The sequence below is a fragment of the Caulobacter sp. AVps18 genome, assembly GCF_058681425.1.
In genome coordinates, this window is sequence record NZ_CM178737.1 from 2,782,721 (window position 1) to 2,836,769 (window position 54,049).

The following is a 54,049-nucleotide window of genomic DNA, read 5'->3' on the forward strand; positions in this document are numbered from 1 at the left end:
GGGCGGCCGCGGGGCGTGAGTTTGCGAGCTTGGTTTGCTGCGGTCATCTTCGGTGATATGTAGAATGAAACTATAAAGTTTCAAACAATGAAGCGGGGGAGGAATCGGTGTCAGGATTCAAGCTTAACCAGCAAGCGGCGCTGGTCGTGTCAGCTTTTGCCATCCTTGGCGCGCCCCTGTTGGCGCATGCCGGCGAGCCCGCGTCGGCCAGCACCGTCGAGCGCCAGAAGGCCACGGCCCAGTCGCTGCCGTTCTCCGACCGACAGGACTTCGAATTCGCTGACCGGGGCTTTCTGGGCACGCGCACGGATCCGCTGATCAAGCGCGCCGACGGCGCTGTGGCCTGGAACCTCGCGGCCTATGACTTCCTGAAGGGCGAGCCGCCGGCCACCGTGAACCCCAGCCTCTGGCGTCAGGCGCAACTGCTGGCGCGTCACGGTCTTTTCCAGGTTTCCGATCGCGTCTGGCAGGTGAGGGGCTTTGACGTCTCCAACATCACCTTCATCAAGGGCGACACGGGCTGGGTTGTTGTCGATCCGCTGACTACGGCCGAAACCGCCCGGGCGGCCTATGATCTTGTCAGCGAGAAGCTGGGCGTTCTGCCCATCAAGGCGGTTATTTACACTCACAGCCACAGCGACCACTTCGGCGGCGTGCGCGGCATTGTCGAGCAGAAGGACGTCGAGGCCGGCAAGGTGGCGATCATTGCGCCAGAGGGCTTCATGAAGGAGGTGGTCAGCGAGAACGTGCTGGCCGGCAACGCCATGAGCCGCAGGGCCCAGTACCAGTTTGGACTGATGCTGCCGCCGGGGGTCGAGGGACAGATCAGTTCGGGCATTGGTCAGGGCATCGCCAAGGGGACGATCACCCTGATCCCGCCCACCCAGATCATCGATCACACCGGCCAGGAACTGGTTCTGGATGGCGTGAAGGTCAGGTTCCAGTACACGCCGAACACCGAAGCTCCGGCCGAGATGAACTTCTATCTGCCTGACCTGCGCATTCTCGACATGGCCGAGAACGTCAATCCGTCGATGCACAATGTGCTGACCCCGCGCGGGGCGCTGGTGCGCGACAGCAAGGCCTGGGCCGACTATCTGACCGAGTCGATCCGGCTGTTCGCCGACGGCTCTGACGTGATGATCACCAGCCATGGTTGGCCGCGCTTTGGCCAAGAGACGGTCAAGACCGTGCTGGCCGGCCACCGGGATACCTACAAATACCTGCACGACCAGTCGGTCCGCCGGCTCAACCACGGCCTGACCGGCGACGAGATCGCTGCGCAGATCCAGCTGCCGCCGAGCCTGGCCAAGGACTGGTACAATCGTGGCTACTACGGGAGCATGAGCTTCAACAGCCGGGCGGTCTATCAGCGCTATATGGGCTGGTATGACGCCAATCCGGCCCATCTGGCCCCGGCGCCGCCGGCGGAAACCGGCAAGCGCTATGTCGCGGCGATGGGCGGCGCTGACCGGGTCAGGACGATGGCCGCCGAGGCCGCCAGGACCGGCGACTATGCCTGGGCCGCCAGCCTGCTCAATCACGTCGTCATGGCCGACGACGGCGACAAGGCCGCCAAGGCGCAACTGGCGAGCGTCTACGAGCAACTGGGCTACCAGACCGAAAACGCCATCTGGCGAAACATGTATCTGACGGCGACCGATGAACTGCGCGGAGGGGTACGCAAGGTCCCGGCGTCGATGGCACCACTGGATATGCTGCAAGGCTTGCCCAGCCAGATGATCTTCGATGTGCTGGCCATCCGCCTGGACGCCGAGAAGGTCGGTGATGCGCGTCTCAAGCTGGCCTTCGTCTTCCCGGAACGCAAAGAGCGGTTCCTGGTCGAGGTCCGAAATCGCGTGCTCGTGGCCCAGCCGCTGGTCGATGGCGAAACGGTCGACGCCACCCTGACCGTAGCCCGGCCGGTGTTCCTGGACTCGCTGTTCCGGGGAACACCGCTGCTGCCCAAGATCCTGTCCGGCGAGGTCAAGCTTGAGGGCGATCGGACCGCCATGGGGCGACTGTCAGGGTGGTTTGACACCTTCCCGACCGACTTTCCAATCGTGACGCGGCCCAACTAGCTTGATGTAGGGGCAGAAGTTGCGTCACGTGCGGCCAATTGCACGCCTTGAGCAAAAAGCTTGCTGGGATTGGGGCGCGTGTGTAGAAAGTACGCATGAACGTCGCGTGCACTCTGCTTCTGCTTCGGCTTACCAGCCCCTGGGCGCTCTAGGGTCACGCTTTGCCGTGGCCGGGCGCGCAGGGGATGATTTACCCAAAGCCGCCCCGACCGCAGACACCTTCCGACGAGTATTCAAATGAACTCCGTATCGCCTGCAGCCTCATCTTCTGGGGCTTTTGAGAAGCGCGACAACGTCGTGATCTTCGACACCACCATGCGTGACGGCGAGCAGTCGCCCGGCGCCTCGATGTCGCACGACGAGAAGCTGGAACTGGCCAAGATCCTCGAGGAGATGGGGGTCGATGTCATCGAGGCCGGCTTCCCGATCGCCTCAAACGGCGATTTCGAGGCGGTCCGCGAGATCTCCAAGATCGTCAAGAACAGCACCATCGCCGGCCTGTGCCGTGCGCACCAGGTGGATATTGATCGCTGCGCCGAAGCGCTGAAGCCCGCCGCCCGTGGCCGGATCCACGTGGTCATCGCCACCAGCGACCTGCACATGAAGCACAAGCTGCAGATGGAACCGGACGCCGTCATCGACGTGATCGCCCGCTCGGTGACCCACGCCCGCAACCTGCGTGACGACGTCGAGTGGTCGGCCGAGGACGCGACCCGCAGCGACCGTCAGTTCCTGCGCCGCGCCATCGAGACCGCCATCAAGGCCGGCGCTACGACGATCAACCTGCCCGACACCGTCGGCTACACCTATCCGTCGGAATATGCCGACCTGTTCAGCTGGATGACGCAGAACGTCGAGGGCGCCGACAAGGTGATCTTCTCGACCCACTGCCACAACGACCTGGGCCTGGCCGTGGCCAACAGCCTGGCCGGCGTGCAGGGCGGGGCGCGCCAGATCGAGTGCGCGATCAACGGCCTGGGCGAGCGGGCCGGCAATGCGGCGCTGGAAGAGGTCGTCATGGCTCTGAAGGTGCGCGGCGACAAGCTGCCCTACGAGACCAGGATCGACACCACCCATATCACCCGCGCCAGCCGTTACGTCTCGGCCATCACCGGTTTCCCGGTGCAGTACAACAAGGCCATCGTCGGCAAGAACGCCTTCGCGCATGAAAGCGGCATCCACCAGGACGGGATGCTGAAGAACCGCGAGACCTACGAGATCATGACCCCGGAATCGGTCGGCCAGGCGCCGTCCAGCCTGGTCATGGGCAAGCACTCGGGCAGCCACGCCTTCCGCGCCAAGCTGAAGGACCTGGGCTACGAGCTGGGCCAGAACGCCCTGAAGGAGGCCTTCGGCCGCTTCAAGGACCTGGCCGACCGCAAGAAGCACGTTTACGACGACGACATCATTGCCCTGGTCGACGACGCCCTGGCGCGTGGGTCGGAGAAGATCCGCGTCTCGCACCTGCGTGTGGTGGCGGGCACCGATGGCCAGTCGGCTGAGCTGACGCTGGATGTCGACGGCCAGTCGCGCACCGCCGAGGCCACGGGCGATGGTCCCGTCGACGCGGTGTTCAACGCGATCCACAAGATCGTGCCGCACAGCGCCGCCCTGCGCCTGTTCCAGGTTCATGCCGTCACCGAAGGTACGGACGCCCAGGCCCAGGTCTCGGTGCGCCTCGAAGAGGACGGCCGTATCGCCACCGGCCAGGCTGCCGACACCGACACCCTGACCGCTTCGGCCAAGGCCTATGTGAACGCGCTGAACAACCTCTTCGCCCGCAAGGAAAAGAGCCGTCCCGAGGCGGCGATCGCCAGCGGCTTCTAGGATCCTAGGCGCTCGCGCGCCTCGACTCCTTTCCCACATCACACGGGTGATCCCGTTGCGGTTGCGCGACGGGCCGCGTTTGCCTGCGCGATCACATGAAAGAGCGTCAGATGACCTCGACCCCTGTCTCGACGAACCCCGGGTTCGCCGACAATGCCGCCGCCTTGCCGGTGTCCTGGCAGCTAATTGGCTCCCGCACGGCCGCACTGGGCTTTGCAATGCCGTCCGAGCCAGACACCGGCGCCATGCTTAAGCTGTTGGCCGCCTCCAAGGCAGGCGGGCGGCTTCTGGAATTGGGTACTGGAACGGGGCTAGCCACAGTCTGCCTGGCGGCTGGGATGGACGCCGACACCACTCTGGTCAGCATCGACACCGACGGGCGTCTCCAAGCCGTGGCGCGCGAGGCCCTAGCCCATGATCCGCGTATTCAGTTCGTGATCGCTGACGGTCTCGAGTTCGTGCGCGATCAGCCGGTAGGAAGTTTCGACCTGATCTTCGCGGACGCCTGGCCGGGCAAGTACGACGGGCTGGACGAAACCCTGGCGCTGCTGCGGCCAGGCGGTCTCTATGTGGTCGATGACATGCTACCGCAGCCCAACTGGCCGGACAACCATCAGGACCGGGTTGACGACCTGACCGCGCGCCTGAAAAGCCATCCCGATCTGGCGACCGCGAGCCTGTCCTGGGCTTCGGGCCTGATCATTTCGGCGCGGCGGTCATGATCTGGATCCCCATTACCATCGCCGCGGCTGCCCTGCAGGTGGCCCGCAACGCCGCCCAGCGCTCGATCATGGGCGGGGCGGGGCCATGGGGTGCCACCCTGGTGCGGTTCCTGTTTGGGCTGCCGTTCGCCACGGCTTTCGCTGTGATCGCCTGGCTCGTGACGCCCGGAGCGTCAGCCCATCCCGTGCCCTGGTTCTGGCTGTGCTGCGCAGCCGGAGCCGCCGCCCAGGTCAGCGCCACGGCAGCGCAATTGGTGGCGATGCACCGCTCGACCTTCGCCCTGGGCACAGCCATGCAGCAGAGTGGCCTGCCGTTCGCGCTGGTCTGGGGCGCGCTGCTGTTTGGCGATCACATCGGCCCCATGGCCTGGGCCGGTGGCCTGGTGGCCAGCGCGGGTCTGGCGATCCTGACCTGGCCCAGGGGCGAGGTGGTCATGCGCCGCTTCGCGGTGCTGGCGGGCCTGGGCTCCGGCGCGCTGTTCGCCCTCAGCGCCAACTGTTTTCGCCAGGCCAGCCTGACCTTCGATCCGGCCCATCCTGTGGCCTCGGCCTTTGTCACGGTGATGGTGGTGCAGGTCATCCAGACCCTGGCCCTGACCAGCTTTCTGGCCCTGCGAAACCGCCCCGCGCTGGTTGCCGTGATGAAGGCCTGGCGCCAGTCGCTGGGCGCGGGATTCTGCGGCGCGGCCGCCTCGGGCCTGTGGTTCACCGCCATGACGCTCAGCCCTGTCGGGCAGGTCCGCGCGGTCGGGGTGATCGAAATGCCCATCGCCGCACTGGCCGGAAACCGCCTGTTCGCCGAGCGCCTGACCCTGCTCCAGATCGTCGCGGGACTGATCACAGCGGTCGGCGTGGTGATGGCCGCCCTGGGCTAGATTTCGCCATGATCGGGTGCTGGGCGCCCGCCGTTGCAAAAGCCTTTGGCTGCTCCGCGAATAGACCTTGAAATCAACGCTTTCGCAGGGCAAACGGGCGACGTCGACGCGCCTTGGGGCTGTCTGACGACGGCGCGGCCAAGGGGCGGCGCTCCCGTCGTGTTCCAGGGCGGGAAGACCCGGGCGAGACAGCGATTCCGGGGAATCATGCTGTCCTGTTTCGGCGGTGGTCCGGAAGACTTTCACGCCTATGGGGCGTGATCTGAATTTTGAACTGCTTTCGTGTTGAAATTCAACCTCTTGCCCCTCTATCCCTCAGTCAGGGCTTTCAATGTTTTCTTCCCTTTTCGGCGTGATCTCCAACGACATCGCCATCGATCTCGGCACCGCCAACACCCTGATCTACATGAAGGGCAAAGGCATCGTGCTGAACGAGCCGTCGGTCGTGGCGTTGCGCAATGTCGGCGGTCGCAAGATCGTCCACGCCGTGGGAATCGAGGCCAAGCAGATGCTGGGCCGCACGCCGGGTCACATGGAAGCCATTCGTCCGATGCGGGACGGGGTCATCGCTGACTTCGAAGTCGCTGAGGAGATGATCAAGTACTTCATCCGCAAGGTTCATAACCGCAAGGGTTTCGTGAACCCCAAGGTCATCGTCTGCGTGCCGTCAGGCGCGACCGCCGTGGAACGCCGCGCCATCAATGACAGCTGCCTGAACGCCTCGGCCCGCCGCGTGGGTCTGATCGACGAGCCGATGGCCGCCGCGATCGGCGCCGGCCTGCCGATCCACGAGCCGACCGGCTCGATGGTGGTCGACATCGGCGGCGGCACCACCGAGGTGGCCGTGCTGTCGCTTTCGGGCATCGTCTATTCGCGCTCGGTCCGCGTGGGCGGCGACAAGATGGACGAAGCGATCATCAGCTACATGCGTCGCCACCATAACCTGCTGATCGGCGAAACGACCGCCGAGCGCATCAAGAAGGAAATCGGCACCGCCCGCGCGCCGGCCGACGGCGAAGGCCTGTCGATCGACGTCAAGGGTCGCGACCTGATGCAGGGCGTGCCGCGCGAAGTCCGCATCAGCGAAAAGCAGGCCGCCGACGCCCTGGCCGAACCGGTCGGGCAGATCGTTGAAGCCGTGAAGGTGGCGCTGGAAGCCACGCCGCCGGAACTGGCTTCGGACATCGCCGACAAGGGCATCATGCTGACCGGCGGCGGCGCTTTGCTGCGCGGCCTGGACGCCGAGATCCGCGACCACACCGGCCTGCCGGTGACGGTGGCTGATGACCCCCTGTCGTGCGTGGCCCTGGGCTGCGGCAAGGTGCTCGAACATCCCAAGTGGATGAAGGGCGTCCTCGAATCCACCCTGGCCTAGACATCCCATCCTGACCGGCGCCCGGACGGCGCCAGGAGAACTTGTTCGTGGTCTTTCGCGAAGGTCCCCTCGGCGACCTGAAAGTGCCGCTCACCTGGACCGCGGCCGTGGCGTTGATCGTCGCGGCCGTGATCGCGGTGGCGTTCCTGCTGGCGGATCGCCGCGAGACGCTGCAGGACCATGCCTATGGTGTGACGCGCCAGACGGTCGATACGGTGTCCAAGCCCGTCAGCGGCGTGATCGCCGCCCCGGGGCGCTGGACGGGCCTGGGTCTGGACTTCGTTCGCAGCTACTTCTTCACCGCCTCTGAAAACCGCCGGCTCAAGGCCGAACTGTCAGACATGCGCCAGTGGCGCGACCGGGCCCTGGCGCTGCAAGACACCAATGATCGCTACAGGTCGCTGCTGGGCCTGCGCACGGATCCGCCGATCCCGATGGCCTCGGCCCGGGTGGTCAGCGACAGCCGTGGACCGTTCGCCAATACCCGCCTGGCCGACGCCGGCTCTGAAAAGGGTGTTGTGGTCGGCAATCCCGTTCTGAACGAGCGGGGCCTGGTTGGCCGTGTGGTTGGGGTTTCGAACGGCGTCAGCCGCGTGCTGCTGCTGACCGACATCGCCTCGCGCACGCCGGTGATGATCGACCGCACCAATGCTCGCGCCATCCTGACGGGTGATGGCGGTCCCAATCCCAAGCTCGACTATCTGCGCGGCGCTGAGCCGATCCAGCAGGGCGACCGGGTGGTGACGTCGGGCGACGGCGGCGTGGTGCCGCGCGGCCTGCCTGTGGGCGCAGCGGTCAAGGGACTGGACGGCCGCTGGCGCGTGGTTCTGTTCGCTGACGATGCCGCCATCGATTTCGTGCGCATCCTGCTTTTCAGGGACTTCGCCCAGTTGGCCGATGAGAAGCAACTGCTGGCCCGCAGCCTGCCTCCGGTGACGACCGAGGATCCGCAGACCTCTATCCTGAGCACGCCGCCGACGGCCAGGCCAGAGGCACCCCGAGCGGCGCCGACCAGCCCTGCAACGAGGCCGCCCGCCGCCCCACGTCCGGGGCCGCCGGCGACCGCGACGCCGACAGCGGCCCCAGCCGGAACACCGCAATGAGCCTTGGCGGCGCCAGGCCCCTGCACCCGGCGCGCTGGCTGGCCGCGCCCCTGCTGATGTGCGTCGTCGCGACCTATGTGTTTGCGGCCCCGATCCGTATCTGGGGACTGCAACTGCCCGAGCCGCTGTTTGCGATGGTTCCGGCCTTCGCCTGGGCCCTGATCCGGCCTTCGATCCTGGCGCCGTTCGCGATCCTGCTGCTTGGCCTGTTTCTTGACCTGTTCTGGGGTGGTCCCCTGGGGCTGTGGGGCCTGTCTTTGCTGACGGCCTATGCCACTGTGCTGGCTGCGCGCAACATGATGACCGGACAAAGCCGCCCGATCATGTGGGCCTGGTTCGCGGGCGTGACGGCTGTGGCCATGACCGCCAGCTTCCTGTTCTCCACGCTCGACAGCCTGGCCACGCCCAGCCTCCTGGCGGTGTTCTGGCAGTTCCTGGCCACGGTGCTGCTTTTCCCGTTCGCCCACCGTCTGGTCGATCGTTTCGACGACGCCGACGTGCGGTTCCGGTAGGGCCATGAGCGAACCGTCGATCTTTTTCTTCGAAGTCAATGAGCGCCAGGGGGTGTTTCACCGCCGGGCGTTTCTGATGGGCGGCCTGGCAGGCGCGGGTCTTCTGGCCCTGGGCGGTCGCCTCGCGCAGCTTCAGCTGGTCGAGGCCCAGCGCTACCAGAAGCTTTCAGCCGGCAACCAGTTCAACTATCGCCTGATGCCGCCACCGCGGGGCCTGATCCTGGACCGCAACGGCGTTGCCCTGGCTTCCAACCGGCCCAACTTCCGTCTGCTGGTCACCAAGGACAAGGGGCTGGACGCCGAGGCTGTGCTGGACGACCTGTCCAAGCTGGTGCCCATCGACGGATCGCGGCGGGCGAGGATCCTGCGCGAACTGGACCGCGCGCCGCGCAAGGCAACGGTGGCGGTGATGGAGGACATGAGCTGGGAGGAGTTCTCCCGTGTCAATATCCGCGCGCCAGAGCTGCCGGCCGTAACCGCCGACATGGGCGAGGTGAGGGTCTATCCGTTCGGCGGCGCATTCGCCCACGTGATCGGCTATGTGGCCAAGGTATCGGACCGCGACCTTGACGCCGCCAAGGACGATCCCACCCAGGACCAGGACCTGCTGCACCATCCGGGTTTCCGGATCGGCAAGCAGGGCGTCGAGAAGGCTTTCGATCAGGACCTGCGCGGGCGCGCCGGGGCCACCAAGGCCGAGGTCGACTCCCTTGGACGCGTGGTGCGTCTGGACCCGGAAGGCGATATCCGGCCCACGCCAGGCAAGGAGATCCGCCTCACCCTCGACGCCGACATCCAGAACCGCGCGCTTGAGGTCATGGGCGAAGAGAGCGGGGCCATTGTGATGATGGACTGCCGCACCGGTGACCTGCTGTGCATGACTTCGGCGCCCAGCTTTGACGCCAACCGCTTCGTGCGCGGCCTCAGCGGTCCGGAATACAAGGCGCTGGCCGAGTATGAGCGCAAGCCGCTGCTGGACAAGGCCATGACCGGCACCTTTCCGCCGGGCTCGACCTTCAAGCCGACCGTTGCCTTGGCGGCCCTGCGGGCGGGCATTGATCCCGAGATCAGGATCGGGTGCTCTGGCAGCTGGTACTACGGGGGGCGGACCTGGCGGTGCCACAAGAAGGACGGCCACGGTCCCCAGAACATGCACGATGCCATCAAGAACTCGTGCGACATCTATTTCTATCAAACGGCGCTGAAGATCGGCCCGGATGTGATCGCTGAAGCCGCTCGCGCCATGGGGTTCGGGCAGACCTTCGACATCGGCATTCCGGGGCAGAAAAAGGGCTTGGTGCCTGACCGGGCCTGGAAGAAGCGGGCGTTCAAGAAAAATCCGGCCAACCAGATCTGGTTTCCGGGCGAAACGCCCAGCTACGGGATCGGGCAGGGGGCCCTGACCGTCAATGCCCTCCAACTGGCCGTCATGACCGCGCGGATGGCCAATGCCCGCAAGGCCCTGCTGCCCCGTCTGATCAAGACACTCGGCGGCGTCGAGCAGCCCAGCGGCGCGGCGGTTCCTGACCTGCCGTTCTCGCCCGAGCACCTGGCCTATGTGCGCGAAGGCATGGCGGCCGTGTCGGCGGCCGGCGGCACCGCCTACACCAACAGCCAACTGGGGCTGGGCGACATCCAGATGGCCGGCAAGACCGGCACGGCGCAGGTGCGCAGCTTCGACAAGGGCGTCTCGCGCGACAGCAAGGACGTGCGCTGGCGGCTCAAGGACCACAACCTGTTCGTGGCCTTCGCGCCCTATGATGATCCGCGCTATGCCGTCTCGGTGATCATCGAGCATGGCGGTCTGGGCGGCGGCACGGCCGGCGCGCCGCGGGCCCGCGAAGTGATGCGCGTGGCCCTTCTGAAGGATCCGGAAATCCGGGCCCGCATCGAAAAGCCCATGCCCCTGCCTGAGGCGCCGGTCGAGGAACTGATGGAGGGGGCCGCTCCTGAAGATCCTGTCGTGAGTGCGCCACCGACCACGCCGCAGGAGCCGCGCCCATGACCCTCAGTGGCGGACTCAGCCGGCCCGGCGAGCGCGACCGGCCGATCATCAAGTTCATGGAGATCGACTGGACCTTCTGCCTGGTCCTGTGCCTGATCGCCGGGACGGGCGCCCTGATGATGTTCTCCATCGCCGGCTCCTCCTGGGAGCCTTGGGCAGCCAAACACCTTATCCGGTTTGGCCTCTACTTTGTGATGATGGTCATGCTGGCCATGGTGGACCTGCGCATCTGGTTCATGATCGCCTACCCCCTCTACTTTGTGGGCCTTGGGCTGCTGGTCGCCGTCGAGGTGGTGGGGGATATCTCGCTGGGCGCCCAGCGCTGGCTGTCGATCGGCGGCTTTCGCTTTCAGCCTTCCGAGATCATGAAGATCGGGCTCGTTCTGGCGCTGGCGCGCTACTATCACGGCCTCTCGGCTGACAGCGCCAGACTGTCCTGGCGGCTGGTGGCACCGGTGCTGATGATCGCGGCCCCGGTTCTGCTGGTCGCTCACCAGCCCGATCTCGGCACAGCCCTGCTGATCGCCTCCACGGGCCTGGCCATCGTGGTGCTGGCGGGACTGTCGTGGCGGGTGATCCTCGGAGGGATTGTGGGGCTGCTGGTGGCGATCCCGCCGTTCGTGATGTTCGTTCTGCACGACTACCAGCGAAACCGGGTGTTCACCTTCCTCTATCCTGAGAAAGACCCCTCGGGCGACGGCTACCAGATCCTGCAGTCCAAGATCGCCCTGGGCTCGGGCGGTCTTCTGGGCAAGGGCTTTGGCCTGGGCTCGCAGAGCCAGCTGAACTTCCTGCCCGAGAAGCAGACCGACTTCATCTTCGCCACCCTGGCAGAAGAGTTCGGCTTCCTGGGCTGTTTCGGGGTGCTGTTCCTGTATGGCGCGGTGATCTTCATGGCCTTGCGGATCGCCTCGATCAGCCACAGCCATTTCGGCCGCCTGGCCGCCGCCGGCACCATCGCCACCTTCGCGCTCTATGTGCTGATCAACGGGGCCATGGTCATGGGCCTGGCGCCGGTCGTGGGTGTGCCGATGCCGATGCTGTCGTACGGCGGCACCGTGATGCTGACGGTGATGATCGGCTTTGGCCTGATCCAGGCCGTGCGGGTTCACCGCTATACCGAAGTGACCAGCGGCAAAGGCTCGCTGATGTAGTGCCTGAGGGCTCTACGACACCAAAGCCGCGTCGGTAGCCCGCACCAGCCCGTCGATCACGCCCGGCTCGGTCGAGGCGTGGCCGGCGTCCCAGATAATGTCGAAGCGCGCCTCGGGCCAGGCCTTGTGCAGCGACCAGGCGCTGTCCAGCGGTGTGACCACGTCGAACCGGCCCTGCACGATCCAGCCGGGGATGTGCCTGATCGTGTCGATGTTCTTCAGGATCCACCCGTCGTGCTCGAAGAAGCCCCGGTTGGTGAAGAAGTGGCACTCGATGCGGGCGAAGGCGACGGCGAAGTCTTCTTCGTTGAACTTGGGAGGCCGGGCCTCAGGTCCGCGAAGAGAAATGGTGTCTCCCTCCCACTGGCTCCAGGCGGCGGCGGCTTCCAGCTGAACGCGGCGGTCGGGGGCCACCAGGCGACGGTGATAGGCGGCCATCAGGTCGCCGCGCTCTTCTTCCGGGATCGGGGCCAGGAAGCGCTCCCAGGCGTCGGGGAACAGCATTGAGGCACCGTCCTGATAGAACCAGCGCAGTTCCTTTTCCGTCAGCAGGAAGATGCCGCGCAGCACCAGGCCCTCGACCCGGTCGGGATGCTTGATGGCGTAGGCCAGGGCCAGGGTTGATCCCCAGGAGCCGCCGAATACGGTCCACTTCTCGACGCCAAGATGCTCTCGCAGCCGCTCGATGTCCTCGATCAGGCTCCAGGTGGTGTTGTCGTCGAGGCTGGCATTGGGCCGCGAGCGGCCGCAACCGCGCTGGTCGAACAGGGCCATCCGCCACTTGGCCGGATCGAAGAAGCGCCGCATGGTCGGATTGACCGCCCCGCCCGGGCCGCCGTGCAGGATCACGCAGGGCTTGCCGCGCGGATTGCCGCATTCCTCATAATAGATCTCGTGCGGACCGCCGGTGGGCATCCAGCCGAATGAATAGGGCTCGACCTCCCGGAAAAGGCTACGTCGGCCAGCCGACGACATGACGATGGAAGAGGCGTTGCGGTCCATGGGCAATCCTACCGCGCTTCACCGCCGGCTGTGAACGGAAGATCGCAGGAAAGCTCAGGGGGATGCGTCTGGCTGCCGACTTGCTATGTTTGGCAAATGGACTCGCCTGAAGATCTCACCGACGAAGAACTGCTGGCCATGCTGACGCCGCGCCAGCTGGCCCAGCTGGACCTGACCATCGGCGAAACCTTCGCCGACGGCGGCGTGGATCGCGCCGAGGCGCTGTTCGCCCTGGCCCAGGTTTACACAATGCGCGCCGCCGAGCGCGATGAGGTCTCGGCCCTGGCCCTGCTGCAACTGGCGGCGGCCATGCGCCGCCGGGCCGATCAGATGGGCCGTAGCGGCCGCTGACGGTTCAAGTCGGGAAGCGCCGGTTCATCCAGTCAATCAGCAGGGCGTTCACCTCGGCGGGCTTTTCCTGCTGGGTCCAGTGGCCGCTGCCCTTGATCAGTACCTTCTCCAGGTCGGCGATCTGTTCGTGCATGCGGTCACATAGCGAGGGCGGCAGGACGACGTCATGCTCGGCCATCACCATCAGGCATGGGATGTGGTCAATGGTGCGCGGCAGGTCGGCCGAGCGCTGCCAGTTACGCGTGAAGTTGCGATACCAGTTGATGCCGCCCGTAAAGCCTGTGCGCGAAAAGGTCTCGGCGAAGACCGCCAGTTCCTCTGGGCGCAGGAACTGCAGGGGATCGGTGGCGGGATCGTAGCGGGCCAGACCCTCCTGCAGCGCCAGGCTCTTGCGTTCGGCCGGGCGCGCTTCGAAGGCTTCGACGCTGTCGCCCGGGGCGCGCATGAAGAAGCGGATGGTCTTTTCGGCGTCGGCACCCAACTGGGCGTCGGCCAGGCCAGGCGTCTGGAAATGGACGATATACATCTGGTCGCCATACGCCCGGCGATACATCGCGATGGGATCCAGGGGCAGGCGAGGGGTGAAGGGCGTGTTCAGACCGATCACGCCGGCGACCCGGCTCGGGTGCATCAGCGGCATGGCCCAGACGATGATGCCGCCCCAGTCATGGCCGCAGAACACTGCCTTTTCGACGCCCAGATGGTCCAGCAGGCCCACAAGGTCGCCGGTCAGGTGCTCCATGTCGTAGGCCTCGATCGTCTCGGGGCGCTCGGTCAGGCCATAGCCCCGCTGGTCGGGGGCGATCACCCAGCGTCCCGCAGCCGCCAGGGCCGCTACTTGATGTCGCCAGGAGTAGGAAAATTCGGGAAAGCCGTGGCAGAGCACGATCGGAACGCCCGTTCTGGGGCCGGCTTCGTAATAGGCCATGCGAATGCCATTGACCGTGGCGAACGACGGCTGCGGCATCGGGGGGGCAAGGGGGTGCTGGTCCTGGCGGCTCATGGTGTCTCCTGCTCGTTTTCCAGCCCTGTATGATTGCCGATCACCGTGACGTCGGGATCGGGTCGCCGCAAGCCGGATAAAAGGGCGTCCCGCGTCACCGCCATGTCACGGGTCATTGCCGCCCATTGAGGCGCGGCAGTGCGGCCTCAGGCCTTAACGGCCGGCGCGGGACGAAGCGAAAAGGCTCTCCACGCCATGATCGCCCAGCCCAGCAGGAAGGCCACGCCGCCCACCGGGGTGACGGCGCCCAGAATGCGCGGTGCGCCAAAGGCCATCGCGTAGAGCGATCCCGAGAACAGCCCCGTGCCCAGCAGGAACAGCGCCGCGACAGCGCCCATGCTGCGCACCCCGGCCCGCCGCAGGCCCAGCGCCGCCAGAACCGCCAGGGCGTGGTACATCTGGTAGCTCGAGCCCGTACGCAGCCAATCGGCGGCCTTTGGCGAATCGATGCCGTGGGCAGCGAAGGCCCCCACGGCCACGGCGCACAGGCCACTCATCGCCGCCAGGCCGGTCCAGGTTCGGGGAGTCCAAAAGGCCATTAGCTTGACGTTCCGTCACGGTTGCATTCGGTCGCCGCGACCTTAACGTTGTTCATCTGTCCGTAAAGCCACCCCGTCAGAGGGCCTCGGCGCGGAGAGGCGGGAGGACGGCATGGCGCTCACCTGGGGCGACGACTACCCAATCCACCAGACGCCGGAGCCGGTGGCCTATGCCGGTACGGATCGCAATTTCTACGACCGCTATTTCTTCAATGGCTATGCGCCGGATGGTGATGGAAGCGATCTCTTCTTCGCCGCCGCGTTTGGTGTCTATCCGCATCTGAACATCGCCGACGCTGCCTTTTGCGTGATGAAGGATGGCAAACAGGTCAATCTGCACGCCAGCCGCTGGCTGAAGATGGAGCGGATGGATTTGACCGTCGGGCCCATCGGTATCGCGGTCGTCGAACCCTTGCGCCGGCTGACCCTGACCGTGAACGCACCGGAACACGGCATTCATGCCCAGATCGCTTTTGAGGGCCGTGCTTTCCCGGTGGAGGAGCCGCGCTTCATCCGTCGCAACGGCCCGCGCACCTTCATGGACTATACCCGCCTGACCCAAAACGGTCGCTATAGCGGCTGGATCGAGGTGGACGGTGTGCGTTCCGACCTCGAGGGCTTTGTGGGCACGCGTGACCGGTCCTGGGGCGTGCGTCCGGTCGGTGCCCGCGATTCGCAGGACTTGGCCCCGCCGATGGCGCCGCAGTTCTTCTGGCTCTGGTCACCGTGCAATTTCGACGATGGCGGCCTCTTCTTTCACAGCAATGACGACGAACTGGGACGCCCGTGGAACCGTCGTGCGCTGTGGCTGGCCGATGGCCAGCGCGAGGACGGGGAAGGGGAGTTTCATCCCGTGACCTGCGAGGTCGCCTGGCGTTCGGGGACGCGCAATGCGACCGCCGCCACACTCGATCTGGGGGGCGGCGCTTCGGCACGCATCGAACCGCAGAGCGAGTTCTTCATGCTGGGGCTGGGCTATGGCCATCCCAAATGGGGGCATGGGCTCAATCACGGCGAGCTGGCGGTTGAACGCGAGGACTTTGTGACGGCCGACCTTGATCGTCGCCTGCCGTACCACCTGCATGTCCAGGCGCTGAGCCGTGTGACCTATGTTGATGCCTCGGGACGCACCCGGGTGGGGCGAGGGGTGTTCGAGCAGCTGGCCCTGGGGCCGCACGCTCCGTCGGGCTTTGCGTCGCTGCTGGATGTCGCACCATGACCCTGTCCGAGCGTCTTGAACTCTATCTCACCCGTCATTGGGGCGCGCCGACCCAGGTCGCGGGCCTCTCGCGGATTCCCGGTGGGGCCAGTCGCGAGACCTATCGCTTCGATGCGACGGTGGGCGGCACCCTGCGGCCGCTGATCCTGCGCCGCGATCCGCCGGGCAGCCTGATCGACACCGACCGCAGTCTGGAATATCTCGCCTTCCAGTCCTTCCACGGCCGCGCACCGGTGCCCGAACCGATCGTGCTGGAGGCCCAGGGCGCGGAGTTGGAGCGGCCCTTCTTCATCATGGAGCGGGTCGACGGCGGTGCGGCGGCCTCGCCCTTCACCGTCCAGCCCTATGGACCCCACGCCCAGGCGATAGGAGAGTCCTTCTTTACAGCGCTGGGCGCCATCGCGGCGGCCGATCCGTCGCAACTGCCGTTGGGCGCGACCGCGCCATTGCCGGCGCCGGAGGATTGCTGGCGCGTGGCGCTAGACCATTGGTCCAACGTCATCGAGACCGACGAGCAGCATCCCCAGCCCATTGTGCGGGCGGCGATCCGCCGTCTGCGACGCGCGCCGCCGCCGCCTGCGGTGGCCGTGCGCGTGGTGCACGGCGACTACCGCACCGGCAATTTCCTGCACGATGGCCAGGGCGTCATCCTGGCGATCCTCGACTGGGAGATGGCCCATCTGGGGGATCCGCTGGAGGACCTGGCCTGGGCCATCGATCCGCTGTGGGGGCACTATGACGAGGACCGGGTGGCAGGGATGATCCCGCGCTCTGACGCCCTGCGCCTCTGGTCAGAGGCCAGTGGCTTGCAGATCAATCCTGAGGCCCTGGCCTGGTGGGAACTGTTTTCGGCGGTCAAGGGCCAGGCGATCTGGACCTCGGCGGCGCGTGAATACCGAAATGGCGGCTTCAAGGATCCCGTTCTGGCGATTTCGGGCTGGTACACGGCCCGCCGTCACGACCAGATCCTGGCTGACCGACTGATGCGCCTGGAGGGCCTGTCATGACCCCGAGCTTGCCTGATATCCTGGTTGGCAACTTTCTCTGCATGGCCGATGCGCCGCCGCCCGAATCCGCCGGCGAGTTCATGGCCGGTAAGGTCGGGGTGGTGGCCCTGCTATCGCTGCTGGCGGCGCAGGAGGCCGAGCGCGGCGTAGCCGCCCGGGTCTGGGAGAATGCCGCCATCCGCGCGATCCTGGCGCAGGCCGCGCCCGCCTATGGTGAGCCTTTGGTCGCGGCTCCGGCCGAGGACAGGGAGCTGACCCTGGCGGCTCTGGATGCCTCAAACGCCGTTCTGCGTCGGTCGCTGATTGCTCTGCACGAGGCGGTCGAGATCGCCGGCGACAGGCCGCTCGATCATGCGATCCTTCGGCTTTATGGCCAGATGGCGCACGCCCGGCGGCTGGACATGCCGCCTCTGCCGGGGCGTTGAGCCGCTATTTTCGGTGTTTCTCGTGGTCGGCCAGTTCTTCAGAGCCGATATCGAGGAAGGCCGGTGCGGAGGCGTTGTAGGCGTCGGTCTTGTCCAGATCCATGACCACGCTGCGGTGGCCTTCCCAGATCATGTGTGTGGCGACATACAGCACGATGGCCAGGCCGACGAAGCCGATCCAGCGGTGCTTGTGCAGCAGGTTGGCGATGGCCGATGCGGCCAGGCCCATCAGCGCGATCGACAGCAGCAGGCCAAACACCATGATGCCGGGGTGCTCGCGCGCTGCGCCGGCCACGGCCAGCACATTGTCCAGCGACATCGAGACGTCGGCGATCAGAACCTGGATGAAGGCCTGCTTGAAGCTCTTGACCGGCCGTGCGCGGGGCTCGGTCGAAGGATCCCCGTCGATCGAGGCCATGGCGTCGGCCTCATCGTGGGTGACCTGCTCGCGCATCTCGCGCCACATCTTCCAGCAGACCCAAAGCAGCAGAACGCCGCCGGCGAGAAGCAGACCGATCACGCCCAGAAGCCAGGTGGTGATCAGCGCAAAGCCGATCCGCAGCACGACCGCCGCGCCCAGACCGTAGAGGATCACCTTGCGGCGTTCCTTGACCGGCAGGCCGCCGGCCGCCAGGCCCACGGCCACGGCGTTGTCGCCGGCCAGCACCAGATCGATCATCAGGACTTGCAGAAAGGCCATGACCGGGCCGTCGAGCCCGCCCGCCTGGGCAATCAATGTATCAAACATGGCGTCTCAATGCGGCAGCGCGGGCAACGTTGCAAGCCGTGACCTTAGAGCGTGACGGCTGAAGATTTGAGAGCATTCGGCGACCATCACGCTCCAAACGTCTGATTCAGAGCCTCTTTGGCTGCTCCGAAGGGTCCTATGCGAGGCCTGATGGCTTTAGTGGGCGGGCTCCAGCGTGCGCTCCGCTGCGGGTTCGGGCTCGGCGCTCTCGACGTGGACGGCCTCGGTAACCTCGGCCACGGCCGGGATCTCGGTCGAGGTTTCCAGCGCCGGCGGGGCCGTAGCGGCGATCATCGGGTTCACATAGGCGACGGGTTCGGCAGCCACGACCGGTTCGGCAGGGGCCTCGACTTCGGGACTGACCTCGACGATCGATGCGACCGGCAAAGGCGCGGGCTCGACCATCATGGGATCGGCCGTTTCCGCAACACTGGTCTGTCCAACGTCGGCGGGGTTGAGGGTGAACGGGGCGTCGTCCTGTTGAGTCGACGCAAACGCTGTCGCCGCCGTGGCTCCGGCGGCCGCCGCGACCATCGGGCTGACAAAGCCTACATTGCCGGCGCTCGGCGGGGCGTCGTCCTGCTCAAGATCGTTACGGCCATAGTCGGTCAGGGTGCGGAACTTGCGACGCTGCTCGGCGCGGGCCCGGCTTACAGCGGCGTTGCGCGACAGGATCGCCAGGATGACGACGGCCAGCAACACCAGGGCGCCGCCGATCACGGACTTGAGCGGTGCCTTGCCAATCCCCGGCAGGCTGACCTCGCCGTTCAGGCCCGGAAGGTTCAGCTTGGACATCAGCCCACCCGCTGCGGCCTTGGCCTTTTCGGGAAGGGGCGTGACGCGCTTGGTGATCTCGCCCAGCGAGAAGGACTGGGCTGGCTTTGCGCCGCTCAGCTCCAGTCCGAACTGGGTCTGGAGTTGACCCTTGGCGTCGGCGCCAGGCTTGACCTGCCAGGCGAAGGTGGTGGCCTCGCCCGGCTTGACGACGGCGGTCTGGCGGCCGTTGGGCGTCACTTCATAGCCTTCGCCATTCAGTGTGGCGTAGGCGCTTGTCGTCTTGGCGGCCTTGCCAAGGCCCAGCTTGGCGGCCTGGGTCTTGACCATGTCGCCCAGGGTGGCAGGCAGCGACAGGGTGACCTGGCCGGGCTGGCCGGTCGCCAGGCTGTCGCCGGCCGACAGGACGGCGTCCTTGGTCGCCGTCGGCGCGACGGCGGCCTGCAGGGCTTCCAGCTTCGTCAACGGCTTGGCGGCGGGCGTCGCGGCGGGGATCGCCGGGGTCGGTGCCTTGGCCAGCGCTGCCGGCGCCTTGGGCGGCGCAACAGGTTTCAGAACCGGAGCGGCAGCAACAGTCTTGGGCGCGGGGGCGGCGACGACAAGCTTGGGCGCGGGCTTGGCCGAGACCGCAGCAAGCTGCGGCTTTGCCGGCGCGACATTCGGTTTCGCGGCCGCGTGGCGGACCGGGCGAGGGGCCCTGGGATTGGCGATCGGGCGCATGGCCGTAACCAGAGTGCCGTCAGGCCGACGCCAGGTCTTGAGGGTACCAGACTGCGTCACGACGGGCGGGGGAACTGCTGCGACAGGCGCTGCGGCCGGAATCTCGGCGCTGGTGACCGGCGCGGTCGGCGTCGTAGCCGCCCCGAGCAGGCCGTCAGGGGCTGTGCTGGCGTCGGGCGCCGCTGGGGCACCCAGAAGCTCAGGCGGGCTCTGCGCGCCCGCGTCCGCGACATCTACCGTGGCGGGCGGAGCAGACGCGACCTTGTCGCCGCCGCCACATCCCCCCAACAACAAAACGCCTGTTGCCGTCGCGCCCAGAGCCGCCAGCCGCATGTTACGTCCAAACATCGGGTCCCCCGATCCCATGTCAGATTCCTCCGCCAGACGATGCCTGCGGATAACTGCCCATGACAAGACCATGAGGCTGTGACGAAATCAAAACGGTTAACCTCGTTTTACGAACTGATTTCATCCTTCACGCGAAGTCTTGACGCTTCATAGAGCGCAATCGCCGCCGCAGCGGACACATTGAGGCTTTCAAAGCCCCCAGGCATGGCAATTTTTCCCATGGCGTCGCAGTGCTCGGCGACCAGCCGGCGGACACCTTCGCCTTCGGATCCCAGCACCAGCACCGTCGGGCCCCCGTCGAGCACGACATCCAGGGTCTGTTCTGCTTCTCCCGCCAGGCCGATGGCGCGCCAGCCCATGTCGGCCAGTTCCTCCAGCGCCCGCGAAAGATTGACCACGTGGGCATAGGGAATCTTGTCGACGGCGCCGACGGCGGTCTTGGCCAGCACGCCCGACAGGGCCGGCGCGTGGCGATCCTGCAGAATCACGCCGCGCACGCCGAAGGCGGCGGCCGAGCGGAAGATGGCACCGACATTCTGCGGGTCGGTGATCTGGTCCAGCATGACCAGCACCCCCTTGGCCGGGGTCCCCAGCTCGGCGATCGACAGGGATTCGGGCGGGTCGATCTTCAGCGCCAGGCCCTGGTGAACGGCACCGGACGGCAGGTGCCGGGCGATCTCGTTGTTCTCCAGCACCTGCAGGCACGGCAGCTTCGCCAGATTCGGCGCGAGTCGTTTGGCGCGTTCTGCAGTGACCAGAAGACGCTTCGGAGCGGGTCTCGCGGGGTTCGCCAGAGCCGCTTCAACAGCGTGAAAACCCCAGATCCAGTCTTTTTCGTCGTTTGCGCCCTTGGAAAAGCCGTGTGGTTTCCGTGGCTTGGAACGAATATCGCGTCCAGGCTCAGAAGGCTTCCGGCGGTCGTTGCGTTCGGAATGAGAGGACACTATAAGACGCGCTCCGATTTGGGGCCCTGAGGGTTTCCGCGAGCCAGGACGGCGCTGCTTTAGCACCGTCCACCCCGGCTCAAGGAAGCTTTTGTTCCTTTTTCACGACAGGCGGTTCGCCGAGGGTCGTGAAAAAGGAAAGGTCGCATTGAGGTCTCTCTACGCGCGCTGGGGGAATGTCCCGAGTGGCAAAGGGGGGGGACTGTAAATCCCCTGGCGTACGCCTTCGCAGGTTCGAGTCCTGCTTCCCCCACCACGCGCGTGAGAGCTCCCTCGAGGCGGTCGAGACAGGTTCCAAAGCCAGAGACCGGGAGCCGACGCGACCCCGCAAGCCCGATGGGGTGTATTGGGCGGGTATAGCACAAAGGTAGTGCAGCAGCCTTCCAAGCTGAGGATCCGGGTTCGAGTCCCGGTACCCGCTCCAGCTCCCTATATATGACGACCCACAATCATAGCCGCCGGCGCGAAGGTAGAGACGATGGCCAAGGAAAAGTTCGAACGTAACAAGCCGCACTGCAACATCGGCACCATCGGTCACGTTGACCATGGCAAGACGACGCTGACGGCTGCGATCACCATCACGCTGGCCAAGGTCGGCGGCGGCAAGGCGATGAACTACGCCGACATCGACGCTGCGCCGGAAGAAAAGGCCCGCGGCATCACGATCAACACCGCCCACGTGGAATATGAGACGGCCAACCGTCACTATGCCCACGTCGACTGCCCCGGCCACGCCGACTATGTGAAGAACATGATCACCGGCGCCGCGCAGATGGACGGCGCTATCCTGGTGGTTTCGGCCGCTGACGGCCCGATGCCCCAGACCCGCGAGCACATCCTGCTGGCCCGTCAGGTCGGCGTGCCCGCCCTGGTCGTCTACATGAACAAGGTCGACCTGGTCGACGACGAAGAGCTGCTCGAGCTGGTCGAGATGGAAGTGCGCGAGCTGCTTTCGTCGTATGACTTCCCCGGCGACGACATTCCGATCACCAAGGGCTCGGCCAAGGTCGCCATCGACGGTGGCAACCCCAAGATCGGCGAAGAGTCGATCCTGGCGCTGATGCAGACGGTTGACGACTACATCCCGCAGCCGGCGCGTCCGCTGGACCTGCCCTTCCTGATGCCGGTCGAAGACGTGTTCTCGATCTCGGGCCGCGGCACCGTGGTCACGGGCCGTATCGAAAAGGGCATCGTCAAGGTCGGCGAAGAAGTCGAAATCGTCGGCATCCGTCCGGTTCAGAAGACGACCTGCACGGGCGTCGAAATGTTCCGCAAGCTGCTCGACCAGGGTCAAGCCGGTGACAACGTCGGCGTTCTGCTGCGCGGCACCAAGCGCGAAGACGTCGAGCGCGGTCAGGTTCTCTGCAAGCCCGGCTCGATCACCCCGCACACCAAGTTCGTGGCCGAGGCCTATATCCTGACCAAGGAAGAAGGCGGCCGTCACACCCCGTTCTTCACCAACTATCGCCCGCAGTTCTACTTCCGCACCACCGACGTGACCGGGATCATCAAGCTGCGCGAAGGCGTGGAAATGATCATGCCGGGCGACAACGCCGAGCTGGACGTCGAGCTGATCACCCCGATCGCCATGGACCAGGGTCTGCGCTTCGCCATTCGCGAAGGCGGCCGTACGGTCGGCGCTGGCGTCGTCGCGAAAATCGTCGAGTAGTCGACCGATCTTCAGCGACAAGCTGATCTGATTGCGAAGGCCCCGGCGGAAACGCCGGGGCCTTTTGCTTTGGGGGGCTCTGCCAAGCCGCAGGGGTCGGCCGCGCGGCTGGGCCAGGAAAAGGCGCTGTCTTGATCGAGCAGCCTGTGGCTGTATTGCCGCAAGCAGTCTTGATGGAGTGGACGTTGCGGCTTCTCATTCTGGTTCTGTTTCTGATGATCGGCGCACCCTTGGCGCGTGCGGCTGAGGTGGTAAGCGTCACGCATGCCGATGGCTGGACGGTGTTCGGCGCTCGAACCCGTCTTCTTCACGACGCGGGTGTGCCAGGCGGCGTAGCCGCCGACATGACGCCGATCGAAACCAAGGATCCCTGGAGCAGTGGCGCGGTCGCCGAGTTCAAGAGCGCGGTCAAGGCAGGGGAGGTCTACACGGCCGTGGTTTGGCTGAAGGCTCCGTCGACGGCCAAGGTCTCTGCCCTGCTCCTGGCCAATGCGCCGCCTTATCCGACCTTCGCCCAAAGCGAGATCGTCGGGGCCGGGGAATGGCGGCGGATCACGATCTCGGGCGTGGCCAAGACCGACGCGGCGTCCACCAAGGATGCGCTTACCCTGCACCTAGGCCGCGCGGGTGGGCCGGTTACGTTAGGACCGGCCGTGATCCTCCGCGGAACGCCAAGCCACGTCGAATTGGACGCCATCGCTCGAAACTACAAACCTGCCAGCCTTACGCGGGAAGTGGTCATCACAGCGTCGGACGGCGCGCGGCTGGCGGGAACCTTGCGGACACCGCTGGGCAAGGCGCCGTTCCCGGTGGTCCTGATGCTGGGAGGGTCGGGGCCGCAAGTGCGCGGCGGCTTCTCGCGCCTCAACGAGAGTCTACTGGCCGCTGGGATCGCGACCCTGGAGTATGACAAGCGTGGCTGTGGCCAATCGAGCGGAGAGCGAAGCGAGACGATAGAGCGGCTTTCCGCCGACGCGGAGGCGGCCGTGACCTTGTTGCGCGCGCGCCGGGATATCGACGCATCTCGCATCCTCGTACTGGGCTCTAGCCAGGGCGGCGTGATCGCGCCGGCGCTGGCGGTCCGCGACAAGCGACTGCGCGGGGTGGTGATGCAGGTTGCGCCAGCCGTATCAGCAACCCAGATCGTCAGTGATCAGGTCGCTCGCCAATTGGTGATGCAATGGCCTCAAGGCGGCTCTTATGAAGATCAGCGCCGGTTCGTGGATAGCCTCGTGGAGATCGTCCAGACCAGTTCCGATACCGCGATCGTTCGCGCGCGGATTTCCGAGGCTATCGCGGCTGGCGTGAAGGCCGGTCGCATTCCCCCAGACGCCGCTGAGGCCATGGTGGCCGGCTTCACCGACGTTTCCGTGCGAGACGTCTTGCCCTATCGCCCGGCCGAGACTTTACGCCGTCTCCGAGGCCCGGCGCTGCTCATCTACGGCACGAAGGACATCATGGTGTCTTCGGATCAGAATGCTCCGGTCGCACGCGAGGCGCTCAAGCAAAATCCAGAGGCTCGTGTCGTCGTGCTGGAAGGGTTGAATCACTTTCTACAACGACCCCACACCGACAATCAGGAGGAGCCGAGCACCTTGGGCGGCATGATGAGCGATCCTCAGGCGATGAACCTGATCGTCGCATGGATCGAGGGCACGCTCGGCGTTCGCCGCCCCAGCTAACTCCGCCCTTCTATCAAAGAGAAGAGCGCAAACGCCTCTATCCCCGTGCCCGCACGGGGATAACCCCGCGCCGACCCCAGCAAATTCAACGCCCTAACCCCACCACCCAGCGTCACGATGCAAAATCGACGCATCACCCCCCAAACTGCCCGCATAATCACTCTCGCCCCATCGCGGGGGAGGGCGTTCAGCTGGCGACCTGACGTGCGGTGGGGGCGGTCGAGCGGGTAGCGTCCCGGCGGCCGTCGCGAAGGGCCCCGGGGCCTGGTTGCGAGGTGAGGCCTGTCCCTCCAGGGAAGGCGAGCGCCTTGTGCCGGGGAAGGGATCAGTCCCCGAGCGACGGATTTGCCGGAAACGCATCAGGTCCGGGCTGAAATCGCCTGGACGGACCGGAAGGGTCGCTTCCCTTCCGCCCGCCTGGGGCCTCTCATCGGAAGCGGGTTAAAACCCCGCGCCCCGAGGGCTCATCGGACAACGATCGCGCGGAGCGCTCCGGCTCAGGCCGAAACGGTACTCCACTACAACCCTCCTCCGGGCCTGGCCCGGACGCTCCGCCGCCTCCCCACACTCGCCGCTCAAACCGGCGAAGATGCGAACCTGTGCGTTGCGGCTTTCCCTTCAACTTGCAGCCCGCGACCTGCGCCAGGGCGCCGTTGGCGGTCTCGCGCCAAGCATTTGTCGTGACGGAACGGCGCCCGGCGCGTTAGGCTCAGGGTCATGCCGAACGCTTCCGTCACCCACCGCGCCGCCGCCCAGTGGCGCGCCGGCACCGAGATCCAGCCCATTGAACGCGCCGTGCCTGACGAGGTCGCCGTGGGGCTGTCGTTCAACGGCCGGCCCCATACCGTCCTGATGGCGACGCCGGCTGATATCGAGGATCTGGCCCGGGGCTTTACCCTGACCGAGGCCATCGCCGGGGCGGGCGATATCCTGGCGATCAAGGTCACGCAGGCAGAGCCGGGCCTGTTGGCCGACGTGCGGCTTGCGCCGCAGGCCGCGCCGCGCAAGGCCCGGCCACGAACCCTGGAGGGGCGATCCAGCTGCGGCCTGTGCGGCGTCCAGCGCCTGGCCGATGCCGTGCGACCGCTGCCACGCGTTGGCGAGGGCCGGGCGCTGACCCATCAGGCGATCCAGCGGGCGCTGGCCGCTCTGAGCGAGACCCAGGCCCTGGGCCGCCTGACCCGGGCGACCCACGCCGCCGCCTTCGCCGATATTGAGGGCCGCATCCTGCTGTCGCGCGAGGATGTCGGCCGCCACAACGCCCTGGACAAGCTGGCCGGAGCGATGGCCTCCAGCGGTCTGGACGCCGACAGCGGCTTTGTTCTGGTGACCAGCCGTTGCTCGTTCGAGATGATCGAAAAGACCGTCCGCATCGGTTGCCCGATCCTGGTGGCGGTCTCGGCCCCCACCGATCTGGCCATCCGCAAGGCCGAGGAGGCGGGCCTGACCCTGGTGGCCCTGGCCCGGGCCGACGGCCATACCGTGTTCACCCGCGCCGACCGACTGGTCGAGGCCGCGATGGAGACCGCCTGATGTCGGACGCAAAGATCCCCCCCAGCAAGATCCCGGGTGTCCGCCGCTACGACGGCCCGGCCGGCGGCTGGGGCGCGCTCAAGGCCGTCGCCGGAGCGCTGACGGATCAGGAGACGGTGATTGAGGGCGGGCGCACGCTGCTGTCGGCCAACCAGCCTGAAGGTTTTGACTGCCCGGGCTGCGCCTGGCCCGACCCCAAACACACCTCCTCGTTCGAGTTCTGCGAGAACGGGGCCAAGGCCGTGGCCTGGGAGGCGACCAGCAAGCGCGCCGCGCCCGAGGTGTTCGAACGCCATACGGTGAGCGAGCTGCTGACCTGGAGCGATCACCAGATCGAGGACCTGGGCCGGCTGACCGAGCCCATGGCTTATGACACGGCCAGTGACCGCTATCGGCCGATCGGCTGGGACGAGGCCTTTGCGCGAACCGGGGCGGCGCTGCGGGCGCTGGACCATCCGGACCAGGCCGAGTTCTACGCCTCGGGCCGGGCCTCCAACGAGGCGGCGTTCCTGTATCAGCTGCTGGGCCGCCGGTTCGGGACCAACAACTTCCCGGACTGCTCTAACATGTGCCACGAGCCGACCAGTGTCGGCCTGCCGGACTCGATCGGCATGGGCAAGGGCTCGGTGACGCTGGAGGATTTCGACCACGCCGACTTGATCCTGTGCTTTGGCCACAACCCGGGCACCAACCATCCCCGGATGATGGGGACCCTGCGCGAGGCGTCCAAGCGCGGCGCGACGATCCTGGCCTTCAATCCGCTTCGTGAACGGTCCCTGGAAAAGTTCGCCTCGCCGCAGGATCCGGTCGAGATGGCGACCCTGTCCTCAACCCCCATCGCCTCGGCCTATTATCAGGTGACCATCGGCGGCGACGCCCTGTTGGTGCAGGGCATGATGAAGGCCGTCCTGGCCCTGCAGGCCGTGGATCGCGACTTTATCTCGGAGCACACCGCCGGCTTTGAGGCGCTGGTCGAGGCGCTGGACGCCCTGACCTGGGAAGAGATCGTTGCCGGCTCTGGCCTGACCCGCGCCCAGATCGAGGAAGCCGCCGCTGTCTATGCGCGGTCAAAGGCGACCATCCTCTGTTACGGCATGGGCCTGACCCAGCATCGGGACTCGTCGGGCACGGTGCAGCAGCTGGTCAATCTGCTGCTGCTGAAGGGCAATATCGGCCGGCCGGGGGCGGGGATCTGTCCGCTGCGCGGCCACTCCAACGTCCAGGGCGCGCGAACGGTCGGCGTGGCCGAAAAGCCGGCGGTAGCCCTGCTGGACTCCCTGCGCGACGTGTTCGGCTTCGAGCCGCCGCGCCATCACGGCCATACGGTGGTCGAAGCCATTGCGGCGATGGAGCAGGGGACCGCCAAGGTGTTCCTGGGGCTGGGCGGCAATTTCGCGGTGGCGGCGCCTGATCCGATCCGCACCTTTGCGGCCATGCGCCGGCTGGACTTTGCGGTCCACATCGCCACCAAGCCCAACCGCACCCATCTGCTGGTCGGCAGGGAGAGCCTGCTACTGCCGTGCCTGGGCCGCACCGAGATCGACATCCAGGCCAGCGGCCGTCAGGCGGTGACGGTCGAGGACTCGATGTCGATGGTCCATGCCTCCCGGGGGCTGAACCCGCCCGCTTCGGAGCAGCTGAAGTCTGAGCCCGCCATCGTCGCCGGGATCGCTCAAGCCGTGCTGGGCCAGGATGACACTGTCGACTGGTCGGGGCTGGTCGCCGACTATGACCGCATCCGTGACCTGATCGCCCGCGTGTTTCCCGGGGCCTTCGACAACTATAATGAGCGCATTCGCGTCCCCGGCGGTTTCCGCCTGCCGGTGCCGCCGTCGGATCGGATCTGGACCACAGCGTCGGGCAAGGCGAACTTCATGGCGCACGATCCCCGGGGCGGCGATCCGCGTCGCGGCGACCCTGCCGTTCTGCTGCTGACCACCCTGCGCAGCCATGACCAGTACAACACCACGATCTACGGCCAGAACGACCGCTATCGGGGTGTGTTCGGGCGCCGCGACGTGGTGTTCGCCAATGCCGAGGATATTGCGGCGCGCGGACTGGCCTCAGGTGAGCGTGTCGACCTGGCGGCGGCGTTTGACGCGGGCGGCCAGCGGGTCGTGCGCGGCTTCACTCTGGTGGCGCGTGATATCCCCAGGGGCTGTCTGGCGGCCTACTATCCCGAAACCAACATCCTGATCGACCTGGAGGATCGCGACACCCGCAGCGGAACGCCGGCCTACAAGTCGGTTCCCGTCAGGCTGGCGGTTCACGTGCCGGGCGTGGCGGCGCTTAGCGAAAGCGCTTGTTAGGAAGAGTGCGCGTAGTCTCCCGAAAATGCTCGGGGGGCGAGTTTGAGCGACAGCGGCGACATCGAGACGATCAAGGTCTCTGAACTGGGTGCGCCTGAACGCGCTCGCTGGGCCAGCCTGCGTCGCGCCAATCCTGCCCTTGGCAGTCCCTATTTCGATCTTCGTTACATCGACGTCGCCGGGGCGGTCGCGCCCGGTGCGCGTATCGCGATCCTGCGCCGCGACGACGAGATCATCGGATTTCTGCCCTATCAGCGTCGTGGCGGGCTGCTGCAGCCCCTCGGCGCCCCGATGAGTGATTTCCACGGCGTCGTGGCGCAGGTCGGCGCTGATCTGGACCTCGGCACCATTCTTCGCCAGCTCGGCGCCGAACGCGCCCGGGTTCGGGGCATGATTGGGCAGGGCCCGGGCGATGGCGTTGGACTCTCGCTCCGCCACGCCATGGCCTCGGATCTTTCGGCGGGATTCGAGACCTATGCGGCAGGTCGAAATGCGGGCTTTCTGAAGGACAAGCGCCGTCGGCGGCGGGCGCTGGAACGCGACCATGGGCCCGTCGGGTTCAGCTTCGAGCGACCAAGCCCGGAGATGCTGGACCGGATCATCGCCGGAAAGCGCCGGCAACTGCACCGTACCCACCAGTACGACATCTTCGTCTGCGGCTGGACGGTTGCACTTTTGCACCGATTGGCAGAGTCGACGGACCCCGATTTCGGCCTCAAGCTGGCGACCCTTACGGCAGGCGATGTCGTGGTGGCCGCTGAACTGGGCCTGACCAGCGGGGATCGCCACCATCTGTGGTTCCCCATCTACGACACCGGCTATGCCCGCTATTCGCCGGGCAGCCTCATGACCCTGGACACACTCCGCGTGGCGGCCGAGCAGGGGATCAGGCGTGTTGATTTTGGTCCCAGCGAAGAAGCTTACAAGCGCGACTTCGCCGATCCGGCCGAGCCGGTTTTCGAGGGTCTGATCCATGCGCGACCCGACCAGGTTGCCATGCTGGACCGGATGCCGGGCCTGAATCGGCTGTCGCGCCGGTTCGACCGGATCGTCGCCTGTGAGCCGGGACTGATGGGGCAGGTTCGCGGGGCCTCGGCCTTCGTCACGGCCATGGGGCGACGCCATCCGCGCCTTGGCGCAGGGCTTGGTCTGGGTGTTGGTTTGGGCCTCAGCCTGTCGATCCTTGCCGACTAAGGCGCGAAGACGGCCTTGAGGCCGAATTATGACATTGCGCTCATGACCTCGAATTAAGTCGTCTCAAGCGGTCGCTGCCGTTAGCTTCCCGTCATCAACGCGATCCGACTGGGGAAAATTCGATGCGTGCACTTCTTGTTCTGGCCGCCGGCGCGGCTGCCTTGGGCTTTACCGGCGCGGCTGCGGCGGCACCCTCGGTCAAGATCAAGGACGCGGTGGCCCGCGTCGTGGTCATCCCCGAAGCCCGCAGCGACATCAAGGTCGAGTTCATCACCACCAACAAGAGCCTGCCGCTGACCGTTCGTCAGGTCGGAACCGAGACCATCGTCGACGGCGACCTGCGGATGAACAAGATTAACGGCTGCAATTCCCACATGGGCAAGACCACCATCAAGGTGCGTGGCGTCGGCGAGGTGAAGTGGGAGGATATCCCACAGATCGCCATTCGTACGCCCATGAATGTCGAGATCGCCGGCGCCGGCGCGGTGTTCGGCAGCGTTGGTCGCAGCGACAGGCTGGAGCTGGCCAATGCCGGCTGCGGCGACTGGACCATCGCCAATGTAAAGGGAAAGCTCGAGATCTCCCAGGCCGGTTCGGGCGACACCAATACCGGAACGGCCGGTCAGGCCGAGATCAGCATCGCGGGCTCGGGCAGCGTCCGGACAAATAGCGTTGCCGGTGACTTCGAGGTTTCCATCGCCGGTTCAGGCGATGCCAGCGCCGCCAGCGTGGGCGGAAAGGTCGAGATTTCCATCGCCGGTTCGGGTGACGTGAAGATCGCCGGCGGCCAGGCGCGGTCGCTGGAAGTCAACATCATGGGCTCGGGCGACGTCACGCATGACGGCGAAGTCGGCGATGTCGAGGTCTCGGTCGCGGGCTCCGGTGATGTCCGCGTGGCCAAGGCGACGGGCGCAATCAGCAAGCACGTGGCCGGTTCGGGCGACGTCTATATCGGGCAGTGATCCGGCGTTCGCCGACCCGCCATATATAGAGAGTGAAAAAGGCCCCGGGACATATGTCCCGGGGCCTTCTGCTTTTCAGGCCGTCGAGACCGCGCTTAGCGGACGCCGAAGCCGAACAGCGTAGCCGCGTCGATCAGGTCGGCGCCGGCAGCGTCGCGGGACTTCAGGCTGCCGCCGAAGGTGTAGCGCACGCCGATCTTGACCGCGTCGGCCTTCAGGTCGGCCAGGTCTTCACTTTCGGTGTGGGTGTACTTGCCGAAGGTCGACCAGCCGCTGTTGGCGAACTTGTACTCGCCGCCCAGGCTGGCGTCCCACGCCTCGGTTACGATCACGGTGTCGATCTTCGAGTAGCCCAGACCGCCGTCGAGACGGAAGTCGTCGCTGACGAAGTAGCGGGCTTCGCCACGAACGGCATAGAGGTCGGCGTCCAGGTCGTTCGACTGGCCATACGCGACCAGGCCCGACAGGGTGACCTTGTCGAGATACTTGTGGGCTTCGGCACCGACGGCCCAAAGGGTGTCATTGCTGGGTCGTGACAGGGCGGTGAAGCCACCGACGCGCCAGTTGTCGCCGACCTTGGTGGTCAGGTGGGCAGCCGCCGAGGCTACGGTTTCGTCGCTGAGATCGTTATCCGAAACCGAGACGTCACCGTTCAGTGTGACGGTCCAGGCCGAAGCGGTCGGGATGGCGACCGAACCGTCGACCTTCACCGACGAGCCGTTGGCACCGCCGAGGTTGGTGTCGAGATCGGAATAGTTCACCGCGGCGCCGACCGAACCCACTTGCTGGGCGAAGGCGGGAGCCGAAATGGTCACAGCCAGGATGGCGGCGGCGGCGAGAAGCTTGGTCTTCATGGTGGAGTAATCCCCTTACTGAAAAGCCCCGGCGCTGGCGGTCGTTGGGGGAGGGGCCACCAGTCCGTCGGGGAGGGGCGGCATCTATGGAGCTTTGGGCGGGCTCACAAGGGCTGTCGCAGCTCTTGAGGGTGTGTTGATGCGCAAATATGACACTTGAAAGTTCGATCCGGACGCCCAACCGCGTACCGGCGCACGTTCTTGCCCGCAACACTGCGTTCTGTGAAAGCCGCGTGACGGATAAAGGCTTGCGCCGAAGGGGCTGGGTGCCTATCCAGACTTGGCTGACCGAGTCGCGTTGCAAAACGACGAGAAACGGGAGGCGGAGCGCTTGACGAAACCGGATTCGGAACGTACAAGCGCGCCTCTGTTGGACCGGCTGTGAGCTCTTGGGCTCAAACGCGGTTCGCGAGACGCCCGGACATAGCGCCTTCTGGTGCAATATCTGGACATCACCCCGGCGGGCGACCGTTGGGGCAATTTGTTTTGCGGACGCTGCGTACGAACTCTTTCGGGGGTTCGAGTTGGTCTTTGAAATGGTTCGAGACGCGGGCGCAGCCCACTAGGAAACCGAGCGATATGGATCGTCAGAACATCCGCATCCGGCTCAAGGCCTTCGATCACCGCGTGCTGGATCATTCCACGCGCGAGATCGTCAATACGGCCAAGCGCACTGGTGCGACGGTACGGGGCCCGATCCCCCTGCCCACGCTTATCGAGAAATTCACCGTCAACCGTTCGCCGCACGTCGACAAGAAGTCGCGCGAGCAGTTCGAGATCCGTACGCACAAGCGCGTTCTCGACATCGTTGACCCGACTCCGCAGACCGTGGACGCGCTGATGAAGCTCGACCTGTCGGCCGGCGTTGACGTCGAAATCAAGCTGTAAGGAGGGCCGAATCTTATGACTCTCCCCGCTCAACGCACAGGCGTTATCGCCAAGAAGCTGGGTATGACCCGCTTCTTCGACGAAGCTGGCCAGCACATTCCTGTCACCGTCCTCTCGCTCGACGGCTGCCAGGTCACCGCCCAACGCACCCAGGACAAGGACGGCTACACCGCCCTTCAACTCGGTGCTGGTGCCAAGAAGCCCAAGAACACTCCCAACGCCATGCGCGGCCACTTCGCCAAGGCCTCGGTCGAACCCAAGCGGGTTGTCGCCGAGTTCCGCGTCGAGGAAGCTGCCCTGATCGAGGTGGGCGCGGAAATCACCGCCGACCACTTCCTTGCCGGCCAGAAGGTCGACATCCAGGGCGTGACCGTCGGTAAGGGTTTTGCCGGCGCCATGAAGCGCTGGAACTTCGGTGGTCTGCGCGCCACCCACGGCGTCTCGGTCTCGCACCGTTCGCACGGCTCGACTGGCCAGCGCCAGGATCCGGGTCGTACGTTCAAGGGCAAGAAGATGGCCGGTCACCTGGGTCAGGAAACCGTCACCACGCTGAACGTCACCGTCTGGAAGGTCGATGTCGAACGCGGCCTCATCCTGATCAAGGGCGCTGTCCCCGGTCACGAAGGCTCGTACGTCAAGGTTCGCGACGCGATCAAGAAGGCCGCTCCGGCCGACCTGCCGCGTCCGGGCGCCTTCCGCAAGGCTGGTGAGGCTTCGGCTGAAACCCCCGCTGAGGAAGCCCCTGCGGCGACGACCGAAGAGGGCGAAGGCTAATGAAACTCGACGTCATCAATCTGGACGGCGGCAAGGCCGGCTCCGTGGATCTCGACGACGCCATCTTCGGCATCGCTGACATCCGTGGGGACATCCTGCAGCGCGTCATTACCTGGCAGCTGGCCAAGCGCCGCTCAGGTAACCACAAGATTCAGGTCCGCAACGAGGTCTCTCGTACGGGCAAGAAGATGTACAAGCAAAAGGGCACCGGCGGCGCTCGTCACGGTTCGCGCCGTGCGGCACAGTTCGTCGGCGGCGCCAAGGCTCACGGCCCTGTCGTCCGCAGCCATGCGTTCGATCTTCCCAAGAAGATCCGCGCCATGGCCCTGCGTCACGCCCTGTCCTCGAAGGCCAAGGCCGGCTCGCTGATCGTGCTGGACAACGTCGCTCTGACCGATCCGAAGACGGCCGCCCTGCGCGCCACCTTCGACAAGATGGGCCTGAAGAACGCCCTGGTCATCGCGGGTCCGGAAGTGGACGGCAACTTCAAGCTCGCCGCCCGCAACATTCCGAACATCGACGTGCTGCCGAACGCCGGCCTGAACGTCTATGACGTGCTGCGTCGCCACACCCTGGTCCTGACCAAGGACGCGGTGGAAGCGATCTCGGCCCGTTTCGCTGAGAAGGAAGCCGCGTAATGGCCGCTACCGCCCGCCACTACGACACGATCCTGTCGCCGGTGATCACCGAGAAGGCCACCCTGCTCAGCGAGCAGAACAAGGTTGTCTTCCGGGTGTCCGCCGATGCGTCCAAGGACGAAATCGCCGCCGCAGTCGAAGAACTGTTCAAGGTCAAGGTCACCAAGGTCAACACCATGGTCACCAAGGGCAAGACCAAGCGCTTCCGCGGCATCATCGGACGTCGTTCCGATGTCAAAAAAGCCATCGTGACCCTGGCCGAAGGCCAGTCGATCGACATCACGACGGGGCTCTAATCAGATGGCCTTGAAGCACTTTAACCCGACCAGCCCAGGCCAGCGCGGCCTGGTCCTGATCGACCGTAGCGAGCTCTACAAGGGTCGTCCCGAGAAGAAGCTCGTTGAAGGCCTGACCAAGTCGGGCGGTCGCGGCGGCAATGGCCGTATCGCTGTCCGCTTCCGCGGCGGCGGCGCCAAGCGTCTGTACCGCCTGGTCGACTTCAAGCGTCGCAAGCAAGGCGTGGCTTCGGTTGTTCGTATTGAATACGACCCCAACCGCACCGCGTTCATCGCCCTGATCAAGTATCAGACCGATGGTGAGCTGGCCTACATCCTGGCCCCGCAGCGCCTCAAGGTTGGTGACGAAGTCGTCACCGCCGACAAGGTCGACGTGAAGCCGGGCAACACCTCGCCGCTGCGGACCATGCCAATCGGCACGATCATCCACAATGTCGAGCTGAAGCCCGCCAAGGGTGGCCAGATCGCCCGTTCGGCTGGTGCCTATGCCCAGCTGGTCGGTCGTGACGCCGGCTATGCCCAGATCCGCCTGAACTCGGGCGAGCTGCGCATGGTCCTCGACACGTGCCTGGCCACTGTCGGTGCCGTCTCCAATCCCGACCACATGAACGAAAACCTCGGCAAGGCCGGTCGTGTTCGTCACATGGGTCGTCGCCCCCACGTTCGCGGCGTCGCCATGAACCCGGTCGACCACCCCCACGGTGGTGGTGAAGGCCGGACTTCGGGCGGTCGTAACCCGGTCACCCCGGCCGGTAAGCCGACCAAGGGTGCCAAGACCCGCGTTAACAAGGCCACGGATAAGTTCATCATCCGTTCGCGCCACAAAGCGAAAAAGGGCCGCTAAGCCATGACCCGCTCCGTCTGGAAAGGCCCGTTTGTCGACGGGTACCTCCTGAAGAAGGCCGACAACGCTCTGTCGTCGGGCCGCAAGGACGTCATCAAGACCTGGTCGCGTCGCTCGACGATCATGCCGCAATTTGTCGGCCTGACCTTCGGCGTCCACAACGGCCTCAAGCACGTCCCCGTGATCGTGTCGGAAGACATGGTTGGTATGAAGTTCGGGGAGTTCGCTCCCACCCGGAACTTCCCCGGCCACGCCGCCGACAAGAAGGCGAAGAGGAAGTAGGCCATGAGCCAAGCTAAACAACCTCGCCGCCTGCCGGCCAACGAAGCGATGTGCAAGGTACGTACCCTGCGCACCAGCGCTCGTAAGCTGAACCTGGTCGCTCAGTCCATTCGTGGCCTGAACGTCCAGCGCGCTCTCAACGAGCTCGAATTCAGCCACAAGCGCATCGCTCAGGACGTCCGCAAGGCGCTGTATTCGGCGATCTCCAACGCTGAAAACAACCACAACCTCGACATCGACTCGCTGGTCGTCGCCGAGGCCTATGTGGGCAAGAACCTGGTGATGAAGCGCTTCTCGCCGCGTGCGCGCGGTCGGGCTACGCGCGTTGAAAAGCCGTTCTCCGAGATCACCATCGTGGTCCGCGAACTGGGTGAGGCCGCCTAATGGGTCAGAAAGTCAATCCGGTCGGGCTTCGGCTCGGCATCAACCGCACCTGGGACAGCCGTTGGTTCGCCGACGGTGCCCAGTATGGCAAGCTTCTGCATCAGGACATCGCTGTCCGTAAGATGCTCAAGAAGCGCCTTTATCTGGCTGGCGTTTCGCGCATCATCATCGAGCGTCCCCACAAGAAGTGCCGCGTGACGATCTATGCCGCCCGTCCGGGCGTCATCATCGGCAAGAAGGGCGCTGACATCGACAAGCTCCGCAAGGACCTGTCGATCATGACGGAAGGCGAGGTTCACCTGAACATCGTCGAAATCCGTAAGCCTGAAACCGACGCCCAGCTGGTGGCCGAGTCCATCGCCCAGCAGCTCGAGCGCCGGATTGCCTTCCGTCGCGCCATGAAGCGGTCGATCCAATCGGCCGTCCGTCTTGGCGCCAAGGGCATCCGCATCAACGTGTCGGGCCGCCTCGGCGGTGCTGAAATCGCGCGGATGGAATGGTATCGCGAAGGTCGCGTGCCGCTCCACACCCTGCGCGCCGACATCGACTACGGTTTCGCGGAAGCCAAGACCACCTACGGCATCATCGGCGTGAAGACCTGGATCTTCAAAGGCGAAGTGCTGGAGCATGACCCGATGGCGCTCGACAAGCGTCTCGCCACCGAGTCCGGCCCTGCCGGCGAAGGTGGTGGGCGTGAGCGCGGCGATCGTCCCGACCGGGGCGACCGCGGCCGTCGCGATCGGGGCTAAGGATAGAGCGCTATGCTGTCACCGAAAAAAACCAAGTACCGCAAGCAGTTCAAGGGGCGCATTCATGGCGTTTCCAAGGGCGGCACCCTGCTGAACTTCGGCTCCTACGGCCTCAAGGCCGTTGAGCCGGAACGCATCACCGCTCGCCAGATCGAAGCGGCTCGTCGGGCGATCACTCGCCAGATGAAGCGCCAAGGTCGCGTGTGGATCCGCATTTTCCCCGACGTGCCGGTCACCGGCAAGCCGGCTGAAGTCCGGATGGGTAAGGGCAAGGGCGCCGTCGATCACTGGGCCGCTCGCGTGGCTCCTGGTCGCATCATGTTCGAAATCGACGGCGTGCCGGACGATGTCGCTCGCGAAGCCCTGCGCCTCGGCGCGGCCAAGCTGCCGATCCGTACCCGTGTCGTCACCCGCATCGACGCCGGTGCGGCTCTGGAGGCCGAAGCGGCATGACCAAGATTGCTGACATCCGGGGTATGACGCCCGACCAACTCGCCGAGCAGCTGCTCAGCCTCAAGAAGGAGCAGTTCAACCTGCGCTTCCAGGCGGCGACCGGTCAGGTGGAAAAGACCCACCGCGTTGGTGAGATCCGCAAGGATATCGCCCGCATCAAGACCGTGCTGCGCGCCAAGGCCGCGGCTTAAGGAGAACGATATGCCCAAGCGTATCCTCGAAGGGGTTGTCGTCTCCGATAAGGGCGACAAGACCGTAGTGGTTAAGGTTGAACGGACCATCGTTCACCCGCTTCTGAAGAAGATCGTGCGCCGCTCCAAGCGGTACCACGCTCATGACGAAGTCAACGCGTACAAGACCGGTGAATCCATCAAGATCATCGAGTGCGCTCCGAAGTCCAAGCTGAAGACCTGGGAAGTACTTCCCAAGGCTTCGGCTTAAGTCTGGAAGGTTTGAACCATGATCCAGATGCAAACTAACCTGGAAGTCGCCGACAACTCCGGCGCTCGCCGGGTCATGTGCATCAAGGTGCTGGGTGGCGCAGGTCGTCGCTACGCCAGCGTCGGTGACGTGATCGTCGTGTCCGTGAAGGAAGCCATTCCTCGCGGTCGCGTGAAGAAGGGCGACGTGCTTCGCGCTGTCGTCGTTCGTGTCAACCAAGGCATGAAGCGCAAGGACGGATCGCTGATCCGCTTTGACAAGAACGCCGCGGTCATCGTCAACAAAGCGAGCGAGCCGGTCGGCACGCGGATCTTTGGCCCGGTTCCCCGTGAACTGCGCGCCAAGAACCACATGAAGATCATCTCCCTCGCCCCCGAGGTGCTGTAATGGCTGCCAAGATCAAGAAGGGCGACCGCGTTGTCGTCCTGGCGGGCAAGGACAAGGGCAAGCAAGGCGCTGTGTCCCAGGTTCTCCCCAAGGAAAACCGCGTTGTCGTGGAAGGCGTGAACCTGGTTCAACGCCACACCAAGGCGACGCAGGCCGATCCGCAAGGCGGCATCAAGAGCAAGGAAGCCGCGCTGCACGTTTCGAACGTCGCCATCGTGGACTCCAACGGCAAGCCCACCCGCGTCGGCTTCAAGATTGAAGGCGACAAGAAGGTGCGCGTGGCCAAGACCACGGGCGAGGTGATCAATGGTTGATCAAGCTTACGAGCCGCGGCTGAAGTCCGAATATCGCGCGCGCATCCGCGCCGCTTTGAAGGAACAGTTCGCCTATACGAACGAAATGCAGATCCCCAAGCTGGACAAGATCGTCCTGAACATGGGTATCGGCGAGGCTGTCGCTGACTCCAAGAAGGCCCAGACCGCGCTGAAGGATCTGATGGCCATCGCGGGTCAGAAGCCTGTGGCGACCAAAGCCCGTAAGTCCATCGCCGGCTTCAAGCTGCGCGAAGGCATGGTGGTCGGCGCCAAGGTGACCCTCCGCAAGGACCGGATGTACGAATTCCTCGACCGCCTGGTCACGATCGCGCTGCCGCGCGTGAAGGACTTCCGCGGCCTGAACGGCAAGAGCTTCGACGGTCGTGGCAACTACGCCATGGGCCTGAAGGAGCACCTGGTGTTCCCGGAAATCAACTATGACCAGATCGAACAGATCTGGGGCATGGACATCATCGTCTGCACCACTGCGAAGACCGATCAGGAAGCCAAGGCTCTCCTGAAGGAATTCCAGTTCCCGTTCACGAATTAAGAGCGGGCAGGGAAACACACCATGGCCAAGAAAAGCGCCGTCAATCGTAACGAGATGGTCAAGACCCTCGTCAAGCAATTCGCCGACAAGCGCGCTGCGCTCAAGGCGATCGCCAATGACGAGAGCCTGCCGCTCGAGGATCGCTTCGAAGCTCGTCTGAAGCTCGCGAAGCTGCCGCGTAACTCCTCCGCTGTTCGCATTCGTAACCGTTGCGAAGTCACGGGCCGTCCGCGCGCCTATTATCGCAAGCTGAAGATGAGCCGTATCGCGCTCCGCGAGCTCGGCTCGTCGGGCCAGATCCCCGGCCTCGTCAAGTCGAGCTGGTGAGGACGATCATATGTCGATGAACGATCCCCTGAGCGACCTGATCGCTCGCATCAAAAACGCCGCCACGCGCAAGCGCGCCAAGGTTGCGACGCCGGCTTCCAAGCTGCGCGCCCGCGTCCTGGACGTGCTGGCCGACGAAGGCTACATCCGCGGCTACTCGCTGGTCGAGAAGCCCGGTGCGTTCCCCGAATTCGAGATCGAGCTCAAGTATTTTGACGGTGAGCCCGTGATCGCTGAAATCGCACGCGTGTCCAAGCCGGGCCGCCGCGTCTATTCGTCGATCAAGGACCTGAAGCCGATCAAGAACGGCCTGGGCATCTCGATCCTTTCGACGCCGAAGGGCGTCATGTCGGACTCCGCCGCACGCGACGCTAATGTCGGTGGCGAAGTCCTCTGCCGCGTCTACTAGGCGAGGGAGAGAAAAACATGTCACGGATCGGTAAGAAAGCCGTCGAAATCCCCTCGGGCGTGAACGTCACGATCGATGGGCAGACGGTCACGGTGAAGGGCCCCAAGGGGCAACTCGCCTGGACCATCGCCGACGAGATCGTCGTCACCCAGGAAGGTTCCGACCTCCTGCTGACGGCTCGCGATGAAAGCAAGCGCGCCAAGTCGATGTGGGGTCTGTCCCGCACGCTGGTCGCCAACATGGTGCACGGCGTCACCACCGGCTTTGAGGAAACCCTCGAACTGGTGGGCGTTGGTTACCGCGCGGCGATGAAGGGCGATGCGCTCTCCATCCAGCTCGGTTTCAGCCACGATGTGAACGTCGAGGCTCCGGCCGGCGTTACCTTCGCGGTGCCCAAGCAGACTGAAATCAAGATCGCCGGCGCTGACAAGCAGGCGGTTGGCGAGATTGCCGCGAAGATTCGCCGCATTCGTCCGCCCGAGCCCTACAAGGGCAAGGGTGTGCGTTATGCCGGCGAAAAGGTTCGCCGCAAGGAAGGCAAGAAGAAGTAAGCCATGGCGCTCTCACCTCGCGAATCCGCCGTGCGTCGTGCCCAACGCACCCGCACCCGCCTCAAGGCCCTGTCCAACGGTCGTCCGCGTCTCACGGTTTTCCGTTCGTCCAAGAACATCTACGCCCAGATCATCGATGATGAGCGCGGCGTGACCCTGGCCTCGGCCTCCACCCTCGAGGGTGAAGGCAAGACCAAGGGCGCGGACAAGGACGCGGCCGCACTGGTCGGCAAGCTCGTTGCCGAGCGCGCCATCGAAAAGGGCGTCAAGGACGTCGTCTTCGATCGCGGCGGCTACATCTTCCACGGACGGGTCAAAGCCCTGGCCGACGCCGCGCGCGAAGCCGGCCTGAACTTCTAGGGGAAACATCATGGCTCGTGGTGACCAACAGCGCGGTGAAGGCGGTCCTCGTCGTGACCGTCGCGACCGCAACGCCCCCGAAGAGCGGGTCGACAGCGACATCGTCGAAAAGCTCGTTCACATCAACCGCGTCGCCGCCACCGTTAAGGGCGGCCGTCGCTTCAGCTTCGCTGCTCTGATGGTCGTTGGCGACCAAAAGGGCCGCGTCGGCTTCGGTCATGGCAAGGCGCGTGAAGTGCCGGAAGCCATCCGCAAGGCGACCGAAGAAGCCAAGAAGACCATGGTTCGCGTTCCCCTTCGGGAATCGCGCACCCTGCACCACGACGGCTACGGCCGTTGGGGCGCAGGCAAGGTCATGATGCGCGCTGCCCCTCCCGGCACCGGCGTCATTGCCGGTGGTCCGATGCGCGCGGTTCTCGAAACCCTGGGCGTCCAGGACGTCGTGGCCAAGTCGACGGGTTCTTCGAACCCGTACAACATGGTTCGCGCCACGTTCGAGGCCCTGAAGGTTCAATCGTCGCCCCGCCAGATCGCCGCCAAGCGCGGCAAGAAGGTTGGTGACATTCTCGGCCGCCGCGCCGACGGAGCTTCGGCTCCGGACGCCATCGAGGGCTAAGACATGGCTGAAGCTAAAACCGTCAAGGTTCGCCAAACTGGCAGCCCGATCCGCCGTAACGCTGTCCAGCGCGCAACGCTGGCTGGTCTGGGTCTCAACAAGCTGGGGCGCGAGTCCGAGCTTGAAGACACCCCTTCGGTTCGCGGCATGATCCGGAAGGTCCAGCATCTGCTGGAAATCGTCGAGTAGTTCTGCTACGAGACGCGCAAATCGCCACCCCGGTGAAAGCCGGGGTGGTTTTCGTTTGGCGTTCGGGCTCCTGCCGAAGCGTCGACGAGCCCCAGAGACTACTGTTTTCAAAGCCGAGTCTGGCTTTCGCCAGGCGCAGATCTCCAAGGAGAGGCACATATGACCAAGCTGAATGAACTCGCACCGGCACCCGGTTCGACCAAGGGCCGCATGCGCGTTGGCCGTGGCCCGGGCTCGGGCAAGGGCAAGACCGCCGGTCGCGGCGTCAAGGGCCAGAAGGCGCGTTCGGGCGTCGCCATCGCCGGCTTCGAAGGCGGCCAGATGCCGCTCCACATGCGTATGCCCAAGCGCGGCTTCAACAACCCCTTCCGTCTCGAGTTCGCTGAAGTGAACCTGTGGCGCCTGGAGCAGGCTGTTGAAGCTGGCAAGCTGAAGGCCGGCGCTGACGTCTCGGTGGCCGATCTGGTCGCTGCCGGCGTGATCCGCCGCGAACTGGACGGCGTGAAGCTGCTGGGCAAGGGCGAAATCAAGTCCGCCCTGAAGCTGACCGTCTATTCGGCGACCGAAGCGGCCATCAAGGCCGTTGAAGCCGCCGGTGGTTCGGTGACCGTGACCAAGAAGGTCAAGGTCGAAGCCGAAGCCTAGTCCATAGAAACTGTCATCCCGGCCAAGCGCGTCGCGCGCCGTGCCGGGACCGCGGCAAACGCCGATGTTTCCGGTGGTCCTTACTCTTCGCCTTCGCGATGATCAGGATGACAGTTCTTTTCGAGGCTCGCCGTGACATCACGGCGGGCCTCACCTATTTGTGGCTCCTGTTCGAGCCTGCCCTTTTCAAATTTCCATTGAAAAGGATAAGCAGGCGCGAAATCTAATTTTCAGAGCGAGGTGGCCGCCGAACCCGGTATCCATTTTCGGCTATCTCGCTCTTGAGTCGTGGGGAATTGAATGGCCTCGGCCGCCGAACAGCTTGCTGCCAACATGAATTTCGCGTCGTTCCAAAAGGCGACCGAACTTCACAAGCGTATCTGGTTCACGATCATCGCCCTGATCGTCTTCCGCCTGGGCACCTATGTGCCGATCCCTGGCATCGATCCTGCCGCCTTCGCCAACGCCTTTGCGGGCCAGTCGAAGGGCATCCTGGGCATGTTCAACATGTTCTCGGGCGGTGCCGTCGAGCGGATGGCGATCTTCTCGCTGAACGTCATGCCCTACATCAGCGCCTCGATCATCGTGCAGCTGATGGGCTCGGTGTATCCGCCGTGGGAGAAGCTCAAGAAAGAGGGCGGCGAGGCCGGCCGCAAGACGCTTAACCAGTACACCCGCTACCTGGCAGTGGTTCTGGCCGTCGTGCAGTCGTTCAGCATCGCGGTGGGTCTGCAAAGCCAGCCTGGCATCGTGGTCGAAGGTATCGCCCCGGCGTTCTTTATCGCGTCCACGGTCGTGGCCCTGACCGGCGGAACCCTGTTCCTGATGTGGCTGGGTGAGCAGATCACCAGCCGCGGTGTGGGTAATGGCGTTTCGCTGATCATCTTCGCCGGCATTGTGGCGGCCCTGCCGCGCGGCATCGGCCAGCTGCTGGTGCAGTCGCAGACCTCCGGCAACTACATGCCGCTGTTCATGATCGTGATCCTGGCCGTTGCGGCGGTCTGGGCGATTGTTTTCATTGAGCGCTCGCAGCGCCGCTTGCTGGTCCACTATCCCAAGCGGCAGCAGGGCAATCGCATGATCGGTGGCGACACCTCGTTCATGCCGCTGAAGATCAATACGGCCGGCGTCATCCCGCCGATCTTCGCCTCAAGCCTGCTACTGTTGCCGACCACGGCGATGGGCTTCCTGGCGACCGCCACCTTGCCCACCTGGGCGGCCTGGCTGCCTGGCACGGTCGGCGCGCTCCAGCACGGTCAGCCGGCCTTCATGCTGCTGTACGCGGCCCTGATCATCTTCTTCTCGTTCTTCTACACCTCCGTGGTGTTCAATCCGGAAGAGACGGCCGAGAATCTGCGCAAGTATGGCGGCTTCCTGCCCGGCATACGCCCTGGCAAGCGCACGGCCGAATATCTCGACTATGTGCTGACCCGCCTGACGGTGATCGGCGCGGCCTACATCACCGCGATCTGTATTGTGCCGGAACTGATGATGTCGGCTCTGGGTGCCACCCAGTTTGCCCTGGGCGGTACGTCGGTGCTGATCGTGGTGACGGTGACCATGGACACCGTGGCCCAGATTCAGTCCCACCTGCTGGCGCACCAGTATGAGGGGCTGATCAAGAAATCCAAGCTACGGGGCGGCCGGGGTCGCTAGAGGTCTAATAGCTGCGGAAGCCGGTTTGTAACAAACCGGCTTCCGTTTTTTCTGTCCCGGCTCTAGGTCTGCTGGGGGAAAGACGACCGGGCGAAGACTCGGCATCGCGCGAAGAGGGGCACTGATGAACCTGGTTTTGTTCGGACCGCCGGCGGCGGGGAAGGGGACCCAGGCCAAGCGACTCGTCACTGAGCGCGGCATGGTCCAGCTTTCAACGGGCGACATGTTGCGGGCGGCAATTGCTTCTGGCTCCGAGTTGGGAGCCCGGGTGAAGGGGGTTCTGGATCGCGGCGACCTGGTGACCGACGAGATCGTCATCGCCCTGATCGAGGATCGGTTGCCCGAGGCGGAAGCTGCCGGCGGCGCTATCTTCGATGGGTTCCCTCGCACGGTCGCCCAGGCCGAGGCGCTGGACAAAATGCTTTCCGCTCGCGGACAGAAGATCGACCTCGTCCTCCGACTCAAGGTAGACGAACCAGCCTTGGTGGAGCGGATCTCAAAGAGGTTCGCCGAGCAGGGCAGGCCAGATGACAATCCCGACGTGTTCGTGACCCGTCTGGCGGCCTACAATGCCCAGACTGCGCCTCTGCTGCCCTACTATGAAGGGCAGGGGAAGCTGACGGAGCTGGATGGCATGGCGCCTGTGGAAGCAGTCGCGGCCTCGATCGACTCGGCGCTCTCGGGCGTGGAGTGAGACATTTTCAATTCGTTGATTTTCGACGGATTCAACCATTGACGGCGGCGCAACGATCCCTATAACGGGGCGCTTCCGCGAAAGGGCGCGATCTGTGCGCGCCGGACTGGGTCGAAAGACCGGGCCGGGCGCGCCGTTCGCGTCTTTAGTGCGTGACTAGGAGAACATTAGACGTGGCCCGTATCGCAGGCGTCAACATCCCGACGAACAAGCGCGTTTTGATCGCGCTTCAATACATCCATGGCATTGGCCAGAGGTCCGCTCGTGAAATCGTCACGAAGGTGGGCATCGATGACACCCGCCGGGTCAACCAGCTGACCGACGCAGAAGTCCTGCAGATCCGTGAAACGATCGACAAGGACTTCACCGTCGAAGGCGACCTGCGCCGTGAAAATTCGATGAACATCAAGCGTCTGATGGACCTGGCCTGCTATCGCGGCCTGCGTCACCGTAAGGGCCTCCCGGTCCGCGGTCAGCGCACGCACACGAACGCTCGCACCCGCAAGGGTCCGGCCAAGCCGATCGCCGGCAAGAAGAAGTAAGGTAGCCTGACGATGGCCAAGGAAACGGGTCGCGTTAAAAAGCGCGAACGCAAGAACATCACCTCGGGCGTGGCGCACGTGAACGCCTCGTTCAACAATACCATGATCACCATCACCGACGCCCAGGGGAACACCATCTCCTGGTCCAGCGCCGGCGCGATGGGCTTCAAGGGTTCGCGCAAGTCGACCCCGTACGCCGCTCAAATGGCTGCGGAAGACGCGGGCAAGAAGGCTGCCGAGCACGGCGTGAAGACCCTCGAGGTCAACGTGTCGGGTCCGGGTTCGGGCCGTGAGTCGGCTCTGCGCGCCCTTCAGGCTGCAGGCATGACCATCACGACGATCCGCGACGTGACGCCGATCCCGCACAACGGCTGCCGTCCGCCCAAGCGTCGTCGCGTCTAGTACTTTTAAGACACAATTCTCCTTCGCCGGCTGCGCAAAACGCGGCCGGCGAGCCGCGTTCAAGGGATCGACCACGTGATCGAAAGAAACTGGAACGAGCTGATCCGTCCTGAGAAGCCGCAAATCGAGACTGGCGCCGACGCGACCCGCAAGGCGCGGATCGTGGCTGAGCCTCTCGAGCGTGGCTTCGGTGTGACGCTCGGCAACGCTCTGCGCCGCGTCCTGCTCTCCTCGCTTCAGGGCGCCGCCGTTACCGCCATCCAGATTGATGGCGTCGTACATGAATTCTCCTCGCTCGAAGGCGTCCGCGAAGACGTCGTCGACATCGTTCTGAACATCAAGCAACTGGCCGTGCGCATGCACGCCGAGGGCCCGAAGCGCATGACGCTCCGTGCCACCGGCCCCGGCCCGGTGACTGCGGGTCAGATCGAAACGCCTTCGGACATCGAGATCCTGAACCCCGACCACGTGCTCTGCACGCTGGACGACGGCGCCACTGTGCGCATGGAGTTCACGGTCAACACCGGTAAGGGCTACGTCCCGGCCGACAAGAATCGTCCCGAAGATGCGCCGATCGGCCTGATCGCCGTCGACGCCCTGTACAGCCCGGTCAAGCGCGTCGCCTATCGCGTTGAGCCGACCCGTCAGGGCCAGTCGCTGGACTATGACAAGCTGATCCTGGAAGTCGAAACCAACGGCGCCGTCACTCCGGTGGACGCCGTGGCCTACGCCGCCCGGATCCTGCAAGACCAACTGCAGATCTTCATCACCTTCGAAGAGCCCAAGGCCAAGTCGGCCGACGAGGCCAAGCCTGAGCTGCCGTTCAACCCGGCGCTCCTGAAGAAGGTCGATGAGCTGGAACTGTCGGTTCGTTCGGCCAACTGCCTGAAGAACGACAACATCGTCTACATCGGCGATCTGATCCAGAAGACCGAAGCCGAGATGCTGCGCACGCCGAACTTCGGCCGCAAGTCCTTGAACGAAATCAAGGAAGTGCTGGCTGGCATGGCGCTGCACCTGGGCATGGACGTGCCGAACTGGCCGCCCGAAAATATCGAAGACCTGGCCAAGAAGTTCGAAGACCAGATCTAAGACAACTATATCGCGCTCGATCCGGGCCGCTCGCCACCCTTCGGGGACGGCGGGCGGCCTGGGCCTTTTGAAGCCGCAACTGCGGTGGAGGGCCCCGGCGCTTCGTTCTGACCCGGCCGGGAACAGGCTGGGATGGGTGACAATCAGCGCTAGATCGCGCCACTGCGGGCCAAGGCCCGGGAGACACTACAATGCGTCACGGTAAAGCTCACCGTAAACTCGGCCGTACGTCCGCTCACCGCACCGCCATGTTCGCCAACATGTCGGCCTCGCTGATCAAGCACGAGCAGATCGTCACCACCCTGCCCAAGGCCAAGGAACTGCGTCCCTTCGTCGAAAAGCTGGTCACCCTGGCCAAGCGCGGCGATCTGCACGCCCGTCGTCAGGCCATCAGCATCGTTCGCGACGTTGAGCAGGTCGGCAAGCTGTTCGCCGCCATCGGCCCGCGCTACCAGACCCGTCAGGGCGGCTATATCCGCGTCCTGAAGGCCGGCTTCCGCTACGGCGACAACGCCCCGCTGGCCGTGATCGAGTTCGTCGACCGCGACGTCTCGGCCAAGGGCAAGGACTCGGGCCCGGACTACTCGGCCCAAGCCGAAGACTAATTCTCAGCCCCGGCTGACGCAGAAGGCCCCGGAGCGATCCGGGGCCTTTTGTCGTTTCGGGGCATGATTGGACAGTCTGTCCTGCCTGCCGCACACTTGTCGCCATCGGGGGCGGAGAGAGCGACATGATCTTCAGGGCGATACTGGCCGTGCTGGGCGCGGTGATCACCAATGTTTTGCTGGTCAGCCTTTTCGAGAAGGGCCTGATGAAGGCCTTTCCCCCGCCGCCAGGTCTGAACCTCAGCGACCCGGCTCAATTGAAGGTCTTTGCGGAATCAATGCCCGTCGCAGCCCTTGCCATGCTGGTGGCGGGATGGGCTGCCGGGGCGTTCGGCAGCGCCGTGGTCGGCTATCTGATCGGCCGAAAGACGTGGACGGCGTGGGTCGGGCCGATGTTCAATCTGCTGGGGGTGATCATGAGCATCGCCATGATCCCCCATCCGCTGTGGGTGGCGGTGATCGGTCTAGTCATGCCCTTCGTGGCTGGCTGGTCCGTCCCGCGTCTTCTGGCCGGGAAGCCGAAGGTCGCCGAGGTTCAGGCCTAGGGCCACCAGATCATTGCAGGCCCGGGTCGTAGGCCTCCTCCATCGGCGGCAGTTTCAGGCGCAGCACCTCCGCCGCATAGGCGTCTGCGGAAAAGGGACCGCGTACGGCCTGGGACGGAAACGGCCCTCCGTCGTCAACTCTACGGTCAATGTAGAAGTACTCGGTCCGTCGCCTGTCGATCTCGCCGGTGTCGGGGTTCAGCGGGTGCCGTGCCGCGACGACATAGGCCTTGTCGGCACCCCAGGTAAAGACGACGCCGGATATGCGTTCCAGGCAGTCTGTTCGCTTGTCGTAGCATACATGGGTGGACGCCGGCCCGTCGGGAGCCGCCAGCCGATAAGGGCCCTCGATTTCGTCATAGCGTGCCGGGTCATAGCCCCAAGCCTGTCCGTAGCGACGGAACCGCATGTCCTGGGCTTTCCAGAGCGACGTCCTGCGTTCCATGGTGATCGTACGGCACACGAAGACATCGGTCTGTCGAGTCGGCAGACAGCGCGCGGGCCGTCTGGCGAACGGACCGCCCAGCATCAGCGGGCTGTCGATGCCTTTGGCTATCCAGCGCTTCTCCTCAGCGAGGGACTCAGCCCGGAACACATCCTCCTGGATTTGCTCCGAAAGCGTAGCAACACCGTTTGAGGTGCAGGCCGTCAGCGCCAGGCCGAGTGGAATCAGGCCCGTCAGGCTTGCAAGAAGGCGGCGTTTGCCCATCTCCGGTGACCTATTCCCGCGTCAGGTCCTGCCGTTGGAACAGCAGGATCGCCCCGGTCGCCAGAACCGCCGTCCAGGCGATCAACACCAGCAGCGCCACGCCCAATGGGCCGCTTTCCAGTCCGGTGTGGTCGGGAGCGGCGACAAAACCCCTGAGGAGGTCAGCGCTATAGCCGGGGATGGCTAGGGTCTTCCAGTTGGGCGTGGGATCCAGGCCCTGGAGGCCAACCGCCAGGATGGACTGGGCGAATCTCACCACCACCACGGCGACGACGGCTCCCATGGGCGAGCGGGCGATGACAGCGATGAGGGCGGCCAGCGACGCCAGGGTCATCGCTTCCAGCCAGGTGATGGCGAGAACCCCCGCAATCTGGGCCAAGCCCGCGCCGGAAGCCGAAGCCGTAAGGGAACGACCGCTGATCGACGCGCCGATGACGCTGGCCAGAAGGCTCAGGGCGACTGTGAGGACCAGGTTCCAAAGGATGGCCTCTCCGACGACCACCAGCTTGGCCCCCAGCAGGTGAGGGCGGCTGTTGCGCGGCGTCAGCAGGCGCCAGGTCTCCCAACGATAGTCGCCGGCCAGGATGGCGGCCGCGCCGATGGCCAGAAACAGGGCAGGAAAGATCGAGGCACCGTCCCCCAGCGCCTTGATCACCTGTCCGACCAGGTCGAGCGGCATGCCGGTCAGGGGTTTCTTGGCGAGCTTGCGCAGGAAGAACTCTCCGGCGACGCTCAGGAAGAAGCCCACCAGGGGCGCGAAGATGAAGCCCCAGAAGAGGGCCCCTCGGTCGCGCAGCAGACGGAAGCGCTCGGCGGCGATGGCGTTGGCGAACATCAGGCCGCTCCCGCAGTTTTGAGGGTTTTCAGATAGACGCCTTCCAGATCAGCCTCACGCCAGCGCGCCTCGGTGATCTCGACGCCGGCCTCGACCAGGGCCTTGATCAGGGCAGGGGCTTCGTTGCGGGGGATGTCGGCCAGAACGGCGTCCTCGCCATCGGCCTCGCCCCTGTCGCCTAGCACCGCCAGAACCTGCGCGACGGGAGAGACGACCAGGCGCAGGCGCACCTGGCTGGCGGTCAGGGCGTCTACTGCGCCCTCGGCGGCGATCTTGCCCTTGGACAGGATGACCACCCGGTCGCAGACCCGCTTGACCTCGTCGAGCTGGTGGCTGGCCAGGATGACGGTGACGCCCTCGCGCTTGGCCAGATCGACGATCAGGGCCCGGATCTCCTGGATGCCCGCTGGGTCCATGCCGCTGGTCGGCTCGTCCAGGATCACCAGTTCAGGGCGGGTGAAGAACGCCGCCGCCAGGCCCAGGCGCTGTTTCATGCCGACCGAAAAGCCATTGGTCGGGCGGTCAGCAGCCTGAGCCAGGCCCACGCGCTCCAGCCAGCCGCCGATATCGGCGTCCCTGACGCCGCTTTCCAGGGCCAGCATGGTCAGGGTGTCGCGGGCGGTCAGATAGGGCGGATAGCGCGGGGTCTCGATCATCGCGCCCACCTTTCGGAGCGCCGCCATGTCGCCGGCCGGGGCGCCGAACAGCCGCGCCGCGCCGCTGGTGGGGCGCACCAGGCCAAGGGCGATGCGAAACAGCGTGCTCTTGCCCGCGCCGTTGGGACCCAGCACGCCAAACACGCCGCCGGCGGGTATGGCGAGGGACAAGTCGTCGAGCGCGCGAACCGCTCCGTACGTCTTGACGAGGCCTGAAGCCTCAAGAGCGATGGTCATGCGCTGGCGTCGTCCATGGGCAGAGAATCCTGTCGTTGCCGGCGACTATGGGGGTGCGGTTTGCGCGCGCCAAGTTAAGACGAGGTCATGCGCGCCTGTCATACGACCGAGACCTGCGACGGGCATGCATTGTGTTTTCGGGTTCGGGCTTGGGTAGGATCATGCTGCATCTGTTTCGCGCCGTCGCGCTTGGGCTCGCGCTGTTCCTGTCGGCCTGCGTCTCGACAGGGCCTGCCGAGCCGTCCAGGAGTCGGCTGACGATCCTGGTGTCCATCGACGGCTTCCGGGCCGACTATCTGGATCGCGGTGACACCCCGGCGATCAGCGCTCTGGCGGCCAATGGCGCTCGCGCCGCCATGCGGCCGTCCTTCCCCAGCCTGACCTTTCCCAACCACTATGCCCTGATCACCGGCCGCCGGCCCGACATCAACGGCATCGTCAACAACGTCATGGAAGACCCCGCCATACCGGGGGGGCGCTTCTCGATGAGCAATAGCCAGGCTGTTCATGACGGACGCTGGTGGGATCAGGCACCGCCGTTCTGGGTGACCGCCGAGCAGCAGGGCAAGCGCGCCGGCGCAATGTTCTGGCCCGGCTCCGAGGCCCAGATCGACGGCGTCCGCCCCTCGCGATGGTCGGTGTTCGACCAGACCATGCCGTCCAGCCAGCGCGTCGACACCCTGCTGTCCTGGATCGACGATCCCAAGGGGCCAGACCTGCGCTTCGCCACCCTCTATTTCGACATCGTCGACACCGAGGGCCATCACTACGGCCCGGCATCGCCTCAGGTTCGCGCCGCCGCGGCCGAGGTCGATCAGGCTATTGCGCGCCTGGTGGCGGGACTGAAGGCCAAGGGGCGGTTCGAGACCACCGACATCGTGATCGTCGCCGACCACGGCATGGCACCCGTGCCCGCCAGCCAGCGCTGGCCGCTGGACGATGTGCTGGACCTGTCGAAGGTGCAATTGGTCACCACAGGCGCTGTGGTCGGCCTCAACCCCAAGCCCGGCGAGGGAGCCTATGTCGAGGCCGCCCTGCTGCGCAAGCCGCTGCCGCACCTGACCTGCTGGCGCAAGGGCCAAATCCCCAAGCGTTATCACTATGGCCGCAATCCGCGTGTGCCGGCGATCATCTGTCTGTCGCAGACCGGCTGGTATGTGACGACCCGCGCGGCAATGCAGAAGCCCGGCAAGTGGGATCAGATGGATGGCGGGCAGCATGGGTTCGATCCCTATGATCCTGCCATGCAGGCGGTGTTCGTGGCGCACGGGCCATCGATCAAGTCGGGCGTAATCCTGCCGGTGTTCGACAATGTCGATGTCTATTCATTGCTGGCCAGGATCTCGGACGTGAAGCCCGCCAAGAGTGATGGCAGCCTCAAGGTGATCGGCGCGGCCCTGCGCTGACCCCGCGGGCCGTGACCTCCCCGTAGAAGTGGGGAAAATCTCCCTTGTGCAGATGGTTTCAATATGGGTTAAATATTTCCAATATCCATAAGGAAACACCGGCATGAGCGACTGGCGTCCCAACCTGACTTCGTCGGTTTCTTATCGCGATCCCAAGGCTGCGCTGGAATGGCTGGAAAAGGCGTTCGGCTTTGAACTGGTGTTCCTGGTCGAGGACGCTGACGGCAATCTCGGCCATTCGGAAATGCGCTTTGGCAATGCCTGCGTGATGGTCGGCAACGAGTGGAGCGACGACCACAAGAGCCCGGCCTCGGTCGGCGGCAAGAACACCCAGACGGTGCATATCAGCCTGAGCGAGGGCGATCTCGACGCGCACTGCGAACGGGCGAGGGCGGCCGGCGCGGTAATCCTGGTCGAGCCCGCCAACCAGTTCTATGGCGACCGCACCTATCGCTGCAAAGATCCCGAAGGCCACATCTGGACGGTGTCGCAACCCGTCGAAACGCTCTCGATCGAAGAGATGGAGCGTCGTAGTGGCCTCAAGATCGACAGCCGCCTGTGACGCTCAACGCCGCATGAGCGCCTCGCTGGATCTGACCCTGGCCGCCTTGGCCGATCCGCATCGTCGGCAGGTGGTGGATCTGCTGCGGGCCAGACCGCATCGGGCCGGCGAACTGGCCCAGGCTGTAGGCCTGAGTGCGCCTGCCATGAGCCGGCATCTGCGCGCCCTGCGGCAGTCGGGCCTGATTGCGGAAAGCCATCCGGCGTTTGATGCGCGTGTGCGCGTCTATGCCCTCCAGGCCGGGCCGATGGATGAACTGAAGGCCTGGCTTGAGGCCGCCGAAGAGCATTGGGTCGACCAACTGTCGGCGCTGAAGGCGCACGTGGAGGGCTCATGAGTTCGCGTGTCGTTGTCGCCCTGCGCATCAAGGCCTCGCCGATGCGGGTGTTCGAGGCCTTCACTACCGAGATCGCCGCATGGTGGCGGCCCAATTCGCTCTTCGCCTTCACGCCGAGGTCGCCGGGCGTCATGGCCTTTGAAGACGGCGAGGGCGGGCGTCGTCTGGTCGAACGCCTGGCCTCGGGCAAGGTGTTTGAGGTCGGCAGGGTGCGGGTCTGGGAGCCGGGTCAGCGGCTGGTGGTCGGCTGGCGGCAGGCGACCTTCGCGCCTGACATGGACACCGAGGTCGAGGTCCGCTTTGAGGTTGTCGAGGACGGCACGCGGGTCACGATCGAGCATCGCGGCTGGGACAGCGTGCCGACCGCGCATGTGGCGCGCCACACCTTCCCCGACGGCCTGTTCCTGCGCCGGCACGGGGAATGGTGGCGTGACCTGCTGGGCGGCCTTGCGGTCGCGGTCGCAGACCGGCAACTAGGGACCGCCGGGGAGGGCAACGCATGACTCAGACCATCACGGGCGGACGCCGACAGGCGGCCCTGGGTTTTATCTTCGTCACCGCCGTGATGGACGTGCTGTCGCTGGGCGTGATGATCCCGGTGCTGCCCGAGCTTGTGAAGCGGTTCAACGGCGGCGATACGGCCGATGCCGCCCTTTGGAACGTGCTGTTCGCCACCACCTGGGGCGTGATGCAGTTTATCTGCGCGCCGGTGCTGGGCCTGTTGTCCGACCGCTTTGGCCGTCGCCCGGTGATCCTGACCTCGATCTTCGGCCTGGGTGTCGACTTCCTGTTCATGGCCTTCGCGCCCAGCCTGTGGTGGCTGTTTGTCGGGCGGATCTTCAACGGCATGACCGCGGCCAGCTTCTCGACCGCCGGCGCCTATGTGGCCGACGTCACCACGCCGGAGAACCGCGCCAAGGGCTTTGGCCTGATGGGGGCGGCGTTCGGGGTCGGCTTTACCTTCGGTCCGGCCCTGGGCGGCTGGCTATGGCAGTTTGATCACCGCCTGCCGTTCCTGGTCTGCGCGGCCCTGGCCCTGTGCAACTGGCTGTATGGCTATTTCGTGCTGCCTGAATCCCTGCCGCCCGAGCGCCGGATCAAGACCTTCGACTGGAAAAAGGCCAATCCGCTCGGCTCGCTGGCCCTGCTGCGGAGCAAGCCTGACCTGCTGGGCCTGGCCGGTGTCGGCTTCCTGTTCCAACTGGCCCACAACGTTCTGCCGTCGGTCTTCGTGCTGTATATGGGCTTTCGCTATCAGTGGTCGGTGCAGACCATCGGCCTGACCCTGATGGCCAGTGGCATCGCCGGGATCCTGCTGCAGGCCTTTCTGGTCGGCCGGATCGTCAAGGCGGTGGGCGAGCGCGGCGCGCTGCTGATCGGCCTGTTCTGCGGCTTTGGCGGCTTTCTGATCTACGGCCTGGCTCCGGCGGGCTGGCTGTATCTTTGCGGTCTGCCGATCTTCGCGTTCTCGGGCCTGATCCAGCCGGGCTTGCAGGGCCTGATGACCCGCCGGGTCTCGCCCCAGCAACAGGGGCAGCTGCAGGGCGCCAATTCGGCGATGATGGGCATCACGTCGATCATTGGTCCGACTCTGTATCTGGCCCCGTTCGCCTGGGCGGTGCGGCACGATGCGACCCTGCACATGCCGGGCCTGCCGGTGCTGATCGCTGCGGCCTTGATGCTGGCCGGCACGGCTCTGGCTTTCCGCTTTGCCCACCCTATCTCAGCCGAACCGCGCCCGGCCTGACCGGTCAGGACACCGCGCGGCCATCAATGCGCCCGAAAGCTCAGGCGATGTCCGGGTCGCTTCCAAGGAGACGCTCCACACCTATGCGAGCCCAGCGCGCTTTGTTTCCCGCCCTCATCCTGCTGGCGGCCTGTTCGCCCCAAGGCCAGTCCAGCGCCCAGTCGATCCCCGAACTGGCCCAGCCCACCCGCAGCGCGCCCGCCGATCCCGGCTCGATGAAGGCTTCGTTCGCGCCGGTGGTGAAGAAGACCGCCCCGGCCGTGGTCAATGTCGCCAGCCGCCGGGTGGTGCGCCAGCAGGCCCGCGATCCGTTCTGGGACTTCTTCATGGGGGGAGGCGGCGGCGCGCCGCGCGCCCAGGTGCAGGGCTCGCTGGGGTCTGGCGCCATCGTCCGCGCCGACGGGGTGATCATCACCAATCATCACAATATCGACGGCATGAGCGACATCACCGTTCAGCTGGCGGATCGCCGGGAGTTCCCGGCCACCGTCCTGCTGGATGATCCGCGCTCCGACCTGGCGGTGCTGAAGATCGACACCAAGGGCGAGCGCTTGCCAGTGATGGCGATCGACGACCAGGAGACCCTGGAAGTCGGCGACCTGGTGCTGGCCCTGGGCAACCCCTTCGGCGTCGGCCAGACTGTCACGAACGGCATTGTCTCGGCCCTGGCGCGCACCGACGTGGGGGCCGCCGAGTTTGGCAGCTACATCCAGACCGACGCCTCGATCAATCCGGGCAATTCGGGCGGACCGCTGGTCGACATGGACGGCGACCTGATCGGCATCAACACCTTCATCATCTCGCGTTCGGGCTCGTCCAGCGGCGTGGGTTTCGCCATTCCGGCGGCGGTCGTGCGCCAGGTGGTCAATGCGGCCCTGGGCGGCGGCCACAGCGTGGTGCGCCCCTGGCTGGGGGTGAAGGGCCAGCCGGTCACGGGGGAGATCGCACGGAGCCTTGGCATGGCGGCGGCGCGCGGTGTTCTGGTGGCCC

At 65.2% G+C, this 54,049-nt stretch carries 64 protein-coding genes, 2 tRNA genes and 1 pseudogene (2 of these 67 cut by a window edge); 56 read left to right on the forward strand and 11 right to left on the reverse strand.

Going from position 1 to position 54,049, the window contains the following annotated elements:
• On the reverse strand, nt 1-47 hold the 5' portion of the coding sequence (locus ACW179_RS12650; RefSeq protein WP_492059863.1) for a TetR/AcrR family transcriptional regulator. The gene continues 643 nt to the left of window position 1, outside the view; the window shows 47 of its 690 coding nt (coding positions 1-47); its start codon is at nt 45-47; its stop codon lies beyond the left edge, outside the window.
• A 99-nt stretch (nt 48-146) separates the two neighbouring features.
• On the opposite strand from ACW179_RS12650, the gene ACW179_RS12655 reads away from it, so the two are divergent.
• The 9 genes from ACW179_RS12655 to rodA all read left to right on the forward strand — a co-directional run bounded on the left by ACW179_RS12655 (nt 147) and on the right by rodA (nt 11,654).
• Nucleotides 147-2,081 carry an alkyl/aryl-sulfatase gene (locus ACW179_RS12655; protein WP_492059864.1) on the forward strand — a complete coding sequence of 645 codons (1,935 nt, stop codon included), beginning with the start codon at nt 147-149 and terminating at the stop codon, nt 2,079-2,081.
• Nucleotides 2,082-2,318: 237 nt separating this feature from the next.
• Complete coding sequence (locus tag ACW179_RS12660) at nt 2,319-3,908, forward strand: 2-isopropylmalate synthase (protein WP_492059865.1); 1,590 nt, start codon at nt 2,319-2,321, stop codon at nt 3,906-3,908.
• A 110-nt stretch (nt 3,909-4,018) separates the two neighbouring features.
• Nucleotides 4,019-4,630: an O-methyltransferase gene (locus ACW179_RS12665; RefSeq protein ID WP_492059866.1), complete on the forward strand. Its 612-nt coding sequence runs from the start codon at nt 4,019-4,021 to the stop codon at nt 4,628-4,630.
• Entirely contained in the window at nt 4,627-5,505 is an 879-nt protein-coding gene (locus ACW179_RS12670; protein WP_492059867.1) for a DMT family transporter, read from the forward strand. Before ACW179_RS12665 ends, ACW179_RS12670 begins: the two co-directional genes overlap by 4 nt.
• Before the next feature lie 331 nt (nt 5,506-5,836).
• On the forward strand, nt 5,837-6,880 hold the full coding sequence (locus ACW179_RS12675; RefSeq protein ID WP_004623009.1) for a rod shape-determining protein: 1,044 nt from the start codon (nt 5,837-5,839) through the stop codon (nt 6,878-6,880).
• A gap of 47 nt (nt 6,881-6,927) precedes the next feature.
• A complete protein-coding gene (mreC, locus tag ACW179_RS12680; RefSeq protein ID WP_492059868.1) occupies nt 6,928-7,983 on the forward strand; it encodes a rod shape-determining protein MreC in 1,056 nt (351 codons plus the stop codon).
• Complete coding sequence (locus tag ACW179_RS12685; protein ID WP_492059869.1) at nt 7,980-8,495, forward strand: hypothetical protein; 516 nt, start codon at nt 7,980-7,982, stop codon at nt 8,493-8,495. Before mreC ends, ACW179_RS12685 begins: the two co-directional genes overlap by 4 nt.
• Nucleotides 8,496-8,499: 4 nt before the next feature.
• Complete coding sequence (gene mrdA / locus ACW179_RS12690) at nt 8,500-10,500, forward strand: penicillin-binding protein 2 (RefSeq protein WP_492059870.1); 2,001 nt, start codon at nt 8,500-8,502, stop codon at nt 10,498-10,500.
• Nucleotides 10,497-11,654: a rod shape-determining protein RodA gene (rodA, locus tag ACW179_RS12695; RefSeq protein ID WP_492059871.1), complete on the forward strand. Its 1,158-nt coding sequence runs from the start codon at nt 10,497-10,499 to the stop codon at nt 11,652-11,654. Before mrdA ends, rodA begins: the two co-directional genes overlap by 4 nt.
• Before the next feature lie 12 nt (nt 11,655-11,666).
• Here the strand turns inward: rodA and pip are convergent, their stop codons facing one another.
• On the reverse strand, nt 11,667-12,656 hold the full coding sequence (pip, locus tag ACW179_RS12700; protein ID WP_492059872.1) for a prolyl aminopeptidase: 990 nt from the start codon (nt 12,654-12,656) through the stop codon (nt 11,667-11,669).
• Between the two features lie 96 nt (nt 12,657-12,752).
• Between pip and ACW179_RS12705 the strand changes: the two genes are divergently transcribed.
• Nucleotides 12,753-13,007, forward strand: coding sequence for a low temperature requirement protein A (locus tag ACW179_RS12705; RefSeq protein ID WP_492059873.1), 255 nt, complete (start codon nt 12,753-12,755; stop codon nt 13,005-13,007).
• A 4-nt stretch (nt 13,008-13,011) separates the two neighbouring features.
• Here ACW179_RS12705 and ACW179_RS12710 read toward each other — a convergent pair whose 3' ends face one another.
• Entirely contained in the window at nt 13,012-13,974 is a 963-nt protein-coding gene (locus ACW179_RS12710; RefSeq protein WP_492064308.1) for an alpha/beta fold hydrolase, read from the reverse strand.
• A 182-nt stretch (nt 13,975-14,156) separates the two neighbouring features.
• Entirely contained in the window at nt 14,157-14,549 is a 393-nt protein-coding gene (locus tag ACW179_RS12715) for a DUF423 domain-containing protein (protein ID WP_492059874.1), read from the reverse strand.
• 112 nt (nt 14,550-14,661) lie between these two features.
• Here ACW179_RS12715 and ACW179_RS12720 point away from each other — a divergent pair, with 112 nt between their 5' ends.
• Genes ACW179_RS12720 through ACW179_RS12730 form a run of 3 tightly spaced genes read left to right on the forward strand, consistent with a single transcriptional unit; the run spans nt 14,662 to nt 17,200 of the window.
• Nucleotides 14,662-15,768 carry an Rv3169 family protein gene (locus ACW179_RS12720; protein ID WP_492059875.1) on the forward strand — a complete coding sequence of 369 codons (1,107 nt, stop codon included), beginning with the start codon at nt 14,662-14,664 and terminating at the stop codon, nt 15,766-15,768.
• Complete coding sequence (locus tag ACW179_RS12725; RefSeq protein ID WP_492059876.1) at nt 15,765-16,775, forward strand: phosphotransferase family protein; 1,011 nt, start codon at nt 15,765-15,767, stop codon at nt 16,773-16,775. Before ACW179_RS12720 ends, ACW179_RS12725 begins: the two co-directional genes overlap by 4 nt.
• Nucleotides 16,772-17,200, forward strand: coding sequence for a hypothetical protein (locus tag ACW179_RS12730; protein WP_492059877.1), 429 nt, complete (start codon nt 16,772-16,774; stop codon nt 17,198-17,200). The genes ACW179_RS12725 and ACW179_RS12730 overlap by 4 nt, the downstream gene beginning before the upstream one ends.
• Nucleotides 17,201-17,204: 4 nt before the next feature.
• Here the strand turns inward: ACW179_RS12730 and ACW179_RS12735 are convergent, their stop codons facing one another.
• From ACW179_RS12735 to rlmB, 3 genes are all read right to left on the reverse strand, one after another.
• Nucleotides 17,205-17,948, reverse strand: a complete 744-nt coding sequence (locus ACW179_RS12735; RefSeq protein ID WP_492059878.1) for a TerC family protein — start codon at nt 17,946-17,948, stop codon at nt 17,205-17,207.
• Between the two features lie 156 nt (nt 17,949-18,104).
• Nucleotides 18,105-19,808 (reverse strand): stalk-specific protein StpX, encoded by a 1,704-nt coding sequence (gene stpX / locus ACW179_RS12740; RefSeq protein WP_492059879.1) that lies wholly within the window; start codon nt 19,806-19,808, stop codon nt 18,105-18,107.
• Between the two features lie 89 nt (nt 19,809-19,897).
• Nucleotides 19,898-20,734: a 23S rRNA (guanosine(2251)-2'-O)-methyltransferase RlmB gene (gene rlmB / locus ACW179_RS12745; RefSeq protein ID WP_492064309.1), complete on the reverse strand. Its 837-nt coding sequence runs from the start codon at nt 20,732-20,734 to the stop codon at nt 19,898-19,900.
• Nucleotides 20,735-20,904: 170 nt separating this feature from the next.
• Between rlmB and ACW179_RS12750 the strand changes: the two genes are divergently transcribed.
• The 8 genes from ACW179_RS12750 to ACW179_RS12785 all read left to right on the forward strand — a co-directional run bounded on the left by ACW179_RS12750 (nt 20,905) and on the right by ACW179_RS12785 (nt 30,083).
• Nucleotides 20,905-20,990 (forward strand) — tRNA-Tyr (locus tag ACW179_RS12750).
• A 94-nt stretch (nt 20,991-21,084) separates the two neighbouring features.
• A tRNA-Gly gene (locus tag ACW179_RS12755) sits at nt 21,085-21,158 on the forward strand.
• A gap of 54 nt (nt 21,159-21,212) precedes the next feature.
• On the forward strand, nt 21,213-22,403 hold the full coding sequence (tuf, locus tag ACW179_RS12760; RefSeq protein ID WP_492059880.1) for an elongation factor Tu: 1,191 nt from the start codon (nt 21,213-21,215) through the stop codon (nt 22,401-22,403).
• A 131-nt stretch (nt 22,404-22,534) separates the two neighbouring features.
• Entirely contained in the window at nt 22,535-24,085 is a 1,551-nt protein-coding gene (locus ACW179_RS12765; RefSeq protein WP_492059881.1) for an alpha/beta fold hydrolase, read from the forward strand.
• Nucleotides 24,086-24,802: 717 nt separating this feature from the next.
• A complete protein-coding gene (gene fdhD, locus ACW179_RS12770) occupies nt 24,803-25,618 on the forward strand; it encodes a formate dehydrogenase accessory sulfurtransferase FdhD (protein ID WP_492059882.1) in 816 nt (271 codons plus the stop codon).
• Nucleotides 25,618-27,927, forward strand: coding sequence for an FdhF/YdeP family oxidoreductase (locus ACW179_RS12775; protein WP_492059883.1), 2,310 nt, complete (start codon nt 25,618-25,620; stop codon nt 27,925-27,927). The genes fdhD and ACW179_RS12775 overlap by 1 nt, the downstream gene beginning before the upstream one ends.
• A gap of 42 nt (nt 27,928-27,969) precedes the next feature.
• Nucleotides 27,970-29,121 carry a GNAT family N-acetyltransferase gene (locus ACW179_RS12780; RefSeq protein ID WP_492059884.1) on the forward strand — a complete coding sequence of 384 codons (1,152 nt, stop codon included), beginning with the start codon at nt 27,970-27,972 and terminating at the stop codon, nt 29,119-29,121.
• 122 nt (nt 29,122-29,243) lie between these two features.
• Nucleotides 29,244-30,083 carry a GIN domain-containing protein gene (locus ACW179_RS12785; protein ID WP_492059885.1) on the forward strand — a complete coding sequence of 280 codons (840 nt, stop codon included), beginning with the start codon at nt 29,244-29,246 and terminating at the stop codon, nt 30,081-30,083.
• 95 nt (nt 30,084-30,178) lie between these two features.
• Here the strand turns inward: ACW179_RS12785 and ACW179_RS12790 are convergent, their stop codons facing one another.
• Nucleotides 30,179-30,937, reverse strand: a complete 759-nt coding sequence (locus ACW179_RS12790) for a hypothetical protein (protein ID WP_492059886.1) — start codon at nt 30,935-30,937, stop codon at nt 30,179-30,181.
• A gap of 381 nt (nt 30,938-31,318) precedes the next feature.
• Here ACW179_RS12790 and ACW179_RS12795 point away from each other — a divergent pair.
• The 29 genes and pseudogenes from ACW179_RS12795 to ACW179_RS12935 all read left to right on the forward strand — a co-directional run bounded on the left by ACW179_RS12795 (nt 31,319) and on the right by ACW179_RS12935 (nt 46,570).
• A pseudogene (locus ACW179_RS12795) lies at nt 31,319-31,503 on the forward strand (hypothetical protein).
• Between the two features lie 13 nt (nt 31,504-31,516).
• Nucleotides 31,517-31,825 carry a 30S ribosomal protein S10 gene (rpsJ, locus tag ACW179_RS12800; RefSeq protein WP_004616952.1) on the forward strand — a complete coding sequence of 103 codons (309 nt, stop codon included), beginning with the start codon at nt 31,517-31,519 and terminating at the stop codon, nt 31,823-31,825.
• A gap of 15 nt (nt 31,826-31,840) precedes the next feature.
• Nucleotides 31,841-32,599, forward strand: coding sequence for a 50S ribosomal protein L3 (gene rplC / locus ACW179_RS12805; RefSeq protein WP_492059887.1), 759 nt, complete (start codon nt 31,841-31,843; stop codon nt 32,597-32,599).
• The gene (gene rplD / locus ACW179_RS12810) at nt 32,599-33,237 is read left to right on the forward strand and encodes a 50S ribosomal protein L4 (protein ID WP_492059888.1); all 639 of its coding nucleotides are present in this window, start codon (nt 32,599-32,601) and stop codon (nt 33,235-33,237) included. Before rplC ends, rplD begins: the two co-directional genes overlap by 1 nt.
• The gene (locus tag ACW179_RS12815) at nt 33,237-33,533 is read left to right on the forward strand and encodes a 50S ribosomal protein L23 (RefSeq protein ID WP_419251732.1); all 297 of its coding nucleotides are present in this window, start codon (nt 33,237-33,239) and stop codon (nt 33,531-33,533) included. Before rplD ends, ACW179_RS12815 begins: the two co-directional genes overlap by 1 nt.
• A gap of 4 nt (nt 33,534-33,537) precedes the next feature.
• Entirely contained in the window at nt 33,538-34,377 is an 840-nt protein-coding gene (rplB, locus tag ACW179_RS12820) for a 50S ribosomal protein L2 (protein ID WP_492059889.1), read from the forward strand.
• A 3-nt stretch (nt 34,378-34,380) separates the two neighbouring features.
• The gene (rpsS, locus tag ACW179_RS12825; RefSeq protein ID WP_492059890.1) at nt 34,381-34,659 is read left to right on the forward strand and encodes a 30S ribosomal protein S19; all 279 of its coding nucleotides are present in this window, start codon (nt 34,381-34,383) and stop codon (nt 34,657-34,659) included.
• Between the two features lie 3 nt (nt 34,660-34,662).
• Nucleotides 34,663-35,043 carry a 50S ribosomal protein L22 gene (gene rplV / locus ACW179_RS12830; RefSeq protein ID WP_012285670.1) on the forward strand — a complete coding sequence of 127 codons (381 nt, stop codon included), beginning with the start codon at nt 34,663-34,665 and terminating at the stop codon, nt 35,041-35,043.
• Nucleotides 35,043-35,792 carry a 30S ribosomal protein S3 gene (gene rpsC, locus ACW179_RS12835; RefSeq protein WP_419251729.1) on the forward strand — a complete coding sequence of 250 codons (750 nt, stop codon included), beginning with the start codon at nt 35,043-35,045 and terminating at the stop codon, nt 35,790-35,792. Before rplV ends, rpsC begins: the two co-directional genes overlap by 1 nt.
• A gap of 12 nt (nt 35,793-35,804) precedes the next feature.
• Entirely contained in the window at nt 35,805-36,245 is a 441-nt protein-coding gene (rplP, locus tag ACW179_RS12840) for a 50S ribosomal protein L16 (RefSeq protein WP_419251728.1), read from the forward strand.
• On the forward strand, nt 36,242-36,436 hold the full coding sequence (gene rpmC / locus ACW179_RS12845) for a 50S ribosomal protein L29 (RefSeq protein WP_035049361.1): 195 nt from the start codon (nt 36,242-36,244) through the stop codon (nt 36,434-36,436). The genes rplP and rpmC overlap by 4 nt, the downstream gene beginning before the upstream one ends.
• A gap of 10 nt (nt 36,437-36,446) precedes the next feature.
• A complete protein-coding gene (rpsQ, locus tag ACW179_RS12850) occupies nt 36,447-36,686 on the forward strand; it encodes a 30S ribosomal protein S17 (RefSeq protein WP_492059891.1) in 240 nt (79 codons plus the stop codon).
• An 18-nt stretch (nt 36,687-36,704) separates the two neighbouring features.
• A complete protein-coding gene (gene rplN, locus ACW179_RS12855) occupies nt 36,705-37,073 on the forward strand; it encodes a 50S ribosomal protein L14 (protein WP_035049365.1) in 369 nt (122 codons plus the stop codon).
• The gene (rplX, locus tag ACW179_RS12860; RefSeq protein ID WP_062145544.1) at nt 37,073-37,387 is read left to right on the forward strand and encodes a 50S ribosomal protein L24; all 315 of its coding nucleotides are present in this window, start codon (nt 37,073-37,075) and stop codon (nt 37,385-37,387) included. The genes rplN and rplX overlap by 1 nt, the downstream gene beginning before the upstream one ends.
• Nucleotides 37,380-37,937: a 50S ribosomal protein L5 gene (gene rplE / locus ACW179_RS12865; protein WP_492059892.1), complete on the forward strand. Its 558-nt coding sequence runs from the start codon at nt 37,380-37,382 to the stop codon at nt 37,935-37,937. The genes rplX and rplE overlap by 8 nt, the downstream gene beginning before the upstream one ends.
• A 21-nt stretch (nt 37,938-37,958) precedes the next feature.
• Complete coding sequence (rpsN, locus tag ACW179_RS12870; RefSeq protein WP_035049371.1) at nt 37,959-38,264, forward strand: 30S ribosomal protein S14; 306 nt, start codon at nt 37,959-37,961, stop codon at nt 38,262-38,264.
• Between the two features lie 10 nt (nt 38,265-38,274).
• A complete protein-coding gene (rpsH, locus tag ACW179_RS12875; RefSeq protein ID WP_062145548.1) occupies nt 38,275-38,673 on the forward strand; it encodes a 30S ribosomal protein S8 in 399 nt (132 codons plus the stop codon).
• A 17-nt stretch (nt 38,674-38,690) separates the two neighbouring features.
• Complete coding sequence (rplF, locus tag ACW179_RS12880; protein ID WP_492059893.1) at nt 38,691-39,224, forward strand: 50S ribosomal protein L6; 534 nt, start codon at nt 38,691-38,693, stop codon at nt 39,222-39,224.
• Nucleotides 39,225-39,227: 3 nt separating this feature from the next.
• The gene (gene rplR / locus ACW179_RS12885; RefSeq protein ID WP_099445948.1) at nt 39,228-39,584 is read left to right on the forward strand and encodes a 50S ribosomal protein L18; all 357 of its coding nucleotides are present in this window, start codon (nt 39,228-39,230) and stop codon (nt 39,582-39,584) included.
• A gap of 10 nt (nt 39,585-39,594) precedes the next feature.
• Complete coding sequence (rpsE, locus tag ACW179_RS12890) at nt 39,595-40,200, forward strand: 30S ribosomal protein S5 (RefSeq protein WP_062145554.1); 606 nt, start codon at nt 39,595-39,597, stop codon at nt 40,198-40,200.
• Between the two features lie 3 nt (nt 40,201-40,203).
• Nucleotides 40,204-40,389, forward strand: coding sequence for a 50S ribosomal protein L30 (rpmD, locus tag ACW179_RS12895; protein ID WP_492059894.1), 186 nt, complete (start codon nt 40,204-40,206; stop codon nt 40,387-40,389).
• Between the two features lie 159 nt (nt 40,390-40,548).
• The gene (gene rplO / locus ACW179_RS12900; protein ID WP_492059895.1) at nt 40,549-41,034 is read left to right on the forward strand and encodes a 50S ribosomal protein L15; all 486 of its coding nucleotides are present in this window, start codon (nt 40,549-40,551) and stop codon (nt 41,032-41,034) included.
• A gap of 300 nt (nt 41,035-41,334) precedes the next feature.
• The gene (gene secY / locus ACW179_RS12905) at nt 41,335-42,690 is read left to right on the forward strand and encodes a preprotein translocase subunit SecY (protein WP_492059896.1); all 1,356 of its coding nucleotides are present in this window, start codon (nt 41,335-41,337) and stop codon (nt 42,688-42,690) included.
• Between the two features lie 124 nt (nt 42,691-42,814).
• Nucleotides 42,815-43,384: an adenylate kinase gene (locus tag ACW179_RS12910; protein WP_492059897.1), complete on the forward strand. Its 570-nt coding sequence runs from the start codon at nt 42,815-42,817 to the stop codon at nt 43,382-43,384.
• Between the two features lie 173 nt (nt 43,385-43,557).
• Complete coding sequence (gene rpsM, locus ACW179_RS12915) at nt 43,558-43,926, forward strand: 30S ribosomal protein S13 (RefSeq protein ID WP_492059898.1); 369 nt, start codon at nt 43,558-43,560, stop codon at nt 43,924-43,926.
• A 12-nt stretch (nt 43,927-43,938) separates the two neighbouring features.
• Nucleotides 43,939-44,328 carry a 30S ribosomal protein S11 gene (gene rpsK, locus ACW179_RS12920; protein WP_492059899.1) on the forward strand — a complete coding sequence of 130 codons (390 nt, stop codon included), beginning with the start codon at nt 43,939-43,941 and terminating at the stop codon, nt 44,326-44,328.
• A gap of 75 nt (nt 44,329-44,403) precedes the next feature.
• On the forward strand, nt 44,404-45,420 hold the full coding sequence (locus ACW179_RS12925) for a DNA-directed RNA polymerase subunit alpha (RefSeq protein ID WP_062145568.1): 1,017 nt from the start codon (nt 44,404-44,406) through the stop codon (nt 45,418-45,420).
• A 191-nt stretch (nt 45,421-45,611) separates the two neighbouring features.
• Complete coding sequence (rplQ, locus tag ACW179_RS12930; protein ID WP_419251717.1) at nt 45,612-46,025, forward strand: 50S ribosomal protein L17; 414 nt, start codon at nt 45,612-45,614, stop codon at nt 46,023-46,025.
• Nucleotides 46,026-46,150: 125 nt separating this feature from the next.
• Nucleotides 46,151-46,570, forward strand: coding sequence for a hypothetical protein (locus ACW179_RS12935; RefSeq protein ID WP_492059900.1), 420 nt, complete (start codon nt 46,151-46,153; stop codon nt 46,568-46,570).
• Nucleotides 46,571-46,580: 10 nt separating this feature from the next.
• Here ACW179_RS12935 and ACW179_RS12940 read toward each other — a convergent pair whose 3' ends face one another.
• The 3 genes from ACW179_RS12940 to ACW179_RS12950 are packed head-to-tail and all read right to left on the reverse strand — an operon-like array spanning nt 46,581 to nt 49,007.
• Nucleotides 46,581-47,279, reverse strand: coding sequence for a hypothetical protein (locus ACW179_RS12940; RefSeq protein WP_492059901.1), 699 nt, complete (start codon nt 47,277-47,279; stop codon nt 46,581-46,583).
• 10 nt (nt 47,280-47,289) lie between these two features.
• Nucleotides 47,290-48,114 (reverse strand): ABC transporter permease, encoded by an 825-nt coding sequence (locus tag ACW179_RS12945; RefSeq protein ID WP_492059902.1) that lies wholly within the window; start codon nt 48,112-48,114, stop codon nt 47,290-47,292.
• Nucleotides 48,114-49,007 carry an ABC transporter ATP-binding protein gene (locus ACW179_RS12950; protein WP_492059903.1) on the reverse strand — a complete coding sequence of 298 codons (894 nt, stop codon included), beginning with the start codon at nt 49,005-49,007 and terminating at the stop codon, nt 48,114-48,116. Before ACW179_RS12950 ends, ACW179_RS12945 begins: the two co-directional genes overlap by 1 nt.
• A 161-nt stretch (nt 49,008-49,168) precedes the next feature.
• On the opposite strand from ACW179_RS12950, the gene ACW179_RS12955 reads away from it, so the two are divergent.
• From ACW179_RS12955 to ACW179_RS12980, 6 genes are all read left to right on the forward strand, one after another.
• The gene (locus tag ACW179_RS12955; RefSeq protein WP_492059904.1) at nt 49,169-50,413 is read left to right on the forward strand and encodes an alkaline phosphatase family protein; all 1,245 of its coding nucleotides are present in this window, start codon (nt 49,169-49,171) and stop codon (nt 50,411-50,413) included.
• A 103-nt stretch (nt 50,414-50,516) separates the two neighbouring features.
• Nucleotides 50,517-50,975, forward strand: coding sequence for a VOC family protein (locus ACW179_RS12960; RefSeq protein WP_492059905.1), 459 nt, complete (start codon nt 50,517-50,519; stop codon nt 50,973-50,975).
• A gap of 13 nt (nt 50,976-50,988) precedes the next feature.
• Nucleotides 50,989-51,312, forward strand: a complete 324-nt coding sequence (locus ACW179_RS12965) for an ArsR/SmtB family transcription factor (protein WP_492059906.1) — start codon at nt 50,989-50,991, stop codon at nt 51,310-51,312.
• The gene (locus tag ACW179_RS12970; protein WP_492059907.1) at nt 51,309-51,815 is read left to right on the forward strand and encodes an SRPBCC domain-containing protein; all 507 of its coding nucleotides are present in this window, start codon (nt 51,309-51,311) and stop codon (nt 51,813-51,815) included. Before ACW179_RS12965 ends, ACW179_RS12970 begins: the two co-directional genes overlap by 4 nt.
• Nucleotides 51,812-53,059 (forward strand): TCR/Tet family MFS transporter, encoded by a 1,248-nt coding sequence (locus tag ACW179_RS12975; RefSeq protein WP_492059908.1) that lies wholly within the window; start codon nt 51,812-51,814, stop codon nt 53,057-53,059. Before ACW179_RS12970 ends, ACW179_RS12975 begins: the two co-directional genes overlap by 4 nt.
• Before the next feature lie 47 nt (nt 53,060-53,106).
• A protein-coding gene (locus ACW179_RS12980) for a DegQ family serine endoprotease (RefSeq protein WP_492059909.1) crosses the window boundary here: on the forward strand, nt 53,107-54,049 show its 5' portion. Its footprint extends 518 nt past the window's final position; only the first 943 of its 1,461 coding nucleotides appear in the window; it begins with the start codon at nt 53,107-53,109; the stop codon falls past the right edge of the window.

Coding starts and splice junctions, on each gene's coding strand:
- ACW179_RS12660 (WP_492059865.1), top strand. CDS start 2,319: ATGAACTCCGTATCGCCTGCAGCCTCATCTTCTGGGGCTTTTGAGAAG.
- ACW179_RS12665 (WP_492059866.1), top strand. CDS start 4,019: ATGACCTCGACCCCTGTCTCGACGAACCCCGGGTTCGCCGACAATGCC.
- ACW179_RS12670 (WP_492059867.1), top strand. CDS start 4,627: ATGATCTGGATCCCCATTACCATCGCCGCGGCTGCCCTGCAGGTGGCC.
- ACW179_RS12675 (WP_004623009.1), top strand. CDS start 5,837: ATGTTTTCTTCCCTTTTCGGCGTGATCTCCAACGACATCGCCATCGAT.
- ACW179_RS12685 (WP_492059869.1), top strand. CDS start 7,980: ATGAGCCTTGGCGGCGCCAGGCCCCTGCACCCGGCGCGCTGGCTGGCC.
- mrdA (WP_492059870.1), top strand. CDS start 8,500: ATGAGCGAACCGTCGATCTTTTTCTTCGAAGTCAATGAGCGCCAGGGG.
- rodA (WP_492059871.1), top strand. CDS start 10,497: ATGACCCTCAGTGGCGGACTCAGCCGGCCCGGCGAGCGCGACCGGCCG.
- pip (WP_492059872.1), bottom strand. CDS start 12,656: ATGGACCGCAACGCCTCTTCCATCGTCATGTCGTCGGCTGGCCGACGT.
- ACW179_RS12705 (WP_492059873.1), top strand. CDS start 12,753: ATGGACTCGCCTGAAGATCTCACCGACGAAGAACTGCTGGCCATGCTG.
- ACW179_RS12710 (WP_492064308.1), bottom strand. CDS start 13,974: ATGCCGCAGCCGTCGTTCGCCACGGTCAATGGCATTCGCATGGCCTAT.
- ACW179_RS12715 (WP_492059874.1), bottom strand. CDS start 14,549: ATGGCCTTTTGGACTCCCCGAACCTGGACCGGCCTGGCGGCGATGAGT.
- ACW179_RS12720 (WP_492059875.1), top strand. CDS start 14,662: ATGGCGCTCACCTGGGGCGACGACTACCCAATCCACCAGACGCCGGAG.
- ACW179_RS12725 (WP_492059876.1), top strand. CDS start 15,765: ATGACCCTGTCCGAGCGTCTTGAACTCTATCTCACCCGTCATTGGGGC.
- ACW179_RS12730 (WP_492059877.1), top strand. CDS start 16,772: ATGACCCCGAGCTTGCCTGATATCCTGGTTGGCAACTTTCTCTGCATG.
- ACW179_RS12735 (WP_492059878.1), bottom strand. CDS start 17,948: ATGTTTGATACATTGATTGCCCAGGCGGGCGGGCTCGACGGCCCGGTC.
- stpX (WP_492059879.1), bottom strand. CDS start 19,808: ATGGGATCGGGGGACCCGATGTTTGGACGTAACATGCGGCTGGCGGCT.
- tuf (WP_492059880.1), top strand. CDS start 21,213: ATGGCCAAGGAAAAGTTCGAACGTAACAAGCCGCACTGCAACATCGGC.
- fdhD (WP_492059882.1), top strand. CDS start 24,803: ATGCCGAACGCTTCCGTCACCCACCGCGCCGCCGCCCAGTGGCGCGCC.
- ACW179_RS12775 (WP_492059883.1), top strand. CDS start 25,618: ATGTCGGACGCAAAGATCCCCCCCAGCAAGATCCCGGGTGTCCGCCGC.
- ACW179_RS12785 (WP_492059885.1), top strand. CDS start 29,244: ATGCGTGCACTTCTTGTTCTGGCCGCCGGCGCGGCTGCCTTGGGCTTT.
- ACW179_RS12790 (WP_492059886.1), bottom strand. CDS start 30,937: ATGAAGACCAAGCTTCTCGCCGCCGCCGCCATCCTGGCTGTGACCATT.
- rpsJ (WP_004616952.1), top strand. CDS start 31,517: ATGGATCGTCAGAACATCCGCATCCGGCTCAAGGCCTTCGATCACCGC.
- rplC (WP_492059887.1), top strand. CDS start 31,841: ATGACTCTCCCCGCTCAACGCACAGGCGTTATCGCCAAGAAGCTGGGT.
- rplD (WP_492059888.1), top strand. CDS start 32,599: ATGAAACTCGACGTCATCAATCTGGACGGCGGCAAGGCCGGCTCCGTG.
- ACW179_RS12815 (WP_419251732.1), top strand. CDS start 33,237: ATGGCCGCTACCGCCCGCCACTACGACACGATCCTGTCGCCGGTGATC.
- rplB (WP_492059889.1), top strand. CDS start 33,538: ATGGCCTTGAAGCACTTTAACCCGACCAGCCCAGGCCAGCGCGGCCTG.
- rpsS (WP_492059890.1), top strand. CDS start 34,381: ATGACCCGCTCCGTCTGGAAAGGCCCGTTTGTCGACGGGTACCTCCTG.
- rplV (WP_012285670.1), top strand. CDS start 34,663: ATGAGCCAAGCTAAACAACCTCGCCGCCTGCCGGCCAACGAAGCGATG.
- rpsC (WP_419251729.1), top strand. CDS start 35,043: ATGGGTCAGAAAGTCAATCCGGTCGGGCTTCGGCTCGGCATCAACCGC.
- rplP (WP_419251728.1), top strand. CDS start 35,805: ATGCTGTCACCGAAAAAAACCAAGTACCGCAAGCAGTTCAAGGGGCGC.
- rpmC (WP_035049361.1), top strand. CDS start 36,242: ATGACCAAGATTGCTGACATCCGGGGTATGACGCCCGACCAACTCGCC.
- rpsQ (WP_492059891.1), top strand. CDS start 36,447: ATGCCCAAGCGTATCCTCGAAGGGGTTGTCGTCTCCGATAAGGGCGAC.
- rplN (WP_035049365.1), top strand. CDS start 36,705: ATGATCCAGATGCAAACTAACCTGGAAGTCGCCGACAACTCCGGCGCT.
- rplX (WP_062145544.1), top strand. CDS start 37,073: ATGGCTGCCAAGATCAAGAAGGGCGACCGCGTTGTCGTCCTGGCGGGC.
- rplE (WP_492059892.1), top strand. CDS start 37,380: ATGGTTGATCAAGCTTACGAGCCGCGGCTGAAGTCCGAATATCGCGCG.
- rpsN (WP_035049371.1), top strand. CDS start 37,959: ATGGCCAAGAAAAGCGCCGTCAATCGTAACGAGATGGTCAAGACCCTC.
- rpsH (WP_062145548.1), top strand. CDS start 38,275: ATGTCGATGAACGATCCCCTGAGCGACCTGATCGCTCGCATCAAAAAC.
- rplF (WP_492059893.1), top strand. CDS start 38,691: ATGTCACGGATCGGTAAGAAAGCCGTCGAAATCCCCTCGGGCGTGAAC.
- rplR (WP_099445948.1), top strand. CDS start 39,228: ATGGCGCTCTCACCTCGCGAATCCGCCGTGCGTCGTGCCCAACGCACC.
- rpsE (WP_062145554.1), top strand. CDS start 39,595: ATGGCTCGTGGTGACCAACAGCGCGGTGAAGGCGGTCCTCGTCGTGAC.
- rpmD (WP_492059894.1), top strand. CDS start 40,204: ATGGCTGAAGCTAAAACCGTCAAGGTTCGCCAAACTGGCAGCCCGATC.
- rplO (WP_492059895.1), top strand. CDS start 40,549: ATGACCAAGCTGAATGAACTCGCACCGGCACCCGGTTCGACCAAGGGC.
- secY (WP_492059896.1), top strand. CDS start 41,335: ATGGCCTCGGCCGCCGAACAGCTTGCTGCCAACATGAATTTCGCGTCG.
- ACW179_RS12910 (WP_492059897.1), top strand. CDS start 42,815: ATGAACCTGGTTTTGTTCGGACCGCCGGCGGCGGGGAAGGGGACCCAG.
- rpsK (WP_492059899.1), top strand. CDS start 43,939: ATGGCCAAGGAAACGGGTCGCGTTAAAAAGCGCGAACGCAAGAACATC.
- rplQ (WP_419251717.1), top strand. CDS start 45,612: ATGCGTCACGGTAAAGCTCACCGTAAACTCGGCCGTACGTCCGCTCAC.
- ACW179_RS12935 (WP_492059900.1), top strand. CDS start 46,151: ATGATCTTCAGGGCGATACTGGCCGTGCTGGGCGCGGTGATCACCAAT.
- ACW179_RS12940 (WP_492059901.1), bottom strand. CDS start 47,279: ATGGGCAAACGCCGCCTTCTTGCAAGCCTGACGGGCCTGATTCCACTC.
- ACW179_RS12945 (WP_492059902.1), bottom strand. CDS start 48,114: ATGTTCGCCAACGCCATCGCCGCCGAGCGCTTCCGTCTGCTGCGCGAC.
- ACW179_RS12950 (WP_492059903.1), bottom strand. CDS start 49,007: ATGACCATCGCTCTTGAGGCTTCAGGCCTCGTCAAGACGTACGGAGCG.
- ACW179_RS12955 (WP_492059904.1), top strand. CDS start 49,169: ATGCTGCATCTGTTTCGCGCCGTCGCGCTTGGGCTCGCGCTGTTCCTG.
- ACW179_RS12960 (WP_492059905.1), top strand. CDS start 50,517: ATGAGCGACTGGCGTCCCAACCTGACTTCGTCGGTTTCTTATCGCGAT.
- ACW179_RS12965 (WP_492059906.1), top strand. CDS start 50,989: ATGAGCGCCTCGCTGGATCTGACCCTGGCCGCCTTGGCCGATCCGCAT.
- ACW179_RS12970 (WP_492059907.1), top strand. CDS start 51,309: ATGAGTTCGCGTGTCGTTGTCGCCCTGCGCATCAAGGCCTCGCCGATG.
- ACW179_RS12975 (WP_492059908.1), top strand. CDS start 51,812: ATGACTCAGACCATCACGGGCGGACGCCGACAGGCGGCCCTGGGTTTT.